The following is a 47,247-nucleotide window of genomic DNA, read 5'->3' on the forward strand; positions in this document are numbered from 1 at the left end:
ATACTTCTCTTAGGGTTATACTGCTCATCGATGCTCCTCCGTTTCGCTCGCTTGATTCGTGACCAAATCAAGTCTACGAAACGGGGAGCATCTTCGCAAATCTACACACTCAAAGCTTACGCCACTCGCAATAGATTCTCGCGTGCTGCCGCACCTCACCGCATTGACCGCGCCCTTACCCCGCGCTATACTTCATACGCAGCCTGATCTGCCAGTTCTGGTTGCTTGGGCAGGTTGCTGATCTCGGGCGGATGGTATCACCGATGTCTCGAAAACACATCTCATACTTCAAAGTGCTGGAAGCCCTCGATCTCCCCGGGTGTCCGATCTGCGGCCTCGTGAGTGAGAACCTTCAAAAGCGTATGGAGGCTCTGTTCTACGAACAGGTGAACGACCCCGGCACGCGGCGAAGACTCGTTGACTCCCAAGGGTTCTGTGTCGCTCACAGCCGGGTTCTGCTCGAGCTGGGCAGTCCGCTCGGCGTAGCCATCATCTACCGGGACATCATCGACTCCGTGTCTGACGATCTGAAGGCAGGCATCAGACTTCGGAGACCGGCGAAACACTCACAGTGCCCGGTTTGCTCATGGGAGGAGAATGACGAGCATCAGTACCTGTCGATCCTCGCCGAGCACTTCGCTGACGAGGAAATCCATTCTCGCGTCTCCGGTTGCCGAGACTTCTGCGTGCCGCACCTGCGGAAGCTTCTTGGGCTCCTCCCTCCGGATCAGCAGTCCGACCTCCGGCAGATGATCCTGTCACACCTCTCCGCACTCAAGGACGAACTCACTGAGATCGTCCGCAAGAGCGACTATCAGTGTGCCGAACCGTGGGGCCCCGAGGGCAATTCATGGATTCGCACCGTGCGAAAAATTAGCGGATGCGAGCCTGACACCCGTTAGTGCGGCGCTCGGTCGGCGGGAAGGAGTCCGGCGGACTAGATTGTCCACATCACCTGCCACAGTGCGACTCTGCGAATATCCTCCCGCGTGCAGGTCAGGATTGTGATTCGGCACTGAGTGGGGGCCCATCTACGCACGTCCTCTCTCCGCTCCTCAGGATGGGCCGATGTTAGGCGTCGCTCGTGCGATTGGGAGCGTCATATCTCTATGCCGACACACAACCAGTCGGCTTCAGTGCCTCACAATCTCGTGCTCGATGCTCACAGTCGCTCCCCGGTCGTCGGTTATCGTGAGGAAATACATGATCGGTCGTGCGTCCGGAAGACGGGCGCTCACGGTAGAGCCATCGATCTTCGCGTCGGCGGAGGTCCACTTCCGCTCCCAGGACTTCGCGGTCAGGTCGGTCGTGTAGTGCAGGGATGCTCTCACGATCGGTCTTCGGGACGTGAATGTCCCGCTCACGTCGGAGCCGCGGCGTCTGCCGGCCCGCATCCCGGCGAGCGGCACCCCGCCTCTGAGGTTCTGGTCAACGAACAGGCCGATCTCCACGGGTGCCCAGCCGTCCTCGTGCGAATGCTTGAGATCCGTGGTGACGCGGATGGTGCGGTTCTTCACGAGGCGATATGTCTTCTGATAGATGTCCAGCCAGTACGCGAAGTCGTTGGTCCCGTTGACAAACAGCACGGGCATCCCGGCCTGGCCCACGTACGCTGAAGGATCGAAGTTGGCGATCCAGAACTTCTTCTGATCGGTGGTCAGCTTCCCGGGCGTTCCAGGCGATGTGAACAGATCGCTCCACGCGGATGACTGATGAATGAACCCGCAACCGTAGACGGGCACGGCCGCCTTCAGCCGCTGGTCCAGGCCGGCCACTATGCACGTCAGGAATCCTCCCCAGGAGATGCCCGTGATACCGATCCTGTTCGGGTCCACCTCGGGCAATGACGAGAGCAGCGACACGCCCCTGATCACTGAGGCCGCCGCATGGTATATCCAGGAATCCTTGGCTTCGTCCTCGAAGAAGACCGCCTCATCCGTCTGTTCGGGTCCGCCGTCGGGAAGGTGCTCCCCATCCGGCCCGTTTCCGCGGCAGTCCATCGCGAGGGCAACGTATCCACGATCCGCCCACGTCTTCGCCCACTCGGCGAAGGCCTTGCCTCCCCCGCCGTGGACCAGCGCCATGGCGGGCGCGCGATCGTCTATCTTCTCGGGATAGGCGAGGTATGCGAAAACACGAGTCGGTTTGCCGTGGTAAGGTTCGCCCGTGTAGTAGATCGACGCCAGGTTGCCGTCGCGGTCGGCCGCGGTGAACTCAGGGGCCTTCTGCAGCGAGCCGAGATCCCAGGGCCCCGTGTTCGGCCTGAGCCGGGCGTCACACGCATCAGTGACAACCGCCATAGCCGAAGCGCAACACAGGGCACAGGCAATGAGTCGCATGGTCCAACTCCCATTCGATGAATACCGTCGCCCGCGACGGCGTCTGACAGGACCGCCGACGCTCGGACTCACCACCTGATTGGGCAAGAAACCCTTGTTGTCCTTCCATGCACGGCACTCGCGAGAATCGTCTTAAGAGTATGACCTTCCCAAGCGCACCGTCGGCGCCGAGCGGCGGCCTACCGTGCTGAGCGTGCGGCAAGTCCGCGGAGATGGTCAGTATCGGATGCCGACGGTGGGTCAAGGCTGCACACTCATTGACAAGAAACAGTCTTATGTTATACAGTAATGGCGGATGACTGCACCCAGGTAGAGCCGGAGCGGAGGAAGAGCCATGAGATTCTGCAATACCGGAGCGCTGGTCGAGAAGGCTCGAGAGGGCGGATATGCCGTCCCGGCGTACAACTCGAACGGCGGGACGTACGACATCGCCAGAGCCGCGATCGAGGCGGCCGAGGAGTTGAAGTCGCCGCTGATTCTGCAGACCTACGAGCCGAATGCCGCATACCGCGGGTTCGAGTACTGCGCCCTCCAGGCGGCGCACCTGGCGGAATGTACAACCGTACCCATCGCCCTGCATCTCGATCACGGGATGAGCCTGACCTCTGCGCTGCAGGCAATCTCAGCCGGATACAGCGGCGTCATGATAGACGGATCCCACCTCCCGCTGGAGGAGAACATCCGAATCACGAAGCAGGTCATTGAGGTCGTCAGGCCGCTTGGCATCGCGGTCGAGGCGGAGATCGGCCACGTGGCGGGCGGGGTCCACTCCGGCGGCAGGGGCAGAGCCGGCTGCACCGATCCTGCTGAGGCCGTGTACTTCGTGGAGCAGACCGGCGTTGATATGCTGGCGATCGCGAACGGGACCGTTCACGGGATCTTCGACCTCCAGGACGACCTCGACCTCGATCTCGTCCGTGATCTGAGGGCGAAGGTGCCCGTGCCGCTCGTTCAGCACGGGACCTGCGGCATCCCGGACGAACTGCTTGCCAAGCTCGCGCAGGCGGGAATGGCGAAGATCAACTTCGGTGAGGGCTTCCGCTCGAACTACATCACGTATTTCAAAGAATACGCCGACACGCTCGATCACAAGGGCCATCCGTGGAAGATCATGCAGGCGGTCAAGGACCGGCTGAGAGAGGACATGAAGACGCTTATCCGTGCGCTGGGATCTGAGGGAAAAGCCTAACCGCCAAGACGCCAAGGAGATTCCTAATGTGGACCTACAAGCAGCCGACTGAGATACGATTCGGCACCGGGGAGCGGAAGGCGCTACCGGAAGTGGTCGCGCGGCTGGGCAAGCGTCCGATCGTCGTCACCGACACGGGCATCCGCGGGCTTCCGACGACAGCCGAGATCATCGAGATGCTCGGCCCGGACACGCCGGTGTTCTCGGAAGTCGAGCCGAACCCGACGGTCTCCTCAGTAGACAGGCTCGCCGAGACGATCAACGCCCGTTCGTCCGACGTGGTGGTCGCGCTGGGAGGTGGAAGCGCCCTCGACTGCGCCAAGGCGGCGTGCTCGGTCGCGCTCCAGGGCGTACCGACGAGGAGGTATCACTCCGAGGGAGCGGTGTTCGACTCGCGCCGCCTGCCGTTGATCGCGATGCCGACAACCGCCGGGACCGGAAGCGAGGTCACGCCCGTATCGGTGCTGGACGATCCGGAGAAGGGCGTCAAGGCGCCCGTGGTCCACGACAACTTCTACCCCAGCGTTGCGGTGGTCGACCCGGAGTTGACCCTGACCATGCCGGCTCACGTGACCGCCGCCACGGGATTCGACGCGCTGTCCCACGCGATAGAGGGCTACTGGTCGAAGAACCACCAGCCGATCTGCGACCTGATGGCGCTGGAGGCCGCAGGCCTGTTCTTCAAGCACTTCCCGAACGTGCTGACGGATGGAAGCAACCTCGAGGCTCGCGAGGGAATGTCCAAGGTGGCCCTCCTGGCCGGTCTGGCATTCCAACTGCCCCGGACCGCGTCGGTGCATGCCTGCTCGTATCCGCTGTCGAGCGAGTACCACCTCCCGCACGGAGTCGCCTGCGCCATGACGCTCGACCACTTCGTGCGGTTCAACGGCGACGCGATGGGCGAGCGGGGAGTCGCGCTGGCGCGTGCGGGTGGGTTCGCTGATATGCCGGCGCTCGCCGACGCGATCGCTGGCCTGAAGTCGCGGTCGGGGCTCGTCACGAATCTGAGCGAGGCAGGGGTCACCGAGGGCGAACTGGATGCGCTGGTGCAGGCAAGCTTCCATCCCATAATGAACAACAATCCGAGGCGGGTCTGCGCTGAGGACCTGAGGCAGTTGTATGTGCAGATGCTGTGAGGAGACCGAACATGCAGGATAGCTTCGACCGTGAGCAGTTTGATCGGCTGGCCGGCGAGTTCCGATACGTCATCACGGACATGATCTGCCGTGCGGGATCGGGCCACCTCGGCGGCGCGCTCAGCCTCGTCGAAATCATGATCTCGCTCTACTGGCGCGTGATGAACATCGAACCCGCGAACCCGAAGTGGGTGGACCGCGACCGACTCGTGCTCTCGAAAGGGCATGCGGGACCGGTGGCATATTGCTCGCTCGCCTACCGCGGCTTCTTCCCGAAGGAGATGTTGAAGACGCTCAACGAGGACGGCACTTCTCTCCCGAGCCACATGGACCGCCTGCGCACCCCCGGCGTCGATATGACCGCCGGATCGCTCGGCCAGGGGCTCTCGGCCGCATGCGGAATGGCACTCGCCGCACGGATGGACGGGCGGAAGCACCACGTCTTCTGCATCATCGGCGACGGCGAGAGCAACGAGGGTCAGATATGGGAGGCCGCGATGTTCGGCGGTCACCACAAGCTCGACAACCTGATCGCGATCTGCGACTACAACAAGCTGCAGATAGACGGCTTCACCGATGATATCCTGACGCTCGAACCGCTCGCGGACAAGTGGCGCGCGTTCAACTGGGAGGTCTTGGAGATGGACGGCCACGACTGGGACGACATATACACGACCATCAACCGCGCGAAGGCGACCGAGGGCAAGCCGGTTATGATCCTCGCCCACACGACAAAGGCGAAGGGCAACTGCGCGGTCGAGAACACGCCCGGGAGCCATAACATCAAAGTAGACGACCAAACGGCGTACGACAAGTACATGAATGCGCTCGACCTGACGGAATACACGCTGCCGTACTGACAGGACTGGGTGCTGGTTGTCGGCTGTTGGGGTTCCCTGGCGCCGAACACCCAACACCTCTAAGGGGTTAACATATGTCCGAAAACCTGCATGAACTCGAGATGCGCGCCGTGTACGCGCGGACGCTGATAGAGCTGGCGAACGAGAACCCGAACGTCGTCGTCATGGAAGCCGACTTGAGCAAGGCGTCCGGCACCAACCCGGCGTTCGTCAACGCGCACCCGGACCGCTTTATCAACGCGGGCGTCGCCGAGGCCGACATGATCGGCATCGCGTCCGGGCTGGCGGTCGAGGGGAAGATTCCCTTCTGCGCGAGCTTCACCCCGTTCGCCACGCGGCGAGTCTACGACCAGGTCACGATCTCGGTCGCCTACGCCAACACCAACGTCAAGATAGTCGGCACGGCTCCCGGTATCACCGCCGGACCGAACGGCGGGACGCACATGTGCTTCCAGGACCTTGCGATCATGCGCGCGATGCCGAACATGATCGTCCTCTCACCGGCCGACTGCTACGAACTCCGCGAGTGCCTCCTCTGGATGGCGGCGCACGAGGGGCCGGTATACATGCAGCTCAGCCGCATGAAGCAGCCGGCGGTCTTCGGTCCGAGCTACAGGTTCGATCCGAACAAGGCCGTCAACATCCACGAGGGCAAGGATGTCACGCTGGTGAGCACCGGCTACATGACGCAGTTCGCGGTACGTGCGGCGGACGAACTGGCGTCTGAGGGAGTCTCAGTCGAACTGATCCATTATCCCAGCGTGAAGCCGTTCGACGCGGCGACGCTGGTGCAGTCTGCGAAGAAGACCGGCAGGGTCGTGTCCGTCGAGAACCAGAGCATTATCGGCGGGCTCGGAGGCGCGGTCTGTGAAGTGCTGTCGGAGCAGCACCCCACCGCAGTCAAGCGGCTTGGCGTCCCCGACAAGTTCGGCGAGGTGGCCACTGAGCAGTACCTGTTCGACAAGCACGGGTTTGGACCGGAACACATCAAGGCGGCGTGCAGATAGACTGTGGACTTCGGCCGTCTGACCTGTCTGACGGGTTCGACCTGTCCGACATCCCTGGAGGTAGACAGTGAGAATAGTCGTCGGCTCGGTAGTGAAGGGCTTTGCGCTCAAGAGTGCCGTTCGGGCGTATCTCGAGCAGAACGGCCACGAAGTGAACGACGTAGGATGCTACGACACGTCGGTATTCGCGAAGTTCCCCTCGATCGCCGAGCGGGCGGCGAAGATCCTTCGGGACGGCAAGGCCGACCTCGGCATTCTATGCTGCGGGAGCGGCACCGGGATGGCGCTCGCGGCCGGCAAGTTCAGCGGCATCTGTGCCGTGTCCTGCGAGTCGCCGCTGACGGCGGAGTTGGGGCGCAAGGTCAACGACGCGAACGTGCTCTGCATGGGCGAAAGCATCGTGACCCCCGATGTCGCCTGCAAGATCGTCGAAGCATTCCTTGCCGCCCGGTTCCAGGACGCGCCGGCAGTCCCGGCGAAGGTCCGTGCATTCTGGGCTGAGGCCCGGGATGAGATCTCCTCCAAAGGCGTCGAGGCCCGCGACCGAGAGATCGAGACGATGGAGTAGCATGTGCCGGATTACGCTCGATACCTGATCATCGGCCTGATCGTGTTCCTGACGCACTACCAGGAGGGCATCACGGGGTTCGGGTGCGCCGCCCTCGCCCTGCCGTTCGTGGCGATGCTCGTCGGCCTGCAGACCGCGGTGCCTCTGCTCGTTATACTGGGCTGGCTGATTGCGATCGGCATCGTCCTGCTCGACCGGCGCGGGGTCGCGTGGAAGGAGTTCGCGATCATCTTGGTGCTCCTGGGCATCGGTCTGCCGATAGGTATGCGGGCCTCCAGTTCGCTGCCCGAGGACACTCTGAAGTGGATACTCGCTGGGTTTATGGTCGCAGTCGGCATCCACGGAATCATCAGGCAGGGACTCAGATACGCGCCGCCGAAGGAGATGACTCTCGCCAGGCGTCTGATGCTCAGCGCGTTCGTGCCGATGAGCGGGGTCATCCAGGGCGCGTTCGGGACGGGCGGCCCGCTCCTGGTGATATACGCGACGCGGGCCATACCCGACAAGAGCGCCTTCCGCGGGACTCTGTGCGTAGTGTGGATCGTGACCAACGCCGCCCTGATCGGGCGCTTCGCGGTCAACGGTGCTCTCACTCCCGACGTTCTCCGGCTCGTCGTGATCTGTCTCCCGTTCGTGCTGGCGGGCATGTTCCTGGGAAACCGGTCGCATTACCGTGTAAACGAGGTCATGTTTCGCCGCGTCGTCTACGGCGTGCTGACCGCGTCCGGAGCGTTTCTGGCCTGGTCGCTCATGAGACGTTGATCAGAGGACACGGCGATCGGCGTCTGCGATCGCTCGGCTGATTGGACGGCCGCGCACCGGGATTCGGATGCGGTACGAGGATAGGTCTATGGGAATGCAGTCAGGCTCTCCAGCCTCGGCCAACTCCGCGAGAAGACGGCAGAAGTCCGCGGAGCGGACGAACGTCAGCCTTCTCAGGTACGTGCTCGATCACCCGGGAGCGACCTGCAAAGCCGCCGCCAAAGACCTCGCGATGAGTCTCCCTAACGTCTTCCGGCTCGTCGCCGGGTTCAAGGAGTCCGGGCTGATCGTCGGACGCCAACAGAAGCAGACCGGCAGGCGCGGACCGTGGTCGCAGGTGATGTCGCTGCGCTCCTCGCTTGGTGCGACTATCGGCGTGGACGTCGAGGCAACCAACGTGCGGGGCGTGGTGCTCGACTTTGCGAACGAGGTCGTTGCCGAAATGAGGCATCCCCTGCCGCCGTCTGCCGGCCCGGAGGAGATAGTCTCTGCCGCAGCCGGGGTCGCGCTCAGCCTGGTCGGGGAGTCGCGGAGGCGGAGCCTCGAGGCCTGCGCAGTCGGACTGGGCCTTCCGGGTCCGGTGAATGACGTGACTCGCGGAAGCGTGCGGACCGAACTCCAGTTCGGCAAGGCGTCCCTCGAGTTCGTCCCGCTGGTCGAGAGCAAGTGCGGCCTTCCGGTCACGAGCGCGGGAAATGCCTACTGTTTCACAGCCGGACATCACAGGATTCACAAGCCTCGAGGGACGGGCATCGAGATGGTCGTCCTCAACCGCTTCGGGCTCGCGGCGACGCTGATATGGGACGGACGGCTCTACACGGGAGCGTCTCACTACGCGGGCGACCTCGGCCTGCTCCCCTACGGCAGTCATGGAAGGCGCTACTCCGATGTGTGCACCGGCTCATCGCTGCTGAAGTGGGCCCGCCGACACGGGGATGATCGGTCGTTTTACGACCTGCTCCGGTCGCCGGATGATCCGCTGGTGCGTGAGTGGCTCGGCGAGGCGGTGCCCGCGTTCATCCAGACGATCTGCAACGCGGTCGTGATCTACAACCCGAACAGCGTGTTGATCGAGGGGCTGTTCAACAGGTTCTCTGAGGAGACGAGGCGGCGGATACTCGACGGCGCTCTCGATGAGATCAGCCGGATAGGCAACATGCTTCCCGAGATCGCATTCTTCGATGGCGATGACCTCATGGGCGCCAGGGGGGCCGCCCTGATGGCGCGTGACAGCGTGGCCGATCAGATACTCTCCCGACTTCTGATTCCCGGCTCCTGAGACCGTCCTACTTCACCCAGACCCTTACCGTGCCGCCGACGAACAGCGCGATCATCCCGCCTACCGCCATCTCGGTCGCGGCCGGGAATGCGCGAGTCGCCGATATGATTCCCGCGAGGAACACCAGGAATCCGGCCGCGATGAGCACGAGGCCGGCCTTGCCGATCGCTGTCACGGGGATGAGATGGAAGTCGTCCCCGAGGTCGGTGCCGCGGAAATGGCCCCAGATCGTATCGCAGTTGTTGCTGGGTTGAGGCTTGCTCAACAGGCTCACGATCGGCGTCACGAGGAGCGCCGTCCCGGAACTGACGAACGGCGCGATGCTGAGCATCGAGTCCTTGTAGACTCTGCTTTGCTCGTGCCAGGCCGCCGCGTGAGCCGCCATCGAGCCGGAAATCGCCTGCAGAAGCGGGTACGTCGTGCCGTTGAAGTAGTCGGGCACGACGACCAGGTAAGAGGCGATCCCCGCCGCGCCGCCGACGAAGAAACCCGCCATCGCGCCCTGCCAGGTCGTGCGCTTCCACATGAGGCCGTAGATGATCGTGATCACGAACAGCGGCAGGTCTACGATTCCGACTACGGTCAGGTTTGCCCGCACCGCGCCGGAGTTCGAGAAGCTCAGGAGCCAGGCGACGAAGATCATCAGCCCGCCGCAGACCAGGGAACTGAACCGCGCCACTAGGATCAACTGCCGCTGGCTCGGAGCCTTCTTCTTCAGCGCCCGGAAGACGTCGTTCGTGAAGAGCGTGGCGACCGAGTTGATGTCCGCCGTGATCGTCGAGACCTGGGCGGCCACCAGACCGCAGAGCACGAACCCGAGAAGCCCTCGCCCGATGAGAGGCAGTTGCGTCGAGAGAAGCCACGGAATCGCATGGTCGGGGTTCACTATGCCCGGCGGCTGAATCCTCGCGAGCGCGATGCCCGGTAAGACCCACAGGAATGCGAGTGGCACGGTGATCAGCCCCGAAAGCAGCATTCCCTGCGCGCCGACCCGCGGGTTCCGAGCTCCGAACGCCCGCTGGAGGATGACCTGGTCAACCGTCGCCCATTTGGTCGAGATGAGCAGAATCGCCAGGATGAAGAGCCAGTTGAACTCCCCTGCGCCGGTCGGAACCAGCTGAGTGTGGACCGCCTTCCCGTGCGTGTTGAGCCACTGGAAAAGCGATTCGGTCCCTCCGGCCAGATGGATCGCTACCGGCAGGGTGATCAGTCCGCCGACAAGGATGAACGCGAACTGTATCGAGTCCATGATGGCCACTGCCCACGCGCCGCCGATTGCTGAGTACATTATGGCGATGACGGAGAAGATCAACAGCCAGCCGAAGTAGTTGTCCCATCCGGTGATCTGCGCGCTGGCGGTTGCGGCGATGTATAGGAATATGCCCAGGAAAATGCAGAGCCTGAGGCCCCAGAACACGCCGATGATCACCCTGAGCGGACGGCTGTAGCGCATCTCGAGGAACTCAGGGATAGAGCGCACCCTGAGGCGGCGCATGACCGGGATGACGAAGAGACCCGAGAGCACGAGCGCCATGCACCCCGTCCAGTTCTGCCAGATGATCGAGATGCCCTTCTGGAACGCAATGCCGCCCATCGAAATGAAGTGGTACATGCTCAGGTTCGTGGCGGTGATCGTCGCTCCGAGGATGAACGGAGTCAGCTCGCGTCCGGCGACGAAAATGTCGTCGGAGTGCTTTATCAGTCTCGATATCGTCAGACCGGCGAGCGCGAGCCCCGTCAGGAAGACGCCGATGATGCCGTAGTCAATCCACGTCATGTCCCTGCTTCTCCCTGAGCCTTCTTGCTATCTGCTTGAACTCGCGGATAGGCACGGCGATCCAGATGCAGAGTATCAGGACGCCGCACGCCTCAACGGACCAGAGCATCCAGTCGAAATGGTGCATGTGTGCCTCCGATCGGACTTATGGAACCTATGGGCCACATGGGGCCTATATGTCCTGTTCCGTGAACGGCAACGCGCGTCGGTAGACTCCCGGGGTCGCCTGGCCGCCGTGGTAGACCGCCATGCCGAGATAGTTGCCGAACACCTCGTAGAGCACGTTGCCGACGTGCGCCTGTGTGACGGCAATGTGGTGCGTGAAGCCGTCGAGCAGGATCTCCCGATAGATCTGCGGCAGGCCCGGGATGCGGCACCATCCGAGCCCTCCGAACGTCGTTGCCTCGTTGTCCTCGAACGCCCCCTCCCCGATGAAGACCTTCCATCCCTCTCCCGGCAGCCCCTGGGCCGCTCGGCAGAGCGTGGCTGGGCTCGGCTTGACCGTCAGTTCCATCGCGCCGGTCGAGATCTCCGCGCCGATGTGCTTGCTCATGATGCCCTGAGGCATGAGCTTAGGCTTCTCCTTGCCGAACGATGGAGGATAGACGCCGCAGTGCCAGAGATTCACAAGCTCGGGGTCGTCGTTGTGCAGGTTGTTCCAGTCGAGCAGCGCCGCCGGCGAGTCGGCCGCCAGCCTGAGCGCCTGCATAGAGAGCGCGCCGAGCACGTCCGCCTCGCACGCGACCGGGACGCCCCGCTCGCCCATCCGTGCGAGCACCCCGCAGGCGACTATGCCGTAGTTGAGTTGGAGCGAGTTCCAGCACTGGATCGCGACCGCGTCCATCTCGAACGTGCGGATCATCTCCTCCAGCCCGCACTCGAACCTGGCGATTCGCACGAGGATCTCGTGCGACACAGCCGACGCGTCGGTCTCGGTCTGCAGGCTGAGCAGCTTCTCCTGCACCTTGGGATCATCGTCGCTGAGTCTGGCGATCGTCGCCAGCAGCTCGGAGAGGTCCTTCGGGGCGACGGTCACCCCGATCTGCTGGAGCATCTTCTCGTCATAGCGGCAGGTCCAGAACGCCTCGGGCCGGGTGCCGATCTGGCCGATGCGCATGCCCCGGATGCCCCTCAGGACGCGGCACACTCGGGCAAAGCGGTCCAGGTCGGCATGGAAGCTCTCCTCGTGTGGGAAGCAGATCGGCTTGTCGGCGATGGTGTACTTAACGCCGGTCTGCCGAAACGCCTCGGCGATCGAGAGCAGGCCGCAGAACGAGTCGCGTCTCGGCGCCCCGAGTTGAAGAGGCGCTTCCTCCTGGCAGCCGAAGATCATGACCGGCACGTTGGCATTCGCGCCGAGGACTGCACTAACGCAAGCCTGCTCGTCGCCGAAGTTCATGGCGCCGACGAGGATGCCGTCGACTCCGACCTTGCGAAAGAGCTCTCCGCACTTCTTGCCCTCGTCCTGGTTCTTAACGCATCCGGCCTCGCCGATCGTCTCGTCTGGCACCACGGCCTCGATGCCCAGTGCCTCCATCATTGCGAGGGTCTCGCCCCGCATCTTCGACGCCAACTCAGTCGAGAAATACCGTCTGTTCGCCGGGACGAACCCGATCGTCAGCTTCTCGTTCATCAGCAGACCTCCAGGGACGTGGAGTGCGACGGCTCGACATCGCTCCCCTGAGCCGCCGTGCTCCAAAGAAGGAATTCCGGGCATGCGCGATAAAACTGTCTTATATAAGTTAGTTACCCGGAGCATATATTCCGTGCCGGCATGCGGATTTCCTTCCGGACGATCTGCACCGCTCCGGCTGGAGTTGAGGAGGACTCTGAATGTGTCGCAGATTGATTGAGCTGATGGTACTGACTGCGCTGGTGCTCGGTCTCGGAGCATCTGCGATGGCGGTCATCATCCCCGCCGACTCGAAGTACGTGCAGTCGCTCGACGGTATGTGGCGGTTCAAGCTCGAGCAGGCTTTGCCCGATGCCGCTGAACGAGCGAAGAGCAACGGCTACCGGCCGCCGGTGATCACACCGGAGACGTTCGAGCCGTTCTATGCCCTTGAATACAAAGAGGACGACTCGTGGCGCGATCTGGCGGTCCCGGCCAACTGGGAGATGCCAGGCTTCTCGCCCGCTACCTACAACGAGCCGGACAACGCCTCGGGCTTCTACCGCAAGTCGTTCGTCGTCCCGGCCGATTGGAAGGGCCGGATGGTGCTGGTCAACTTCGACGGCGTGCAGTGCGGCGCGGAGGTCTGGCTGAACGGCCAACCGGTCCATGTCACCGAGCCGAGCTGGGGACGCAGGAACTATCACGAGAGCGGCTGGACGGCGTGGCAGGCCGACCTGACTCCGGCGGTGAAGTTCGGTGAGAAGAACCTCCTGGCGCTCCGAGTCACCAAGAACACCAGATCCTCGAACCTCGACTCGGGCGACTACTTCTTTCTCGGCGGCATCCATCGGACGGTGACGCTCTACTCCGTGCCGAAGAAGCACATCCGGGACCTGGCGGTACGAACGAAGCTCCTGGAGGGCGGCAAGGCCGAGGTCGAGGTCAGCGTCTCCGTGTGCTGCCCGGGAACGGTCTCGATGCGCCTCGGCAGCCTCAGCCCGGTCAAGGGAGTGTCGCGCCGCGGCGAGGACATCAGACTCAGTCAGGTGGTCTCGAAGCCGAGGCTCTGGTCGGCGGAACATCCGAACCTCTATCCGCTCACTGTCCGGCTGCTCGATGAGCGTGGGAAGGCCGCTGAGACGGTGACGCGCAGGATCGGCATCCGAGAGGTCGAGATCAGAGACGGCATCCTGCTCGTGAACAGGGTTCCCGTGAAGATGACCGGCGTCTGCCGTCACGACGTGTATCTCTCCAAGGGCACGGCGGTCGGAGAGACGGTCTGGAAGAAGGACCTGGCGCTCATGAAGGCGGCAAACATCAACACGGTGCGCACCTCGCATTACCCCTACGGCGCCGGGTTCTACGACCTCTGCGACGAGATGGGCTTCTACGTCGTGGACGAGCTTCCCTATTGCTGGGGCGACACGAAGAACGTCGAGCTGCAGCCGGCGTTCCTCCAGCGCGCGAGGGAGACGATCGCTCGCGACAAGAACCATCCCTGCATCGTCATGTGGGGTATCGGCAATGAGAACGGATCGGGGCCGAATCTCCAGGCCGTCGCCGATCTCGTGAAGACGATCGAACCGACCAGACCGAGGCTCGTCTCCTGCAAGAAAGCCGACGAGTACGGCGTCGAGATGGACGATGCCCATTACACCGTGCCTGCCGAGATTCTGAAGTCGGCACAGGATACGGACCGTCGGGCGAAGTGGCCTATGATGTACACCGAGTGCCCGAACGTCTGGGATATCCGCATGGGCGCTGATGCGGGCTGCCTTGACCTCTGGGCTCAGGTGCTCCTCCGAACCTGGGAGCCGATCTGGTCGCACGACACGATCCCCGGCGGGTGTCTGTGGGAGTGGCAGGACCGGGCCGTGTGCGACAAGTCTCCGACCAAGATGTACCACTACGATCCGGTCACCGGTGTGCAGTTCCTCAAGACGAAGGGGCTCGTAGACGGCTGGCGGCATCTGAGGCCGGATCTCTACCATGTGAAGATGGTCTACTCGCCGATCAGCGTGGCGAAGGAGGTGGACCTGAAGTCGAAGCCCGGGTATGCGGTCCTCGATGTCATCAACCGCTACTCGTTCACCGATCTTTCCGAGATCAACGCCGACTGGAAGCTTCTCAAAGGCAAGACGGTCCTGAAGTCCGGGACCGCCCACCTCAAACTGCCTGCTCGATCCGGCGGCAAGGTCGGACTCCAGCTTCCCGCGAACTGGAGGGCAAGTCAGCCGACATCACTCCGCATCGACTTCGATCATCCGAAGAACGGAAACGTGGTGAGCTGCGAGTTTCCTCTCGCGGCCGGAAGCCAGCCCGCGATCGTCTCAGCCCTGCCCAGCGAGTACGACGGCCTGACGCTTAACCTGGTGGTCAACTGGACCAGGGGCGACAAACAGTGGTGGAAGGTGATAGACCGCTATCGCGGCAGCCTGATCAATATCAAGACCGATACGGGCCGGGCGCTCGATGCCGACATCGTGCTCGATAAGGATCCGACAGCCGTGGTCGGCAGGGTGCATGTGGAGTACGAGAGAGAAAGGTTCAGCTACAAGGTCGACTGGACCGGCGAGAAGGCCGACATCCAGGAGCTTGGCTGGGCGTTCGAGATGCCCGAGGACTTCGACCGCTTCTCGTGGGACCGCCGGTCGCTGTGGTCGGTCTACCCCGACGATCACATCGGCCGCCCGCACGGAACGGCGCTCCCCGACAGTGCCGACGTCCGCATCACGAATTGGAGCCGGCCCGATGCCTTCGATTTCAACTCCACGAAGTACGACTGCAACTGGGCCAGCCTGACCAACAAGGCCGGGCACGGACTCCTCGCGGTCTTCGATACCGATCAGCGGCATCAGTGCAAAGGCGGATTCGGTGAGAAGGGCGGATATGAGCTCATCGTCAACAAGCAGTGCAGCCCGCCGCGGGACATCAGCAGCAACTCAGTGCCCGATCTGTACCTGGAACTGAAGCCCGGCGACTCGGTCGAGGGCAGCTTCAGAATCGGATCGAAATAGGCGAAGCCAAATGAACAGATCAATAACTATCCCAAGTGAACCGGAGCACGTCCGGTCGCCCGACGGCACGTGGCGCTTCAAGCTCGAGCAGGCCGTTCCGGACAAGGATCAGCGCGATACCAACTGGGAGATGATCGCGCCGATCCTGACGCCGGAGAGTTTTGAGTCGTTCTTCGCGCTCGACTATCGGGAAGATGGCGACTGGCACGATATGGAGGTCCCATGCAACTGGGAGATGCTCGGCTACTCCCCGGCGACCTACGACAACCCCGACAACGCGTCCGGGTTCTACCGCAAGTGGTTCGAGGTCCCGGCATCCTGGGAGGGCCGACGCGTGCTCGTCAACTTCGACGGTGTCCAGAACGGCGCGGAGGTCTGGCTGAACGGTCAGCCCGTGGACGTCGCCGAGCCGAGTTGGGGACGGGCGAACTACCACGAGAGCGGTTGGACGGCATGGCAGGCTGACCTGACTGCGCATGTCCGGTTCGGCGAGAAGAACCTCCTTGCCCTCAGGGTGACAAAGAACACGAAGTCTGCCTGTCTGGATTCTGGTGACTTCTTCTTCCTCGGCGGGATCTACCGACCGGTGACCCTTTTCTCGGTCCCCCAGGCGCACATCGAGGACATCACCATCACAACGACGCTCCTCCAGGGTAACCAGGCGGAGGTGAAGGTGGTGGCCGAGGTCTCTGGCAGGACGGGCACGATCTCCATGCGGCTCGGCGATTTGGACGCCGTGACCGCTCCGGTGAACTCGGGCGGCATCGCCGAACTCGTTCGGGTCGTCGAGGAGCCGAGGCTCTGGTCGGCGGAGCACCCCAATCTATGTCCGCTGACCGTCGAGCTTGCGGACTCGCGCGGCGAGATCATCGAAACCGTCAGCAGGCGGGTCGGTATCCGCGAGGTCGGCATCAAAGACGGCGTGTACATGGTCAATGGCGTGCCGGTCAAGATAACCGGCATGTGCCGCCATGACGTTGATCTCACGCACGGCTCGGCCGTCGGCGAAGACCTCTGGCGCAGGGACCTGGAGCTGATGCGGGCAGCGAACGTCAACTCGGTCCGTACATCTCACTATCCCTACGGCGCCGGGTTCTACGACCTGTGCGACGAGATGGGCTTCTACGTCCTCGACGAGATTCCGGCCTGCTGGTGCGAGACCAACGACCCCTCACTCGAACCTGCATTCCTTCAGAGGGCAAGGGAGACGATCGCCCGCGACAAGAATCACGCGTGCGTGGTCATGTGGGGCATCGGCAACGAGAACGTGCGCGGTCAGAACCTGCAGAAGGTCGCCGATCTGGTCAAGGAGTTGGATCCCACCCGCCCGAGGCTGGTCTCCTGCCAGCCTGCGGACGTCTACGGCGTGGAGATCGACGACGACCACTACATCCGACCGGAGGTCATCAGTCAGCACGCTCAGGACAGGGAGCGCCGTGCCAGGTGGCCCTTCCTGTACAGCGAATGCCCGAACATCTGGGATGTGCGCTACGCGGCTGACTTCGGCGCCCTCGATCTTTGGGCGGCGGTGATCGACCGCACGTGGGAAGTCACGTGGCCGGAGGACGGTCTTATGGGGCATCATACCTGGGAGTGGCAGGACCGCGCCGTGGCCGATAGGTGCCCGACCAAGCTCTACAACTATGAGCCGGCGACCGGCGTGCAGTACCTGAAGGCGAAGGGAATCGTGGACGGCAACCGCAATCCCCGGCCGGAGTACTACCATATGAAGATGGCTCACACCCCGATCAAGCTCGAGCCGCGGGCCGATCTGACGTCGAAACCGGGGTGCGTCGTGCTCGACGCCTGGAACCGCTACTCCTTCACCGACCTGAAGGAACTCACCGCCGAGTGGACGTTGCTGGATGGCGGTGCGAAGTTGGCGTCGGGCATCGAGCATTTTGACCTCGCTCCGAGGACTCGCGGCAGGCTGGAGTTGGCCCTGCCTCAGGGAGTCTCGGCCGATGCTCTGCGGATTGACTTCAGTCATGCCAGCGGGCTGAACATCGTGAGCTACCAGTTCGGACTGAAGGAGTCCGAGCCGCAGACGCCGCCGACGATGAGCACGAACCTGCCTGAGGCACTGAAGTTCCCCAGGCTCAACCTGGTCTGTAACGTGACAAACGCATGGACCACTCGATGGAAGCCGCCGACCCGGTTCAGGTGCTGCCTCAGCAACATCAGATGCGATCCGGCGATCACCGCCGATCTCTACGATCAGCGGCTGGCCGACGTCCGAATGCTGGATGCGGAGATCGTCGGGGACTGGGCGCCGACGCCGATTGTCGGTCGCGTGCACGCCGAGTATGCTGACGGCCGGTTCAGCTACCGGATAGATTGGACCGGGCGCAAGGCCGATATACAGGAACTCGGCTGGACATTCGAGAGGCCGCACCAGTACGACCGATTCTCCTGGTCGCGGCGGGCATACTGGTCGGTCTATCCCGAAGACCACATCGGCCGCCCGATGGGCACCGCCACGCCGGACAGCGCCGATGTACCGCTGATGATCGTCACCCGCCCGGACGCGCATGACTTCGACTCGACGAAGTACGACTGCGACTGGGCGTCGCTGACCGACGCAGACGGTCGCGGCTTGAGGGTGGTGTTCGATCCGGGTCAGCGGCATCAGTGCAAGGGCGGCTTCGGCCTCGACGGCGCGTATCGGTTGGTCGTGAACAGGCAGTGCAGCCCGCCGAGGGACATCAGCAGCAGCGTCGTCCCTGACATGTATCTGGAACTCGACAAGGATGGCTCGATAGAGGGCAGTTTCTGCGTAGGATCGGAATAGGGGGCGGAGATGAGGTTCATTCCGGCAGTATGCCTGATATGTGCGGCGCTCGGTCCGGTTCGCGCAGGATGGAGATACGCGCTCGACGACACAACGGCAGGGATGTCGGACATCCGGATCGCCGCAACGGCAGTCAGGTTCATGCCCGAGGTGCCGTGCGGGGTACACATAGAGGAGATCGGCTCGAAAGACGGGAATCCGGTCAGGCTGCCGAATACCGATCGGTATTCGGCTGAGATCGAGACTAGGCGCTCGGGTGATGCGCTCCTCGTCAGAGCCGAGATCGCCGACACTATGGGAGGCGACTCGGCGGCGGATGTCTTCTATCAGATCCCGCTCGACGTGACCGGCTGGGTCTGGCATCAGACCATCTATACGAGCGCGCCGACCGGCGACGGAGGAAGCCAGTCGCAGATGCCGATCTCGGTGCTCACCGATCCGAAGACCGGCGCCGGACTCGCGGCGGCGATCACTCCGGAGACTCCCTGTATGTTCGAGGCAGGTTACGACAAGGCCCGAGGGCTGTACGTCAAGGCGAAGGTCGGCTTCTCGGGCCTGACCAATCCTCCTTCCAGTGCCAGGGTGTGTTTCGCGGTCTATCCGGTCAATGAGTGGGGGATGCGTTCAGCCCTCGAGCAGTACTACACGCTCTTCCCTCGTGCGTTCGAGGGCCATTCCAAGGTGAACGGCCTATGGGTATTTCAGGGCAAGGCGACCACCGCTCCAAACCCGACCCAGTTCAGCTTCCATGCGCTCGGAGAACTCGGCGAGTGCAGGGTTCTCGGCAAGAAGGCGATCCATATCCTGACCCCGGATGAGATCGCCAGGGAACGCTCCTGGGGCATCGAGATCTACCCGTACGTGATCCCCGGTCAGCGCGAAGTCGGCTTCCTCGATCACCTCAAGGGCGAGGTCGGCGGGAAGTACCAGGAGATGACCGAGAAGGACGATGCCCTTGATCTCATCAATGCGCGATACACCGATGCCGAGGCGTTCGATCTGCTCGAAAACATGACCGTCATGAACATGACGGTCTCCCAGCGGATACAGTCGGTGCCGGACTACATCAAGACGGTCAAGAACAGCTACCTGACCCGACCGGACGGCAGTGTGGTCACCAGGCCGCGAGTCTGCCGGTGGTCGGACAGGACGCTCACGTTCCCGATGAATCCGAATCCGTTCATCCCCGGTGGCGATAGGGGTCTCAACGCAGGCAAGGCGATCCTGAACGACATCGGCAGTTGGCTTGGCAACCCCGCGTGGGCCGGCATCTACGTTGATTCGCTCTACCGCTGGGGCGCGTACATCAACTACCGCCGCGAGCAATTCCCATACGCCAAGTACGGCCTCACGTACGGCGATGACGGCCGTCCATGCCTTGACAACTCGCTCGAGCACCTGACGTTCCTGGACGAACTCAGAAAAGTGGTCGGGCCTCACCGCATGGTCTCGGCGAACGGGGTGAGGGACCGGTGCTTCTTCCATGCGCAACGGCTCGATGTCGCCGGCTCGGAGTTCGGGGCGAACACGTCGCTTGATGGTCTGGCATTCCGGCGGTCGATGATGTACCACAAGCCGTACCTGGGGATGGCTCACGGCATGGGCGGTGCAGAGAGGGATCGGAGGCATCTCGCCAGGTGCTTCCTCCTCGGCCTGTACGGCAGCTCCGATATGCCCTACTTCGAGACCGCGGACTACTTGAGAGTGAAGGATATCTACGACACCTACCTGCCGATCCAGCGGCAGATGTTCCCGCTGGGCTGGGAGCCGGTCACCTACGCGCGTCCGTCCGCGGAGGGAGTGATGACCGAGCGCTTCGGGCAGAGCAAGACGATCTTCTTCAGCCTCTACCGCGACACGGGCGACGCCTCGTCCACCGACCTGGAGATCGACAGCGTGCCACTGAATCTCTCGTCGGTCAAGGCGACCGACCCGGTCTCCGCCAAGTCGCTGGAAGTGGTCGCGGACAAGCGCGGCAGGCTCACGGTCCGCGGCATCCCGATCTCCAAGGACGGCATCGGTGTCGTGATGTTGGAGCACAGGTAGCGCGTGGCCGCTTCGAGGCCGCCCCATACGCACCCTTGGCGCGACGCCGAGAGCTTCTCAAGAGTTCCGGTTGGGCGCGATCCTGCCGCAGTCTTTTTGCGCGCGGATCATGGCGCATATCCGGATACTGTGCTATTATCAGTATTGAAGATGAAGATGCAGACGGTTTCGTCACGGAAGCACCTGGCAGTGAATGCCGACCGCTTACGGCAGATCGCAGTTTCGGAATCATCCTGGCGGCTGGCGGGTGCCTGTAACGTTCATCGGCGACTCGTCCGAGCCGATGCTCGGAATGCAGGCGTATCGGATCCTGGACTGCCGTGCCGCCGGAATGTGCCCGGCGATCATTGGGAGCCGGCACGGGCGGCAGCACTCTGATAGAGAAAGGAGCAGTAAAGAGATGAAACCGACCAATCAGGTCAAACTGGGCCTGGCCGTGGTGCTGTGCATCGTGTTTGGAGCCGTGGTCTATCTCCAGACGCGGCCGGTCATCATCAGACACAGGGAAACGGGAGAAGTGATCTACACCGGCAAGACCGAGAAGTCCGCGCTCGAGAAGGCCGAGAAGGAGAGACTCGACTTGTGCGGCGCCGACCTGCGCGGTGCTCACCTGAGCGGCGCCGACCTGTCCGGCGTGCGCCTGAACAGCGCCGACCTGACCGGCGCCCAGATGATCGGTGCCGATCTCTCCGGCGCTCACCTCAGCAAGGCCAGGCTTACCGGCGCCAACCTGGTCGGAGCCAACCTGGCCGACGCCGACCTGGGTGAAGCACGGCTGACCGGGGCCGACCTGACCGGCGCCGATCTGACCGGCGCCGGACTCATCGCCGCGAACCTGACGCAGGCCGACCTCACGTATGCCGACTTGAGCGGCGCCGATCTGAGCGGCGCTCACCTGATTGAATCCAACCTGAGCAGCACCGATCTGACACATGCCGACCTGACCGGCGCCGATCTCAGCAAGGCCAATCTGCACGGCACCAAACTGACACATGCCGACCTGACCGGTGCGGACCTGACTGACATTGACCTGAGCAACGCCAGTCTCAAGGATGCCATCCGGTGACGGAAGACGCGCCGCGCCGTAGTTCCTGTTTCGGGCGGCGTCTCTGGAGTCGGATCCGAGGTCGAGCCGACCGTCTCTGAGCGTGAAGCCGGTCCTGTCGGACGGTATCCCGCACGGGCAATCCCGGTACGCATCCCGGGATCAGGCAGGTTCATCATCCCCCCGCGGCGAACACGGTTGGCAGGGAACTGCATGTTCCGGGGGCGACGATGACATCGAGAGAAAGGATCAGCCTCGCGCTCAGCCACCGCGAGCCCGACCGCGTGCCGATGGATCTCGGCGCGAGCGCGGTCACCGGCATGCACGCCGCTACGGTGTACAAGCTCCGCCAGGCGCTCGGCCTCGATGCGCCCGGCACGCCGGTCAAGGTCGTCGAGCCGTACCAGATGCTCGGCGAGATCGCGCCCGACCTGATGGATGCCATCGGCGTTGACGTAGTCGGCCTCGGCGGCCCGAGGACGCTCTTCGGCTTTCCGAACGAAGGCTGGAAGGAGTGGACCTGGTTCGACGGGACGCCGCTCCTGGTCCCTGAGGGTTTCAGTACCGATCCCGAACCGGACGGCTCGATCCTGATGTACCCCGAGGGCGACAAGTCGGCGCCCCCGAGCGGCAAGCTCCCGAAGGACGGCTTCTACTTCGACACCATAGTCCGGCAGCCGCCGTTCGATGACGGCAATCTCGACCCGAAGGACAACCTCCAGGAGTTCGGCCCGGTCTCCGACGCAGATCTCGAGCACTTCCGCTCCGAGGCCGAGCGGCTCTACACTCAGACCGACAAGGCCATTCTCGCCAACTTCGGCGGCACCGCCTTCGGCGACATCGCGCTCGTTCCCGTGCCGTGGATCAAGGAGCCGAAGGGCATCCGGGACATCGAAGAGTGGTATGTCAGCACGGCCGCCCGCCGAGACTACATCTACGCGGTCTTCGAGCGCCAGTGCGAGATCGCCCTCGCAAACTGGGCGAAGATCAACGAGGTCGTCGGCGACAGGGTTGCCGCCGTGTTCGTCACCGGTACGGATTTCGGCACCCAGCGAGGGCCGTTCATCTCGGTCCAGGCATACCGCGACCTCTACAAGCCGTTCCACAAGGAGGTGAACGACTGGGTCCACGCGCACACCGGCTGGAAGACGTTCATCCACTCCTGCGGGTCTATCTCGGCCCTGATCCCCGACTTCATTGACGCCGGCTTCGACATCCTGAACCCCGTGCAGGTCTCGGCGGCCGACATGGACGCCCGCAGCCTGAAGAGCAGGTTCGGCGACCGGATCACGTTCTGGGGCGGCTCGGTAGATACCCAGCAGACGCTCCCCTTCGGCACGCCGGACCAGGTGCGCGCTGAGGTCCGCGAACGCATCGAGGTATTCGGCCGAGGAGGAGGTTTCGTCTTCAACGCGATACACAACATCCAGGCTCGCACTCCGGTCGAGAACCTGCTGGCTATGTTCGACGTCGTCCGACCCGTCTGACCGGTCCGATACCCTGTCCTGAGGAGCAGATATGAAGAAACTGATCATCCCTTTGATCCTGCTCGCGGCCGTGATGGCCGCGACCTCGCTCGCACAGCGCCGCGGAGCCGACCGGTCTTCCTCCGGCGGCCTGACCGCGAGTCGAGGACATGAGGATCAGCTCTACGTCGAGGTGTCCGCGCTGGGCAACCTCGACTACTTCTACGATCACAAGCTCGGGATGGAACTCGCGGGCAAGGCTCTCGGCGTGCGCACCGAGTACGTCGGCCCGGCGGAGTACGACATCCCCGCGATGATCACTGCTTTTGAGCAGGCGCTGGCGAAACCCGGCCTCAAGGGTATCGTCGTCGTCGGCTTCGAGCCCGCGCTCGTGCCGATCATCAACAAGGCGGTCGAGTCGGGTGTTCCCGTAGTCACCGCAGACGCGGATCTCCCCGAGTCGAAGCGGGTCGCGTTTGTCGGTACCGGCAACTACCAGGCCGGCGTTGAAGGCGGCGCCAAGCTTGCGGAACTGATCGGCGGCAAGGGCAAGGTCGCGCTGATGACGAAGGTCGGGCAGTCGAACCTCGAGGAGCGCATCCGCGGCTACAAGGATTCCCTCGCCGGGTTCCGTGATATCGAACTCGTGCAGATCGTAGACACGCAGTCCGACGCCGTCATCGCGGCGCAGGTCGCCACCGCCGTGCTTCGGAAGAACCCCGATCTCGCCGGCATCGGATGCGTCGAGGCCGCCGGCGGCACCGGCGCGGCGACCGCCGTGAAGGAATCGGGCCTCGCGGGCAAGGTCAAGATCGTCTCGATGGACCGCGGCAACGAGGTGCTCGAGTTGATCGGCCAGGGAGTCATCAGCGCCTCGATAGCCCAGCGCACCGCCCTGATGCCGCTCTATGCCGTGCAGATTCTCTACAACCTCGCGAACCAGGACGTTCCGATCACCGAGGACAACGTTAGAGCCGGCATCTCGACAACGCCGGCAAGCATCGACACCGGTGTCATCGTCGTGGACAAGAGCAACTACAAGTATTTCCTGAGGAAGTAGCCCGTGTCCGACCGGTCTGACAGATCCGACACGTCCCACAACCTGCTCGAAGCCCTGGAGATCGTCAAGACCTTTCCGGGCGTCCGCGCGCTTGATCGCGTGTCGTTCGACCTCCGGCGAGGAGAGGTCCACGCGCTCGTCGGCGAGAACGGCGCCGGCAAGAGCACGCTCATGCACGTCCTCGGAGGTGTCTACCAGCCTGATTCCGGGCGCGTACTCCTCGACGGCAAGGAAGTTTCGTCTACCGATCCCCGGAGCGCGAGCCTCCACGGGATCAGCGTCGTCTTCCAGGAGCTGAGCCTCTCCGACAACCTCAGCATCGCCGAGAGCATTTTCGCCAACCGCCAGCCGACCGGAAGGGCCGGGCTGATAGATTGGGGCGAGCTTCACGCGCGCACGAGGGAGATCCTTGGCCTCTTCGACTGGGACGCCGATCCCTCCACGCCCCTCGGCGATCTATCCGCGCCGAAGAAGCAGGTCGTCGAGATTCTGAAGGCGCTATCCCGCGAACCTGGAGTATTGATCCTCGATGAGCCGACCTCCTCGCTGACGGCGCACGAGACGGAGATGCTCTTCCGCAACATCCGCCGGCTTCGAGACGCCGGACTGGCGATCATCTACATCTCCCACCACCTCCACGAGGTTTTCCAACTGGCCGATCGGGTGACGGTCCTGCGTGACGGCAAACTCGTCGAGACCTGCGACATCGGCGATGTGACCGAGGACGATCTCGTCCGCAAGATGGTAGGCCGCGAGCTGACCGACATGTACGGCCGGCGCACCACCCCGATCGGCGACGAGCGCTTCCGGATCGTGACCGCCGGTCCCATACGTCCCATGGGTCCTATCGGTCCTGTTCAGGATCTCTCCGTCAAGGCAGGCGAGATCGTCGGCATCGCGGGACTGGCCGGCGCGGGACGCACGGAACTCGCGCGGGCGATCATGGGGTGTGAACCGTTCGAAGGGAGCATCTACCTTGACGGCAGGCGGATCGCGATCCGCAGCCCGGAGGACGCGGTCGCGCATCGGATCGCATACCTCACTGAGGAGCGTAAGGTGGACGGCCTCTTCCTCGAAATGGCCATCCGGGAGAACTGCGCCGCCCCGCGCCTTCGGGAGTTCGCGGGACGATTCGGGCTGATGGACGACAGGGCAATCACGGATCGGGCCGAGGACTACCGCCGGGAGTTCGGCATCGCGACGCCGGACGCCTGGCAGAAGGTCGGACTCCTCTCCGGCGGCAACCAGCAGAAGGTGCTCTTGGCGATGTGGATCGGCATACGGCCGCTGGTACTGATCGCCGACGAGCCGACGCGCGGGGTAGACGTCGGTGCCAGGAGCGAGATATACCGGCTCCTGCGCGGCCTCGCCGCGGAAGGCGTGGCGGTCGTCCTGATATCCTCCGACTTGCCGGAGGTCCTCGGCCTGAGCGATCGGGTGCTGGTCATGCGCACCGGGAGCATCGTTGCCGAGTTCCCGCGCGTAGAGGCGACCGAGGAGAAGATCATCGCGTGTGCGTCGGGTCTGAGCCGATAGGGAGACGAAATGGTTGAGAGAGCGAGAAGCAATCCGATTCTGGCCAAGATCATCCGGGTCACGGAGTATCGGGAGTTCATGATAGTCTACATCATCCTCCTCGGCACGATCGCCATCGCCCACGCAGTCCCTGGTTTCCTCGATTCGCGGAACACCTCGGCGATCCTCCTCGCGCTGGCCGACCAGAGTATCATCGCCATCGGGATGACGCTGCTCCTCGTATCCGGCGGCTTCGACATGTCCGTCGGCTCCACCATGGCGCTCGCAGGCGTTACCACCGCGATCTGGCTCACCCTCGGGCTGCCGGTCGCCCTCGCAATCGCGCTCGGGCTTGCGGTCGGTGTGCTAATCGGCCTCATCAACGGCATGGTCGTCGCGCATATCGGCATCAACCCGTTCATCACGACGCTTGGCATGATGAGCCTCGCGCGCGGGATGCTGATGGTTGTCTCGAACGGGAGGAACATATCCGGCCTGCCGGAGTCATTCACGGCGATCGGGCAGGGGAGTATCCTCGGCGTCCAGTACCCGATCATCATCTCGATCGTGCTGGTCTTCGCGGGCGATTTCCTGCTCAGGAGATGCCGTTTCTTCCGCCAGAACTATTACATCGGCGCGAACGAGAAGGCCGCGCTCCTCTCGGGCATCAACGTCAGGCAGATGAAGGTCTTCAACTACGCGCTGACCGGCTTCCTCGCCGCGCTCGCCGGTATCATCATCACCGCCAGGCTCGGCTCGGCCTCGACTTCGGCGGGCAAGGGCCTCGAACTGCGGGTGATCTCGGCGGTCATCATCGGGGGCGCGAGTCTCAAAGGGGGAGTCGGCACTATCGCGGGCTCGTTCCTCGGCGCGCTCCTGATGAGCATCATCGTCAGTTCTATCAACCTGCTCGGCGTCGAGCTGAACTGGATAGATTTCGTCCTCGGTGCGACTCTCCTGCTCGCGGTGATGGCGGATACCTTCAGCCAGAAGAAGAGCGGGAGCAAGGAATGAGACTCCAGCCGTATGTGCTCCCGCCGGAGATTGCCGCTCTGCGCAAGATCGCGCTCAGGAAGAAGAGCGGATGGGGTTGCCCCGACGTCCTTGAGGCGGAGGCTCAGGCGTGGCTCGACCACTCTCCCGATGAGGACTGGCTGATCTGGCGCGCGCGTCGGACCGCCGCGAAACTGGCGGGCATGCCGATTGACATCCTCCGCGGAGAGCGGATCGTCGGCCGCCCTCTGCTCCGGGAAGCGACCGAGGCCGAGAACGAGGAACTCTCCGCAGCGTGGAAGGTCCTGGAATCCGTTCCTCCATTTCCCGGCGGCGACACCGGGCATTTCAACCCCGACTTCGACAAGGTCTTCCGGCTCGGCATCGGGGGTATTCTGGAGGAAATCCGTTCGAGGCGGAATGCGTCGGAGGCCGATAAGCATCCGTTCTACGACGCGTGCGAGATCGCGATGAAGGCGCTCTCGGATTACATCCTCCGCGTCGCCGATGCATGCGATTCCCTCATGGCGGACGTCTGTCGAAGGGTCGCGTCCGAGCCGCCTTCGACGTTCCACGAGGCCGTCCAGTTGTTATTCCTCCTGATCGTAACCCTATGGTTCGGCGAGGATCACGTCCTCTGCAATCCTGGCCGGGTAGATCGGACGCTTCGCCCGTTCTACGAGGCCGATCTCGCCGCCGGGCGCATCACCCGCGATGAGGCGCTCGATCTCATCTGCTGCCTCTACATTCAGCTCAACATGATCTGCTTCCCCGGAGCGGCAATCGCCGTCCTTGTCGGCGGCCGGAACGCCGACGGGCGCGACCTGACGAACGACCTGACCTATCTATGCCTGGAGGCCCGGCTCGCGACGCACCTGGCCTATCCCACTGTCGGCCTGGCGTGGCACGAGGGGACTCCCCCGGAACTGACCGACTTTGCATGCCGCATGATCGCCACCGGCGTCGGCGATCCAGCGTTCTTCAACGACGAGTTGATCTCCCGGGGCCTCCAGGACCTCGGTGTCTCGGAGGCCGACTCGCGCGACTACATGAACTCCACATGCGTCGAGATCAAGCCTGTCGGCGCGTCGAACATCTGGGTCACGCATCCCTACTTCAACTGCCCGGAAGCCGTCCTTCAGGCGATGGACGGCGAGCCGGCTGACTTCGAGCAGTTCAGCTCAGTGGTGAGGGAGCAGCTCAGCGCCCAGGTCCGGGAGGCCGCCGAAAACTCCGACCGCATCTGGAGGGACCGATACGCGCGCGGAGGATTCGCGCTCGCCAGTTGCGTCATCAACGACTGTCTCGAGCGGGGCATTGACTTCGACCGTGGAGGCGCGCGTTACAACTGGTTGGAGAACTCGTTCGTCGGCCTCGCGAACCTCGTGGACGGCATGATGGCCGTGAAGAAGCTGGTCTTCGATTCGCAGCGTTTGTCGCTCTCCGAGTTCCGCGATATCCTCAGAGCCGACTTCGAGGGACATGAGGCGCTCCGTCAGGAGATACTGAACACGATGCCGCACTACGGCACCGACAACCCGGAGGCCGATGCCCTCGCCGTCGAGTGGGCGCACTTCATCGAGGAGACTTCGATGTCGAACAAAGTCGGCGGAAGTCCCTACGTCCCCGGCTTCTTCTGCTGGATCATGCACGGCGAGTTCGGCGCGCGGACCGGCGCGACTCCCGACGGACGGAAGGCCGGGACCGCACTCGCCGACGGAGCCGGCGCCGCGCAGGGCCGAGAGACCGCCGGTCCGACGGCTTCGATCCTCTCGACCACCAAATGGAGCCATCGCAGCGCGATCGGCGGGCTGGTGCATAACCTGAAGCTCTCCGGCAACTCCCTGCGCACCGAGTCCGAGCTTCAGGCGCTTCGCACCCTGGTCGAGACCTACCTGCGTTTGGGCGGCTTCGAGATACAAGTCAACGTCGTGGATGCCAGTGTCCTTCGGGACGCTCAGGCTCATCCCGACAGACACGCGGACCTCCTAGTCAGGGTCGCGGGCTACTCCGACTACTTCACCCACCTCGGCCCGGTCCTGCAGGAAGAGATCATCTCGCGAACGGAGCACGGCTGCTAGGAGATGCAGCCGCCGGATCCTCCGGAGGAGCGGCCGACAGTCCGGCGTCGAGGAGGGTCTGGAGGGCGCGTATCGCCCCGTCGCGCGCATCTGAGGGCATCCGGCTCAACAGGTCCTGGACGCGCCGGACCCGCCTCTCATGCCGATCGCCCATCACCAGCATTCCGTGCGCGGTCAACTGCAGGCTCCTCACGCGGCGGTCTTCCGTCTCGGCTACCCGCTCGGCTATGCCGGTCCGTTCGAGTCGGTCGGCGATCTGCGTTATCGCGCTGAGCGATATGCCGAGTTCCCGGCTCAGCGCTGACATCGTCTGCGGACCGCCGCGGAGAATCGAGCATACGCGCAACTGGGCTCCCGGCAGTTCCATCGCTGGATCGTCGTCGGCCAGCGTGAAGCACTGGCGCATCAGCCTCGGAAGGAGCGAAGCGATCCGCTCCGCCTGCTCGTGCAGATGCCTGTCGCTCATCGGCTATTCCCTCTCGCGCCTCAGCCGAAGCGCGATCTCATCCAGTATCGAGTAGGCGGTCGGGACCACGAACAGCGTCAGCGCGGTGGAGGTGATCAGCCCGCCGATGACCACGGTCGCCATCGGCGCCTGAACCTCCGAACCCTCCCCGAGCCCCAGTGCCAGCGGAAGCATCCCGAGAACCGTCGCGGAGGCGGTCATCAGGATAGGGCGAAGCCTCGTCGGGCCGGCGAGAAGCAGGGCTTCCTCGCGGTTCATGCCGCGCCTGCGAAGGACGTTCGTGTAGTCAACGAGCAGAATGCCGTTCTTCACGACGATCCCGACCAGCATTAGGATGCCGATCAGCGCGGTAAGTCCGAATGAGCGGTTCGTGATGAACAGCGCGAGGATGACGCCGGTCGCGGCTAACGGGACCGAGAAGAGTATGGTCAGCGGATGCACGAAGGATTCGAATTGCGAGGCGAGGAGCATGTAGATCAGGCCGATCGCCAGTATGACCGCCAGCCCTATGCCCTGAAATTCCTCCGCCTGTCGCTTCTGGGTGGTGCCCCAGTCCCAGTAGTATCCCGCAGGCGCCTGGAAGCCCGTCAGCGACTTCCGGATATCAGATTCGACGTCGCCGGACGACCGCCCCATCGGCATCCCGGAGATCGCGACGTAACGCCGCCTGTCCATGCGGGTAATCTCGCTCGGCCCCAGATCGTAGACCGGCGTCGCGACCTGCCCGAGCAGTACTCTGCCGTTGGACCCCGCCGCGTTCGCGCCGACTGCGAGGTTCTGTATGTCCGAAACGGTCTTCCGGCGATTCTCCGGCATCTGGACGATGATCGGGTACTGATAACCCTTCTCCTGGTAGTACGTGGTGATCGAACCGTTGGTCGCGGTGCCGATGGTGCTGGCGATATCCGAGAAACTCACGGCCAGTTGCAGCGCCTTCCTCCGATCTACTTTCCATTTTACTTCGGGCATGGCGTCCTGCCAGTTCACGTCCAAGCCTTCGAGGCCGGGGACTTCGCCCATGAGACCCATCGCCTGCCGGGCGAGCTGTGACAGCGTGTCGAGGTCATCTCCGAATATGTCTACCTCGATGGTCTGGTTCCCTCCGGTCATGATTCGGGCCACGATGTCTGTCTGAGTCAGCCGGGGTCGGATGCCGGGAACTCGCCCCAACTGCTTGCGGAGGTCGGCCATGACCCGCTGGGTTGAGCCCTCTCGGTCGGCTCGGAGTTTCACCGTCATGGACCCCTGGTTCGGAGTCAGGGAAGTGGAAGATCCTCTGGTGCTCTGCGAACCGGCGGTGGACAACACGGTTTCAACATCCGGATTGCCGAGCACGATGTCCTCCGCCTGTCTCATCGTGCGGTCCGTCGTCGAGAACGCGGTTCCCACCGGCAGTTTGATGCCGATCGAGAAATCCCCGCTGTCGGACATCGGCATCAGTTCGGTGCCGATCATCGGGTAGACGAGGAAGCTCGCGCCGGTAATGATGATGGCTCCGGCGATCACCGTGAGGCGGTGATGGATAGCCCAACGCAGCCCGTTCCGGTAGGATGCGTCCAGCGAGTCGAACCACCGGCCGAACAGGGCGAACGCTCGCATCAGCGGGCCGGAGTGACCGTGCATGTTGCTGAGTTTCTCCGCATGTGCTTCGCCCGAGATGAAGCGCGTCGCCAGCATCGGTACGGTGGTGGTCGCGTCGAGCAGCGACACGGCGATGGAGAAGATGACTACCAGCGCGAACTGGGTGAACATCTGTCCGGCCTGGCCCTTGATGAGCAGAAGTGGAAGGAAGACCACCATGACCGTCCAGGTGGATGCCACGACCGCTGACATGATCTCGTTTGTCCCGCTCACCGCGGCTTCCAAGGCGGATTTCTTGTCCCGTTCGATGTGCCGGAAGATGTTCTCCAGCACGACCACCGCATCGTCCACGATGAGTCCTGTCGCGAGCGCCAATCCGCCCAGTGACATGGTGTTGATCGTGAATCCGCACATGTAGAGCAGGGCGAATGTGGATATGATCGAGGTCGGGATGGACATCGCGACTACCAGCGTGCTGCGGACGTTTCGCAGGAAGAACAGCAGCACAAGCACCGCCAGTATCCCCCCGATGATTGCGCTGTCTCGCACGTGGTTTACGGCACTCTCGATGAATCTCGACTGGTCGTAGGCCACGCGGAAATCGAGGTTGGGATACAGCTCCTTCACTCTGGCGACCTTCTCATGCACCGCCCTTGCCGTGGAGATGGTGTTCGCCTCGCTCTGCTTGGTCACTACGAGGCTCCCGGCAGGTTCGCCGTTCAGTCGCGTGTTCAGCCGCACCTCCGGAGTCGCGTCGCGCACGTCGGCGATGTCGCTTAACACTACGACCTGGCCGTCATACGACTTGATCGGTATCTGCGCGATCTCCGCCGGATTGGCGAACCATCCGAAACTGCGGATCATGTACTCCGTCTCGCCTTGCTTTGCGACTCCTGCGGGAAGGTTGAGGTTCTCCTGGGTGATGCGCCGCATGATGTCGGCGAGGGTGATGTTGCGTGCGCGCAGGCGGTCCGGGTCCACGTCCACGATGATCGCCCGCTGATGCCCTCCGGTGACCCTGGTCGAGGCAACCCCGCTTGCGGCGTCTATCATCGGCGAGATTTCATTGTCGAGCATCGTCCGCAACTTGACAGGGTCTTTCTCGCCGGAGACGCCGAATGTCAGAATCGGCATCTGGTTCGGGTCGAACTTCGATATCGTGGGTGATTGGATCGTCGGGTCGTTCGGGAAGAGCCGCCGCGCGCGCTCGACCACCTGCAGGACATCCACCGCCGCCTGCCCGATGTCCGCGCCCCACTGGAACTCCACTCGCACGGAGGAGACGCCTTCGGTGCTGCTCGAGGTGACCTGATACATGTTCGGCACTGCGGACACGGCGCGCTCGATAGGGCGCGTTATCTGGGCCTCGATCTCCTCCGGCGCCACGTTGGGCCACTGGGTCGTGATTCCGATCGTGGGCAGGGTCACCTTGGGCAGCAGGTCTACCGGCAGCCGGAGCAGGCACACTATGCCCAGCAGCAGGAACGCCGCGATTCGCATGACAACTGTAACAGGCCGGGTAACGGCGAACTTCGCAATACTCATGGTAGATCGTCAGATGAGGTCTTCGGCAGGAGGCGCGAGGTCTCTCGGGTCCGATGACCGAGTTCTCCCACGCCGCGGCCCGATCATCTGCCGCCTTTCTCCTGCTGTCCCGGTTTCGGCCTGCCCTTGCCGCCGGTGTTGATCGTCTGTCCGTCGCGGATGGGGGATGCGCTCATGGTGATCAGCTTGTCGCCTGGGCGCACGCCTTCCTTGATCGCTATGGCGCCGCCGTCCTCGATTCCCGTCAGTACCGGCTGGCGTTTCGCCCTGCCGCCGGCGTCCACCTTCATGATGTAAGAGCCCCGGTCGTCCTCCTGGACTGCCTCTCTGGGTACAACCAGGGCGCTCTTCACACGCTCGACTTCCAACGATACTCGAGCGAACATGCCCGGTTTGAAGACGCCCTCGCGGTTGCTCAGTACTGCTCGAACCGTGAACTGCCTGCTCTGAGTGTCTGCCGCCGGGTTGATCTGGATGACGCTCGCCGTGAACTCCCTGCCCGGCATTGCGTCCAGTGCGATCCTGGCGGGCTGGCCGATGTGGACTCTCGGGATGATCTCCTCGGGTACGGCGATGGTGACCCAGATCTGCTTGACGAACTGCACGGAAATGATCGGCTGGCCGGGCGCGGCCACGGCTCCCGGGTCCATTAACCGCTTTGTCACCACGCCGTCCAGGGGAGACTTCAGGACGGTGTCGGCGCGCTTCGCCTTCGCGCTGTCGAGGCCCGCCCGCGCCGCCGCGATCCCCGATCTCAGGGCCGCCAGGCTCTGCTCATAGGCGGGCTTCTGCGCCGCGTTCGCCTGCGCGTACTCGAGGGAGGCTTTGGCTTGGGCCACTTTCGCGCTCGCCGCTTCGATGTCGGCCTTGCCTTTTGTCTCGACTATGCTTCTCTGCTGCTGGACGGCCTCTCTCTGGGCGAGCGCCGACTTCAGCTGACCGCGTGCGATCTCCAGGGCGGCTTTCTGCACGCTGACGGCTGCCTCTGCGTCATCTACCTGCTGTCGGGAGACAAACCCCTTCTCGAGCAGGTTGCGCATCCGGTTCGCCTTGGCGTTCGCGTTCGCCAGGTTCGCCTCCGCGCCGTTGATCCCGGCCTGTGCGTTCTCGACCTTCGACTGAGCGTCGCTCAGGTTCGCGGAAGCGGCCGCGAGTTGGGCCGTGTAGTTTGCCTTCACCTGGTTGTAGTCGGCGGTTGCGCTCGCCACGGCCGCTTCCTGCTGCTTGATCTGAGTGTTGACCGAGACGTTCGCCGGCCCCTGAATGAGCTGAGCCTGCGCTAGGCGGTACTCGGCCTCGGCCAGATTCGCCGAGGCCTGCTGGACGTTCGCCTCGACCTCCGACGGGTCTATCCGCACGAGCACCTGGCCCTTCCGGACCCGGTCGCCCTCTCTGAGTTCCAGGAACTGAATCCGCCCGGTAATCTTGGAGGCGATGCCCACGTCCAGCGGTGCTTCCACCGTGCCGGTGGCGTCGAACCGCCGGACCACGTCTCGTATCTGGGGCGAGGCCGTAGACACGGCCGGCGCGACTTGGGACCGCGCCGCGCGCTGGTTCGCCTGGCCGGCGGCCTCCATCCGATACTGGGCCACCCGCCAGCCGATCAGTATCGCGAGTAAGAGCGCGGGGATTATCAGCAGGGGAAGTCGTTTCATGGGTTCTCCCGAATGAGCTGGCCGATCACTATAGTTAATATAGCTTAAGTATCCCTGCGTGTCAACTGGGTCGGGGATGGAGATTGGCCGGGCGGGGGTTGTCCGCGATCTTCGCAGATGACCGGGGCCCGACGGCGCTGTGCACTGCCGGGCCCCGGTTTCGACAGGGTGCGGGGTCTCGTACCGCTCCGCGCGAGTCAGTAAGTGACTACTCGCGGCAGCTTCTTCGCCTGCTCGATCCAGTCCGCTACCTGGTCGGCGGTCGGGAGCCTGCGAGTGAGGTTCTTCTCGGCGTTCACTTCGCCGAGCTTTGCGACGAGGTTCTCCGCGCTGCGCTGGGCAAGCTCCGGAACGGTGTCTACGCCGGCCGCTTCGAGCAGATCCGCGAACTCCGATCCGATGCCCTTGATCCGCGCAAGGTCCGCCCTGTTCACCCACTCCAGTATCAGCTTCTCGCCCACGTCTATTTTCCCGGCAAGGTCCTCACGGCCCTTCTTGCCCGCGCCTGCCTCCAGGAGTTTCTCGACGGTGTTCACCCCCGCCGACTCCAGCTTGGCGGCGTATACGTCGCCTATGCCTTCGATATCTGCGATATTCGCCATTGTTTTAGCTCCTTTCTGATCCGGGACTAACGACGGTTGTCGGGCGTCTCAGCGCCTGGAACCGCCGAACATTGACCCCAACACGCCGCGTATGATCTGCCGACCTATCTGGCTCCCGATGGAGCGGGCCGCGCTCTTTGCGAGCGCCTCAGCCATGCTCTCTCGCTGTCTTGCCGGTTTCTGCTTGCGAGCCTCCTTCTCGGCCGCGACCTGAGCCGCCTCCCTCGCAGCCGACTCCTGTGCCTGAACTGCGCGCGCCTGCAGCAGCTCATGGGCTGATTCGCGGTCTACTACCTTCTCGTAGTGCCCGAACAGGACCGACGAGTTGATGATCCCCTGCCTCTCAACGTCCGTTACCGCTCCGATACGGCTCCACGGCGGACACACGAGTGCGCGGTCCACTATGCCCGGAGTGCCCTTCTCGTCCAGGAACGATATCAGGGCCTCGCCTACGCCCATCTGAGTGATCGTCGTCTCCACGTCGAGGTCCGGGTTGGAGCGGAAAGTCTCCGCGGCCGCCCTCACCGCCTTCTGATCTCTCGGAGTGAACGCCCGCAGGGCGTGCTGTACCCGGTTGCCCAACTGCCCCAGAACCGTATCCGGGATGTCTAGCGGGTTCTGAGTGACGAAGTAGACGCCCACGCCCTTCGACCTTATCAGTCGCACGACCTGCTCGATCTTCTCCAGCAGGCTCTGCGGCGTGTCCGTGAAGAGCAGATGAGCCTCGTCGAAGAAGAAAACGAGCTTCGGCTTCTCGGGATCGCCTACTTCGGGCAGGGCCTCGAACAGCTCCGAGAGCAGCCAGAGCAGGAAGGTCGAGTAGAGCTTGGGGTACTGCATCAAGGAGTCCGACGCCAGCAGGTTGATGACGCCCCTGCCGTTGGAGTCCGTCTGGATGAAGTCCTGGAGGTTCAGCCCGGGCTCTCCGAACAGCCTCTCCCCGCCCTGTTCCTCGAGTTGAAGGAGCCCGCGCTGTATCGCCCCCACGCTGGCAGCGGATATGTTGCCGTATTGCGTCGTGTATTCGCCCGCATTGTCGCCGACGTGCCGCAGCATCGCCTGGAGGTCGTTCAGGTCCAGCAGCAGCAGTCCGTTGTCGTCGGCGATCCTGAACGCCATGGAGAGCACGCCGCTTTGTATCTCGTTCAGGCTCAAAATGCGGCTGAGCAGCAGCGGTCCCATCTCCGAGATCGTCGTGCGGACAGGATGTCCCTTTTGGCCGAAGAGGTCCCAGAACACGACCGGGCATCCCGAGAACCCGAAGTCCGAGAGCCCCATCTTCGTCACGCGCTCGGCTACCTTCGGGTTGTCCGAGCCCGGCTGGCTGATGCCGGACAGGTCGCCCTTGACGTCGGCCGCGAAGACCGGCACCCCGATTCGGCTGAATCGCTCGGCGATCACCTGCAGCGTTACGGTCTTGCCGGTGCCCGTCGCCCCTGCTACCAGGCCGTGGCGGTTCGCCATCTTCGGCAGCATGTACTGCTCCCACTGCCCCTTGCCTATAAGTAATGGTTCGCTCATTTTGCCTCCATGAGGGCACACCCTCGGTTCTGCATGTTGTCGGCCCGCGGTGCATCAGTCACGCGAGGTACGTGTCCCGCAGGCGGTCTAGCAGTGCGTGGTATCGCTCGTGGACTCCCGGGCCGATGCGTTCCTGCTCTATCTGCTCGAAGCCCTCGGCCAATCGGGCATGCTGCTCGGGGGTCAGACGGCTCTCGGCGATGGTGAAGAGAACATCATTCTCCTTCTCGATATGCTCGCCGAGCAGGCGCGCGTACCCGTGAGCCGCATCCGCGAACGCGGAAGCGGCCCCTGATGCGCCTTCGCGCAGGCCGCGCAGAGCATCGCCCATCGCGCGGATATACTCCCGTCCGCCAGTATGCTCCGCCAGCATCACTCCTATCGGTCCGTTCTCCCTGGGAACGCCGGCGCTCTCCAGCGCCGGGAAGAGCAGGTCCTCTTCCTTCCCGTGGTGACATCGGTCCGCAAAGGTTTTCAGGAAGTCAACGATCTGCTCCACGTCGTCGAGCACCTTTCGATCGTCGGCCTCGATTCTCCCGGCGAGGCGGTCGAGCACGGCCAGGGCCACCTTGATGCCTTCATGTTCGTCTCGAAGGTCCTGAGTCGCGTACATTGCAATGCACCCCCTTTGGCATTCGGCGTATGTAGTGTGTTCGGCGTCAGCGCAGCCGTGTCCTGCCGGGCGACGAGAGGGCGGCGGTCTTCGACTCCATATCATGTCCTTCTCGCCGGCATGGCTCTGCCGTTGTGGGGAGGTGAAGCCGCATCTTCGACTCATATATAGCCGTTCTTGCCGATCGGCAAACGCGCCTGCACAGGCTAAGAGTAGCGGTAGAGCCGGAAGCTCCTGATGCTCGGCAGAGATACCTCGATCCCGTCCTCCGGTCGCTCGCATGTGAGCGCCGGCGAGTCGTCGGTCACGCTCTCGAAGCGCGTCGTGCGGGCGAGGAACTTCGGCCGGAAGCGGTATGACTCTCTGGGACTGTCCTCTCGGTACGCGATCAGGTATCCCGAGCCGGTCTTCGGGTCGTGCGACTGGAAGCCGGTCCACGTCGTCCCGTCCGGCATCTCGCCGAGCGGGAACATATGCCCCGCGTAGATCGCCGCCCGGTGCTGCTTGTACATGGCGATGAGCGGCTTCAACCGCTCCCTCGACTCCTCGGATATCGCTGCCAGCGACTCCCAGAACAACGGATTGGCGAACATCACCGTCGCCAGCAGGTATTCCGGCGTGTAGCCCTCCTCGTCGTTCGACAGCTCCATGTTCAGCTTCTGCGGCGGGATGTACGGCGAGACCTGCCAGAGGTTGCGCAGGGTCTTCCATGGCAGGTAGCGACCGTTGTGGTCCATCGGCCGGTTCTGATAGCGGTTCTCCAGGAAGATGATCCCATAATCCATGTAGTAATCGTAGATCGGGCGGTTCGTGCGCGTGGAATCCTGCGTGAACGTGAGGCCCGGGCGCTCGACGACCAACTCGTGCATCAGCCGCCGGAGCGCCTGGTAGTGATCGTAGAGATCGCCCTCCAGCGTATCGAAGCCGTCGCACTGGAAGGTGTCCATCTTGAACCGCTCGAACCCCTCGTCGTAGAACCGCAGGAAGTAATCCTTCATCCACTTGAAGCAGTCGGGGTTGCACAGCTCGATCCCGGTCAGCATGACGCCGCCGTAGCTCGGCTGGGTGTCGCATGGTGTCCGGTTGTTCGTCCGCGCGACCCAGTCCGGATGCTCCTTCAGCAGGTCGAGCGCGCCGTCGAGGCGGGTGGGGACCATCCACAACTCGAGTTTGACGCCGAGTTCCTTCGCCCGCTTGCAGAGTGGCGCGAACCCATTCGGGAACTTCTGGGGATCGGGGTCGCCGCCCATGACGTGCTTCGTCCATCCCGCGTCAACCGCCACGCTCTCGATCCCGAGTTCCGCGGCGGCCTCGACCTCGGCGATCAGCTTCTCCTCGTTGATATCGGTGCTGAAGTCGCCCCAACTGTTCGCGCTGATGATGTAGTCGCGTTCGGGGACTGTCTTGTACCGCGCCTTCTGGTACTCCTTCAACGCGAGGATTCCGCCGTCGAGCCCGCCGGAATAGACGCCGAATGTGAACGCGTGCGTCCTCCGCGTCTCTCCCGCCGGCAGGTTGTGGAACCCCGCCCCGACACCCTGCACGTAGTCCTTCCTCACCTTGAAATCATAGTACAGGTGATAGAGCTGTGAGTTCGGGACGGGGCTTTCCTTGTAGCCAAACACTCCCTCGCCGTTGCCCTTTTCGATGAATATGTTGTTACCGACCAGCCTGTGCGCTTCCTTGGGTCCGTACTCGGGGGACAGAGGATTGTAGATGGGATAGTCAGTAATGTTGTCGAGCTTCCGGACGGTGGCGAGGTGGTTGGTGTAATCTGTCAGATCGTGCAGTTCGATGGCTGTGGCTGTTGAGTCGTCGAAGTCAAGGAACAGCTCCTCTACAGCGGTGTAGTCAAGGCCGGAAGTATCAGCGTACGGAGTGAGTTCGAGCCATGCTCGGATTGCCGGGACTTCTGGGAAGATGTCGAAGCACTTTCTTATGCGAAACTCGAAGTCGTCGATGGTGAACTGAACGCGAATGCAGGCTTTGCTGATGGGGGGCTCGATCACCTTGACATCAACAGATTGGACCTTTGACACGAGAAGGTTGTGGCTCCAGCCCTCCGTGGTGATGTTCGATTCGGAGCCACCTGAGTGCCTGGACCAGTCGCGCCCGATTCGCCTGTCGATCAGGTGAGTCGTCCACAACCCCTGATGGGTTGCCCACACGCGCTCGATGCGGGAGTTCCCGAGCGTGACGGCATCGCCTTCCCGGATGAAGTAGCAGTCCTCAAATCGCAGTTCCTGTTTAGGCATGGGTGTTATCAGCAGGAGACCGGAAGATCATCACGGCGGTGCATAGCGGCAGAAACCGGCGGCATCGAAGTGCCCGTCGAACCCGAGATACAGGCTGGTGTTCATCTCACGCATCACGACAAAGCTGACTGCATCAACCAGGCTCAGATCAGCTTGTCGGGCCTGTCGCAGGTACTCGACGGCTCTAGTGTGAAGCTCTCCATCTACCCAGACCAGAGTGAAGTTGACCGCATCATCCAGGAAGTCGAGGGCGGTCTTGAGTCCCAGACGGCGTTGAAGGAGCGCAGCCGATTCTACCAGTACATAGCCGTGAGTGACTATCTCCTCGTCAGCTCTCTGAGCGGCCTCAAACAAGCGCAGGGCTTCCTCGTGGTCCTTGTCGCCTGTGTCAGCCATGGCGTAGACGGCGGATGTGTCGAGGAAGATCATCGGAAGTCCTCGGACAGCGCTTCGTCATGCCGCTCGGCGATGTCTTTGTATCCCGATGCGCCCGCACTTATGAAATGGAAAGTCTTACCGGCTATTCCCCGGGATCTCGCCTTACCCTCCAGGTGTTCGTGCAGTATATCCCTGACGACCGCCGACATAGACCTGCGCTGTCGGTGCGCCGTCTCGCGTAGCTTCTCGTATGTGGGTTCATCTATCTGCATCTGGGTCCGTACCATCTCGACCACCTCCGCATACATTATACCATCATGATGTAATGTAAGCAACATCATGCCGCGTGCAAGACATGAATCTGCGTCTATCCGAGTCTCCGACTCGCCGCCAATCCAGGAACAATCATACCCACAGGCAAGAGAGTCATAGGTATCAGCACTGCGTTCACTGGTCGGTCATGTCAGACCCGTGCATCACATCAAGTCCTGGTCGGCCGCTTGGCGACTCGGGTGCCGCGGCTCTTGACCGATGCATCCGCCACGACGCCGATCAGGATCACCAGGCCGATCACCGCGAACTCGTAGAACGTCGGGATGCCGACGAGGATGATCCCGTTGTACATCACCCTCATGATGCTCGCGCCGATGATGATCCCCAGCACCGTGCCCTCTCCGCCGCGCATCGAGCATCCCCCCAGAACCGCCGCCGCGATCGCATAGAGCTCATACGCCTGTCCGGTAGTCGCCGGCTGAACGGAGTTCGTGTAGGACGCGTGCAGTATCCCCGCGATCCCCGCCAGCACCGCGCAGGCCAGGTACGCTCCCGTCTGCATCCGGTCCACCTTCACGCCGGAGTAACGCGCCGCGTCCGGGTTTCGCCCGATCGCGTACAGGTAGCGGCCGTAGACCGTGTACCGCATGAAGAAATGCGCGATGATGCCCACGACTATCAGTATCACGACCGGCGCGGGAATGCCCAGCCAGTCGCCGTTGCCCAGCAGCCTGAACCCGGGGAATCGCTCTCCGAAACCCATCGTCTCGTCCTCGGTCAAGCCGCGCGCCAGACCCCTCAGTATCAGCATCGAGCAGAGGGTGACGATGAACGGCTGGAGCTTGAGTCGGGTTATCAGCGCCCCGTGCGCCAGCCCGATGACGACGCAGATGCCGAGCACTATCAGGCTCGCGGTCCAGGGCGACATGCCGAACTCGTTCACGGCGTACGCGACGAACAGCCCGGTGAAGGCGATTACCGAGCCGACGGAGAGGTCTATCCCGCCGGAGAGGATCACGATCCCCTCGCCGATGGCGAACACCGCCAGCAGGGCGATCTGGCGGCTCAGGTTCTGCAGGTTCGTCGTGCCGATGAACGTGTCGCTCTTCAGGTATATAGCCACGCAGAGCGCCGCCAGCAGGACGGCCATCCCGAGTGTCTTCCTCATGCCTTGCCCCCCGTCGCCAGACTCATGACGCTCTCCTCCGTGGCATCGCTTCGGTCGAGGATGCCGATCTGCCTTCCTTCGTGGACCACCAGCACCCTGTCCGACAGGCCGAGGATCTCCTCCATCTCGGATGAGATCATGACGACCGCCAATCCTTCGTCTGCGAGCCTGCGTATCAGCGCGTAGATCTCGCTCTTCGATCCGACGTCTATCCCGCGCGTCGGCTCGTCGAGTATGAGTACCTTCGGCCCGATTGCGAGCCACTTCGCCAGCGCGACCTTCTGCTGGTTGCCGCCTGAGAGGAACTCTACCTGCTGCTCGATCCCGGTAGTGCGTATGTCCAGCGCCTCGATCTGTTCGGCCGCGATCTGCGACTCGCGGTGTTCGTTCATCAGGCCGATCCCCGCGCAGGCGGAGCAGAAGTCCGGCAGCGAGATGTTTTCCCTGACCGCCATCTGAAGTATCACGCCGAGATTCTTCCGGTCCTCGGGCACCATGCCGATCCCGTGTCGAATCGCGTCCACCGAGTTGCGGACCGCCGCGGGTTTGCCGCAGAGCAGTATCTCTCCGCTGACCGCCGGTTCGATCCCGAAGAGGCTTCTCGCGAGCTCGGTGCGCCCCGCTCCCATCAGGCCGAACAGGCCGAGTATCTCGCCCCGTCTCACCTCGAAATCGAACGGGCCGGGCGCCTGCGCGGGCCGAAAGTCCCTGACGGCCATCGCCGGTTCTCCCCGGCACGACCCGGCGTCCGGGAAGAACCGTGAGATATCCCGCCCGACCATCAGCCGGACCATCGCGTCCCTGGATATCTCCCCTCGGTCGAGCGCGCCGACCCGCTCACCGTCCCTGAGTACTATCACGCGGTCGCAGATCTCCTCGACTTCGGGTAGCCTGTGGGATATGTAGACCATCGAGACCCCGGCTGCCTTCAGCCTGCGCATCACGGCGAAGAGTCCCTCGGCCTCTCTCGGAGCAAGGGAACTGGTCGGTTCGTCGAGTACGAGTATCCGCGCCGACATCGAAAGCGCCTTTGCGATCTCGACGAGCTGCTGCTGTCCGGGCGAGAGTTTCTCGACGAGGGTCGTCGCGGGGACATCGAGCCCGACGCTCGCCATCAACTCCTCTGCCCTGCAGGTGATCGCCTGGTTCCGGAGGATTCTGAGGGGCGACAAGGTCATCTCGCGCCCCAGGAAGATGTTCGAGGCGATGTCGAGGTTGTCCGCCAGGTTCAACTCCTGGTGGATGATCGAAATCCCAAGCGCGAGTGAGTCCTCCACTCCCGAGATGGGCGCCGGCCGGCCTTCGATGCAGATGCTTCCATCGTCTGCGGGGTATATCCCGGCGAGGATGCGCATGAGAGTGGATTTCCCCGCGCCGTTCTCGCCTATCAGCCCCAGGATCTCGCCCGGGTACAACTCGAGGTTCACGCGGTCGAGCGCCTGCACTCCCGGGAAGCGCTTCGTGATGCCCTCCATCCGGAGCAGAGGCTGAGGTTCGGTCTCGGAAATATCGCGCGTACTTCCGGTCTCCCGTCTGCGGTCTGCCGTCTGCCCTACCTCCCCGTCATCTTCTTCAACTCGGCCCAGAACGAGTCAACGTTGGCCCTGCTGATGACTCGGACGCCCGTGTCCACGACCTTGTTCTCGGGAATCTTCGCGTCCTCGCCGCGAGCCAGGGCAGCCAGGATTCTCATTGACTCGTAGCCGAACTGGTAGGGCTTCTGCACCACCGTCGAGAAGACGACGCCGTCCTTCACGCCCTGCAGAGTCGCGGCTTCCTCGTCGAAGCAGACGATGCGGATCTTTCCCGCCTTGCCCGATGACTTGACCGCCTCCGCGATGGCGGGGCCGTTGTAGCTCCACAGGCCCATGAACCCGGCGATGTCGGGGTACTTCACCATCGCGTCCTCGACGTTCGATTTCGCCTTGGCGTGGTCGGTGTTGTCAGTCAGGGTGCCGATGATCTGAACTTTCGATCCCTTGACCGCATCCTCTATGCCCTTCTTACGGTCTGCCGCGTTCTGCGCGTCGAGGGTGCCGACGAAAAGGAGTACCTTGCCTCCGTTCGGGAGCGCCTTCTTGATCTCATCGCCGGCCGCCCGCCCGGCGTTGTAGTTGTCGGTGCCGACGTAGCAGATGCGTTCCGACTTAGGCGCGTCCGAGTCCATGCAGATGAGGTTGACGGATCGCGCGGCGGTGTTGAGCACGTCAGTCTGGTTGGCGGGGTCGCGCGGCGAGATGGCGATGCCCGTTACGCCCTTCACGAGGAGGTCCTCGATGATCTGCTTCTGCTCGGCCGAAGTTCCCTGCGGCGGCATCCGGAACTCGCACTTGACGTTGAAATCCTTCTCGCCCGCCGCTACTCCGGCCTTGGCGATCATCCAGAAATCAGACACGTTGTTCGTGACGAACGCGACGGACGGAACGTCGCCCTTCCCCCCGGTCTGCTTGCCGCACGAGAGAGCGGACAGCGCCAGTAGGCATGCAAGGATCCAGAGACAGATTCGCTTCATGGTTTCCTCCGAGGATTGGAAAATGCGTCGGCGAATGAGGACGCCGCCGGTATGCCCGCGATAGTCTTATGCCCGAGGCCGGGGAATTCCTGCACGTGATCCCCCACGCTCTAATCCATCTTGAGAGCGCCGGATTTCAGCCCGTCGGCGATCTCCTGGGGCACGCTGACCGGCGAAACGGCGTACTTAGGCCCGGCCTCCGTGCGGCTCGCCGCGATCTGCTTGATCCACTGCTCGTCCCGGCGTTTAGGGAAGTCGGAACGGTAGTGTGTGCCGCGGCTCTCCTCCCGCAATTTCGCCGCCCCCGCGATCACCTGCCCGAGGTCGAGCAGGTTCCTCAACTCGAGGAACTCGCGCAGGTTCCATGGGCGCGACCGTTTCAGCCTCGAGGTCATGCGGGTGAGTATGCGGTTTGCCTCCGAGAGCCCCTGGGCGTCGCGTGCGACCGACGCATAGCTCCACATCGCCGCCTTCAGGCCTTCGACTTCGTTGGCCCAGTCTCCGCCGGGATCGGGCGGCACGGCCGACAGCGTCCGAAGCTGTCGTTCCGCCGCGGCCCTGACGAGGTCGGCCTCGTCAACGAACTTCTGCTCGGCTGCATAGCGGGCAGCCTCCGTGCCCGCGATCGCGCCGAACACCTGGCAGTCCGCCAGCGCGTTCCCTCCGGGCCGGTCCGCGCCGTGCTGTCCGCCCGCCGCTTCGCCGCACGCGAAGAGCCCCGCGATGTCGGCGGCTGCCCTCTCGTCAATCAGTACCCCGCCGTTGAAATGCTGGATGCTCGGAGCGAACTCGACCGGCTCCTTCCGGATGTCAATCCCCTTCGCGAGCAGGTGCTCAAACGGCACCCTCGCTTTCGACTCGATCTCGGACGCCGGGTTGTGGGAGATGTCCATCATCACCCCTCCGTGAGGCCCGGGCCGACCATGCTTCATCTCCTCGGCGATCGCGAGATCAACATACATCGAATCGTTCCTCACGCTGAACGGGAACGACACACCCTTGAGGTGCAGGGCTGCCTCGACGTCAATCCCCTCCGGCACGCGCTCGCGCAGAAACTCGTTGCCGTCGCCGTTCAAGACCCTGGGGTTCATCCTCCAGAATACGCCCGAGAGCGCGAACTTCACCGGGTGAACGATGCACGGCCCGATCTGGATGAACTCCATGTTCACGAGCCGCGCCCCCGCTCGGTAGGCCATCGCCATGCCGTCTCCCGTCATTCCGTCGGGAAAAACGTTGAACCAGTAGAGATCGCCCGGCCCGCCCGTCGAGATCACGACCGACGGAGCGGTGAAGCGGACCATCCGGCCCCCGTGCTGATTGATGCCCCAGCAGCCGACGATCCGTCTCGGCGTGGACTCGCTCACGACCAGGTCTACCGCCATAACGCCGTCCACGAAGCGTGTGCCGATGCCCCGCGCCTTCGACAGGAGAGCCCGCATGATCTCCGGTCCGGTCTCGGCGCCCTTCCCACAGGCCCTGGGGAACCTCGCGCCGTCGGAAAGAATCTGCACGAAACGCCCGTCGGTCTTGTCGAAACTCGCGCCGTATCGCTCTAGGTCCATCAGCCGCTCCGGCGCCTCATCCGCTATTCTGCGGGCGAGTTCCGGCCGGGCGACGAGCGCGCCCTTGATCATGATGTCCAGCCAGTGCTCGTGCGGGGAGTCGCCTGAGTCGGCGTGGCCGAACGCCGCGCCGTAAGCCATCCAGTCCGATGCGGAATTCTGAGTGCAGCCGCTCTCTCCGGCCGCGCCCTTCTCGACGACGACCACGTCCGCTCCCGCTTCCCGGGCGGCGATTGCGGCGCGCAGGCCGGCGCTTCCCGCTCCGATGATCAGAACGTCTGACTGGTACTCTGTCTCCATGGCTCCCTCCGATCTCTCGATGAACCCGGCCCCCGCGATCCTTGAACCTTGAACTGCTCAGAACACGATCGCCGACTTGATTACTTCCCTCGATTCCATCGCCTCGAGCGCGTCGGTCGCCTGGTCCAGTGCGAACGTCCGGGGGATCATCCCTTCGAACGAGTCCGGTCTGCGCGCGACCAGCGATAGCGCCTGATGGAGATGCCTCGCGTGGCTCACCCATACTCCCTGCAGTCGGAGGTGCTTGCGGACGACCTCCGTGTATGCGTCGAGCGTCACGGTCGTCCCCGGGACCGCGAAACCGACCGAGACGTACGCGCCTCCCGTCCGAAGCATGGTAATCCCCTCGTTCACCGAGTCGCCCTTGCCCGATGTTTCGATGACGGCGTCAATTCCTCCCGGCACGAGCGCTCGAACCGCCGCCAGCCGGTCCTCGGCCCGGGTGTTCCGATAGCTGAGCGTCAGGGCTGCCCCGAGGTTCGATGCGATGACGAGGCTGTCCGGCGACCCTCCCACGGTGATTACCTTCGATGCGCCGAGCGCCTCCGCGAACGCGGTCGCGAAGAGCCCGAGCGGCCCCGATCCCTGGACGACTACCGTGTCGCCGGGCCTGATGCACGCCAGCTCGATCGCATTGGCCGCCGTCGCGCCGGAGCACGACGCGCTCGCGAGCAGGGGATAGCTCGGCCCCTCGTAGTCGTCCAGGTGGAAGACGATTGTGTTCGGCATCAGCACCAGATGGTCGGCGTAGCATCCGACGAGATGAGGAGCATCGGCGGACGAGCGGTGGATGCCGTAAGCCCAGCGATTCGGGCAGAGGTTCGGCTCGTGCCGCACGGTGCAGAACGCGCATTGCCCGCAGGTTACTCCCCTCTCCCAGATGATCCGGTCGCCCGGCCTGATCTCCCGACCGGTCACGGATCGTGGAACCTGGGATCCCGCCGCGACCTCGACGACCTCGCCCGCTCCCTCGTGGCCCAGGATCATCGGCAGAGGGGTGCGAGGGTCCTTCCCTCGCCACATGTGTATGTCGGATCCGCAGACCCCGGCCGCGAGCATCCTCACGAGTATCTGCCTCGGAGCGAGCGGCGGCTTGTCGAAGTCGTGGATTACCAGCGGTTCGTTGAACCGTTCGAGAACGGCGGCCCTCATACGTCTTTGGTCCTCCGAATATTGCCCTCATCATATTCCGCGAGGTGCGGGGTGTCAAGGCGGATGGGTCGGGGGTACTGGAACGGGGTGATAGCCGGTTACGTCCTCCGGCGGGGAATCGTCGAGTCTACGATCAGTCGGTGGAGGTCGGACAGCCTGCTGAGCAGGCTGCGGAGTTCGCGCATATCGCCGGGGCTGATCTCCCTCCTGAGGAACGGGCAGGTCCACTTCGTGCACTCGAACGGGCGCAGATCGTCCGGGAAGGTGCATCCGCGATCCCCCAGGTAGTCGCACGCCTCCGGCGCAGTCGGGTCCGCCGCTCCGCTGAGCGCGTCCATGCATGCGTTCACGAGGTCATCCGCCGTGCCGCGCGGCTCGATGTCGTACCCGGCGGCGCGCGCCAGCAGCACGTCGAGGTCGCGTACCTTCGTCGGCTTTCGGCAGCACGGCTCCGGACACTCGGGGCAGAGCCTCTCCGTATACGGGTCGAGGCAGCGTCGTATCCGCTTGTGGGTTGCTCTGTACTTGTCGATCAGGTTGGCCATTCTAGGTCGTCCGGCGAGAAATGGTGCCACGGAACGCGGCTATCCTAGCATTGACATCCGGGCGCGTCAATCTCGAGTGTCAATCTCGCGAAATCGGGGTATAGACTGAGCGTACCGGCAGGCGATCAGACTCAGGGAGGAAAGTCAATATGCAAGACGAGCGCTTGCGGGTGGATGCAGGCATCGCGGCGGGAGTAGCGACGATGCGTCCTCAAGGCGAGATTGATCTGTACACCGTCTCTCAGTTGGAGTACGCCATATCGTCGGCCATCAGAGCGGATGCGAAGGCGATCCTGATAGATCTCAGCGGCGTCACGTATATGGACAGTTCGGGTCTCAGCGTCCTTATCACCGCATACAAGAAGCTGACCGCGACGGGCGGCAGGCTCTACCTCATCACCTCGGACGAAGCTACCTGGGTCCGCCGGGTGCTGCAGATCACGCGTGTGGACACGTTCATCCCGGTCCTGGGATCGCTCGACGAGGCTGCGAAGGAACTGAGTGTGTCGGGTGTCGTCTGATGACACGTCTCGCGACGATATGATATGGAGCGGACCGAATGATCGAAGACGT

37 protein-coding genes are annotated in these 47,247 nt (G+C 63.3%); 18 read left to right on the top strand and 19 right to left on the bottom strand.

Going from position 1 to position 47,247, the window contains the following annotated elements:
- Positions 1-263 precede the first annotated feature (263 nt).
- Positions 264-902: a hypothetical protein gene (locus tag KBC96_11010; GenBank protein ID MBP6964923.1), complete on the top strand. Its 639-nt coding sequence runs from the start codon at positions 264-266 to the stop codon at positions 900-902.
- A 231-nt stretch (positions 903-1,133) separates the two neighbouring features.
- Here KBC96_11010 and KBC96_11015 read toward each other — a convergent pair whose 3' ends face one another.
- Positions 1,134-2,339: an acetylxylan esterase gene (locus KBC96_11015; GenBank protein ID MBP6964924.1), complete on the bottom strand. Its 1,206-nt coding sequence runs from the start codon at positions 2,337-2,339 to the stop codon at positions 1,134-1,136.
- A gap of 334 nt (positions 2,340-2,673) precedes the next feature.
- Between KBC96_11015 and KBC96_11020 the strand changes: the two genes are divergently transcribed.
- The 7 genes from KBC96_11020 to KBC96_11050 all read left to right on the top strand — a co-directional run bounded on the left by KBC96_11020 (position 2,674) and on the right by KBC96_11050 (position 9,140).
- The gene (locus tag KBC96_11020; protein ID MBP6964925.1) at positions 2,674-3,528 is read left to right on the top strand and encodes a class II fructose-bisphosphate aldolase; all 855 of its coding nucleotides are present in this window, start codon (positions 2,674-2,676) and stop codon (positions 3,526-3,528) included.
- Between the two features lie 26 nt (positions 3,529-3,554).
- A complete protein-coding gene (locus tag KBC96_11025) occupies positions 3,555-4,664 on the top strand; it encodes an iron-containing alcohol dehydrogenase (protein ID MBP6964926.1) in 1,110 nt (369 codons plus the stop codon).
- Between the two features lie 11 nt (positions 4,665-4,675).
- Positions 4,676-5,524, top strand: coding sequence for a transketolase (locus tag KBC96_11030; GenBank protein ID MBP6964927.1), 849 nt, complete (start codon positions 4,676-4,678; stop codon positions 5,522-5,524).
- 74 nt (positions 5,525-5,598) lie between these two features.
- Positions 5,599-6,531, top strand: coding sequence for a transketolase family protein (locus tag KBC96_11035; GenBank protein MBP6964928.1), 933 nt, complete (start codon positions 5,599-5,601; stop codon positions 6,529-6,531).
- Between the two features lie 67 nt (positions 6,532-6,598).
- On the top strand, positions 6,599-7,099 hold the full coding sequence (locus tag KBC96_11040) for an RpiB/LacA/LacB family sugar-phosphate isomerase (GenBank protein ID MBP6964929.1): 501 nt from the start codon (positions 6,599-6,601) through the stop codon (positions 7,097-7,099).
- A 3-nt stretch (positions 7,100-7,102) separates the two neighbouring features.
- Positions 7,103-7,861, top strand: a complete 759-nt coding sequence (locus KBC96_11045; GenBank protein MBP6964930.1) for a sulfite exporter TauE/SafE family protein — start codon at positions 7,103-7,105, stop codon at positions 7,859-7,861.
- Positions 7,862-7,949: 88 nt separating this feature from the next.
- A complete protein-coding gene (locus KBC96_11050) occupies positions 7,950-9,140 on the top strand; it encodes an ROK family protein (GenBank protein MBP6964931.1) in 1,191 nt (396 codons plus the stop codon).
- A gap of 7 nt (positions 9,141-9,147) precedes the next feature.
- Here KBC96_11050 and KBC96_11055 read toward each other — a convergent pair whose 3' ends face one another.
- From KBC96_11055 to KBC96_11065, 3 genes are read right to left on the bottom strand one after another with little or no spacing between them, the layout of a single operon-like run.
- Complete coding sequence (locus KBC96_11055) at positions 9,148-10,917, bottom strand: sodium:solute symporter family protein (protein MBP6964932.1); 1,770 nt, start codon at positions 10,915-10,917, stop codon at positions 9,148-9,150.
- Entirely contained in the window at positions 10,904-11,044 is a 141-nt protein-coding gene (locus KBC96_11060; protein ID MBP6964933.1) for a hypothetical protein, read from the bottom strand. The genes KBC96_11055 and KBC96_11060 overlap by 14 nt, the downstream gene beginning before the upstream one ends.
- Positions 11,045-11,089: 45 nt before the next feature.
- Positions 11,090-12,550 carry an L-fucose/L-arabinose isomerase family protein gene (locus KBC96_11065; GenBank protein ID MBP6964934.1) on the bottom strand — a complete coding sequence of 487 codons (1,461 nt, stop codon included), beginning with the start codon at positions 12,548-12,550 and terminating at the stop codon, positions 11,090-11,092.
- 200 nt (positions 12,551-12,750) lie between these two features.
- On the opposite strand from KBC96_11065, the gene KBC96_11070 reads away from it, so the two are divergent.
- From KBC96_11070 to KBC96_11110, 9 genes are all read left to right on the top strand, one after another.
- On the top strand, positions 12,751-15,549 hold the full coding sequence (locus KBC96_11070; GenBank protein ID MBP6964935.1) for a hypothetical protein: 2,799 nt from the start codon (positions 12,751-12,753) through the stop codon (positions 15,547-15,549).
- Positions 15,550-15,559: 10 nt separating this feature from the next.
- Positions 15,560-18,340 (top strand): hypothetical protein, encoded by a 2,781-nt coding sequence (locus tag KBC96_11075; GenBank protein ID MBP6964936.1) that lies wholly within the window; start codon positions 15,560-15,562, stop codon positions 18,338-18,340.
- Between the two features lie 9 nt (positions 18,341-18,349).
- Positions 18,350-20,386, top strand: coding sequence for a hypothetical protein (locus KBC96_11080; GenBank protein MBP6964937.1), 2,037 nt, complete (start codon positions 18,350-18,352; stop codon positions 20,384-20,386).
- Positions 20,387-20,786: 400 nt separating this feature from the next.
- The gene (locus KBC96_11085) at positions 20,787-21,452 is read left to right on the top strand and encodes a pentapeptide repeat-containing protein (protein MBP6964938.1); all 666 of its coding nucleotides are present in this window, start codon (positions 20,787-20,789) and stop codon (positions 21,450-21,452) included.
- A gap of 209 nt (positions 21,453-21,661) precedes the next feature.
- The gene (locus KBC96_11090; GenBank protein MBP6964939.1) at positions 21,662-22,918 is read left to right on the top strand and encodes a methyltransferase; all 1,257 of its coding nucleotides are present in this window, start codon (positions 21,662-21,664) and stop codon (positions 22,916-22,918) included.
- A gap of 31 nt (positions 22,919-22,949) precedes the next feature.
- Complete coding sequence (locus KBC96_11095; protein MBP6964940.1) at positions 22,950-23,957, top strand: substrate-binding domain-containing protein; 1,008 nt, start codon at positions 22,950-22,952, stop codon at positions 23,955-23,957.
- Between the two features lie 3 nt (positions 23,958-23,960).
- Positions 23,961-25,493, top strand: a complete 1,533-nt coding sequence (locus KBC96_11100) for a sugar ABC transporter ATP-binding protein (GenBank protein MBP6964941.1) — start codon at positions 23,961-23,963, stop codon at positions 25,491-25,493.
- A gap of 9 nt (positions 25,494-25,502) precedes the next feature.
- Entirely contained in the window at positions 25,503-26,486 is a 984-nt protein-coding gene (locus KBC96_11105; protein ID MBP6964942.1) for an ABC transporter permease, read from the top strand.
- The gene (locus KBC96_11110; GenBank protein ID MBP6964943.1) at positions 26,483-28,546 is read left to right on the top strand and encodes a hypothetical protein; all 2,064 of its coding nucleotides are present in this window, start codon (positions 26,483-26,485) and stop codon (positions 28,544-28,546) included. Before KBC96_11105 ends, KBC96_11110 begins: the two co-directional genes overlap by 4 nt.
- Here the strand turns inward: KBC96_11110 and KBC96_11115 are convergent.
- The 15 genes from KBC96_11115 to KBC96_11185 all read right to left on the bottom strand — a co-directional run bounded on the left by KBC96_11115 (position 28,518) and on the right by KBC96_11185 (position 46,674).
- The gene (locus KBC96_11115) at positions 28,518-29,012 is read right to left on the bottom strand and encodes a MarR family transcriptional regulator (GenBank protein MBP6964944.1); all 495 of its coding nucleotides are present in this window, start codon (positions 29,010-29,012) and stop codon (positions 28,518-28,520) included. The two genes, KBC96_11110 and KBC96_11115, sit on opposite strands and share 29 nt — an antisense overlap.
- Positions 29,013-29,015: 3 nt before the next feature.
- Positions 29,016-32,138: an efflux RND transporter permease subunit gene (locus tag KBC96_11120; GenBank protein MBP6964945.1), complete on the bottom strand. Its 3,123-nt coding sequence runs from the start codon at positions 32,136-32,138 to the stop codon at positions 29,016-29,018.
- A gap of 83 nt (positions 32,139-32,221) precedes the next feature.
- Entirely contained in the window at positions 32,222-33,793 is a 1,572-nt protein-coding gene (locus KBC96_11125) for an efflux RND transporter periplasmic adaptor subunit (GenBank protein MBP6964946.1), read from the bottom strand.
- A gap of 197 nt (positions 33,794-33,990) precedes the next feature.
- On the bottom strand, positions 33,991-34,395 hold the full coding sequence (locus KBC96_11130; GenBank protein ID MBP6964947.1) for a DUF4332 domain-containing protein: 405 nt from the start codon (positions 34,393-34,395) through the stop codon (positions 33,991-33,993).
- 48 nt (positions 34,396-34,443) lie between these two features.
- Complete coding sequence (locus tag KBC96_11135; GenBank protein ID MBP6964948.1) at positions 34,444-35,916, bottom strand: DUF853 family protein; 1,473 nt, start codon at positions 35,914-35,916, stop codon at positions 34,444-34,446.
- Between the two features lie 58 nt (positions 35,917-35,974).
- Complete coding sequence (locus KBC96_11140; GenBank protein MBP6964949.1) at positions 35,975-36,529, bottom strand: hemerythrin domain-containing protein; 555 nt, start codon at positions 36,527-36,529, stop codon at positions 35,975-35,977.
- A 206-nt stretch (positions 36,530-36,735) separates the two neighbouring features.
- A complete protein-coding gene (locus KBC96_11145; protein ID MBP6964950.1) occupies positions 36,736-38,784 on the bottom strand; it encodes an alpha-galactosidase in 2,049 nt (682 codons plus the stop codon).
- Positions 38,785-38,814: 30 nt separating this feature from the next.
- A complete protein-coding gene (locus tag KBC96_11150; GenBank protein ID MBP6964951.1) occupies positions 38,815-39,213 on the bottom strand; it encodes a PIN domain-containing protein in 399 nt (132 codons plus the stop codon).
- On the bottom strand, positions 39,210-39,470 hold the full coding sequence (locus KBC96_11155; GenBank protein ID MBP6964952.1) for a ribbon-helix-helix protein, CopG family: 261 nt from the start codon (positions 39,468-39,470) through the stop codon (positions 39,210-39,212). The genes KBC96_11150 and KBC96_11155 overlap by 4 nt, the downstream gene beginning before the upstream one ends.
- 173 nt (positions 39,471-39,643) lie before the next feature.
- The gene (locus KBC96_11160) at positions 39,644-40,603 is read right to left on the bottom strand and encodes an ABC transporter permease (GenBank protein MBP6964953.1); all 960 of its coding nucleotides are present in this window, start codon (positions 40,601-40,603) and stop codon (positions 39,644-39,646) included.
- A complete protein-coding gene (locus KBC96_11165) occupies positions 40,600-42,078 on the bottom strand; it encodes a sugar ABC transporter ATP-binding protein (protein MBP6964954.1) in 1,479 nt (492 codons plus the stop codon). The genes KBC96_11160 and KBC96_11165 overlap by 4 nt, the downstream gene beginning before the upstream one ends.
- Before the next feature lie 77 nt (positions 42,079-42,155).
- Entirely contained in the window at positions 42,156-43,115 is a 960-nt protein-coding gene (locus KBC96_11170; protein MBP6964955.1) for a sugar-binding protein, read from the bottom strand.
- 110 nt (positions 43,116-43,225) lie between these two features.
- A complete protein-coding gene (locus tag KBC96_11175; GenBank protein MBP6964956.1) occupies positions 43,226-44,977 on the bottom strand; it encodes an FAD-dependent oxidoreductase in 1,752 nt (583 codons plus the stop codon).
- A gap of 57 nt (positions 44,978-45,034) precedes the next feature.
- A complete protein-coding gene (locus tag KBC96_11180; protein MBP6964957.1) occupies positions 45,035-46,129 on the bottom strand; it encodes a zinc-binding dehydrogenase in 1,095 nt (364 codons plus the stop codon).
- 98 nt (positions 46,130-46,227) lie between these two features.
- A complete protein-coding gene (locus KBC96_11185) occupies positions 46,228-46,674 on the bottom strand; it encodes a hypothetical protein (protein MBP6964958.1) in 447 nt (148 codons plus the stop codon).
- A 149-nt stretch (positions 46,675-46,823) separates the two neighbouring features.
- Between KBC96_11185 and KBC96_11190 the strand changes: the two genes are divergently transcribed.
- Positions 46,824-47,195 (top strand): STAS domain-containing protein, encoded by a 372-nt coding sequence (locus KBC96_11190; GenBank protein MBP6964959.1) that lies wholly within the window; start codon positions 46,824-46,826, stop codon positions 47,193-47,195.
- Positions 47,196-47,247 lie beyond the last annotated feature (52 nt).

The organism is Armatimonadota bacterium (assembly GCA_017993055.1).
GTDB lineage: Bacteria > Armatimonadota > UBA5829 > DTJY01 > DTJY01 > JAGONM01.

Excerpts from the sequence above, each read along its gene's own strand:
- KBC96_11120 (MBP6964945.1), bottom strand. The coding sequence starts at position 32,138 with ATGAGTATTGCGAAGTTCGCCGTTACCCGGCCTGTTACAGTTGTCATG.
- KBC96_11140 (MBP6964949.1), bottom strand. The coding sequence starts at position 36,529 with ATGTACGCGACTCAGGACCTTCGAGACGAACATGAAGGCATCAAGGTG.
- KBC96_11150 (MBP6964951.1), bottom strand. The coding sequence starts at position 39,213 with ATGATCTTCCTCGACACATCCGCCGTCTACGCCATGGCTGACACAGGC.
- KBC96_11145 (MBP6964950.1), bottom strand. The coding sequence starts at position 38,784 with ATGCCTAAACAGGAACTGCGATTTGAGGACTGCTACTTCATCCGGGAA.
- KBC96_11155 (MBP6964952.1), bottom strand. The coding sequence starts at position 39,470 with ATGTATGCGGAGGTGGTCGAGATGGTACGGACCCAGATGCAGATAGAT.
- KBC96_11025 (MBP6964926.1), top strand. The coding sequence starts at position 3,555 with ATGTGGACCTACAAGCAGCCGACTGAGATACGATTCGGCACCGGGGAG.
- KBC96_11010 (MBP6964923.1), top strand. The coding sequence starts at position 264 with ATGTCTCGAAAACACATCTCATACTTCAAAGTGCTGGAAGCCCTCGAT.
- KBC96_11015 (MBP6964924.1), bottom strand. The coding sequence starts at position 2,339 with ATGCGACTCATTGCCTGTGCCCTGTGTTGCGCTTCGGCTATGGCGGTT.
- KBC96_11130 (MBP6964947.1), bottom strand. The coding sequence starts at position 34,395 with ATGGCGAATATCGCAGATATCGAAGGCATAGGCGACGTATACGCCGCC.
- KBC96_11075 (MBP6964936.1), top strand. The coding sequence starts at position 15,560 with ATGAACAGATCAATAACTATCCCAAGTGAACCGGAGCACGTCCGGTCG.
- KBC96_11105 (MBP6964942.1), top strand. The coding sequence starts at position 25,503 with ATGGTTGAGAGAGCGAGAAGCAATCCGATTCTGGCCAAGATCATCCGG.
- KBC96_11055 (MBP6964932.1), bottom strand. The coding sequence starts at position 10,917 with ATGACGTGGATTGACTACGGCATCATCGGCGTCTTCCTGACGGGGCTC.
- KBC96_11115 (MBP6964944.1), bottom strand. The coding sequence starts at position 29,012 with ATGAGCGACAGGCATCTGCACGAGCAGGCGGAGCGGATCGCTTCGCTC.
- KBC96_11125 (MBP6964946.1), bottom strand. The coding sequence starts at position 33,793 with ATGAAACGACTTCCCCTGCTGATAATCCCCGCGCTCTTACTCGCGATA.
- KBC96_11175 (MBP6964956.1), bottom strand. The coding sequence starts at position 44,977 with ATGGAGACAGAGTACCAGTCAGACGTTCTGATCATCGGAGCGGGAAGC.
- KBC96_11180 (MBP6964957.1), bottom strand. The coding sequence starts at position 46,129 with ATGAGGGCCGCCGTTCTCGAACGGTTCAACGAACCGCTGGTAATCCAC.
- KBC96_11185 (MBP6964958.1), bottom strand. The coding sequence starts at position 46,674 with ATGGCCAACCTGATCGACAAGTACAGAGCAACCCACAAGCGGATACGA.
- KBC96_11030 (MBP6964927.1), top strand. The coding sequence starts at position 4,676 with ATGCAGGATAGCTTCGACCGTGAGCAGTTTGATCGGCTGGCCGGCGAG.
- KBC96_11190 (MBP6964959.1), top strand. The coding sequence starts at position 46,824 with ATGCAAGACGAGCGCTTGCGGGTGGATGCAGGCATCGCGGCGGGAGTA.
- KBC96_11085 (MBP6964938.1), top strand. The coding sequence starts at position 20,787 with ATGAAACCGACCAATCAGGTCAAACTGGGCCTGGCCGTGGTGCTGTGC.
- KBC96_11170 (MBP6964955.1), bottom strand. The coding sequence starts at position 43,115 with ATGAAGCGAATCTGTCTCTGGATCCTTGCATGCCTACTGGCGCTGTCC.
- KBC96_11080 (MBP6964937.1), top strand. The coding sequence starts at position 18,350 with ATGAGGTTCATTCCGGCAGTATGCCTGATATGTGCGGCGCTCGGTCCG.
- KBC96_11095 (MBP6964940.1), top strand. The coding sequence starts at position 22,950 with ATGAAGAAACTGATCATCCCTTTGATCCTGCTCGCGGCCGTGATGGCC.
- KBC96_11090 (MBP6964939.1), top strand. The coding sequence starts at position 21,662 with ATGACATCGAGAGAAAGGATCAGCCTCGCGCTCAGCCACCGCGAGCCC.
- KBC96_11135 (MBP6964948.1), bottom strand. The coding sequence starts at position 35,916 with ATGAGCGAACCATTACTTATAGGCAAGGGGCAGTGGGAGCAGTACATG.
- KBC96_11060 (MBP6964933.1), bottom strand. The coding sequence starts at position 11,044 with ATGCACCATTTCGACTGGATGCTCTGGTCCGTTGAGGCGTGCGGCGTC.
- KBC96_11020 (MBP6964925.1), top strand. The coding sequence starts at position 2,674 with ATGAGATTCTGCAATACCGGAGCGCTGGTCGAGAAGGCTCGAGAGGGC.
- KBC96_11165 (MBP6964954.1), bottom strand. The coding sequence starts at position 42,078 with ATGGAGGGCATCACGAAGCGCTTCCCGGGAGTGCAGGCGCTCGACCGC.
- KBC96_11070 (MBP6964935.1), top strand. The coding sequence starts at position 12,751 with ATGTGTCGCAGATTGATTGAGCTGATGGTACTGACTGCGCTGGTGCTC.
- KBC96_11065 (MBP6964934.1), bottom strand. The coding sequence starts at position 12,550 with ATGAACGAGAAGCTGACGATCGGGTTCGTCCCGGCGAACAGACGGTAT.
- KBC96_11050 (MBP6964931.1), top strand. The coding sequence starts at position 7,950 with ATGGGAATGCAGTCAGGCTCTCCAGCCTCGGCCAACTCCGCGAGAAGA.
- KBC96_11160 (MBP6964953.1), bottom strand. The coding sequence starts at position 40,603 with ATGAGGAAGACACTCGGGATGGCCGTCCTGCTGGCGGCGCTCTGCGTG.
- KBC96_11110 (MBP6964943.1), top strand. The coding sequence starts at position 26,483 with ATGAGACTCCAGCCGTATGTGCTCCCGCCGGAGATTGCCGCTCTGCGC.
- KBC96_11035 (MBP6964928.1), top strand. The coding sequence starts at position 5,599 with ATGTCCGAAAACCTGCATGAACTCGAGATGCGCGCCGTGTACGCGCGG.